56 protein-coding genes (1 of these 56 cut by a window edge) are annotated in these 55,564 nt (G+C 71.3%); 29 read left to right on the plus strand and 27 right to left on the minus strand.

Translation table 11 applies throughout. The annotated features are described in order from the left end of the window. Together scy and mce are read right to left on the minus strand one after the other, a co-directional pair. Positions 1-2,076, minus strand: a 2,076-nt coding sequence (scy, locus tag EEJ42_RS13035; protein WP_281291447.1) for a polarized growth protein Scy, incomplete at its 3' end; no start/stop codon positions are given. A 252-nt stretch (positions 2,077-2,328) separates the two neighbouring features. Further along, positions 2,329-2,769: a methylmalonyl-CoA epimerase gene (gene mce, locus EEJ42_RS13040; protein WP_009714985.1), complete on the minus strand. Its 441-nt coding sequence runs from the start codon at positions 2,767-2,769 to the stop codon at positions 2,329-2,331. A gap of 154 nt (positions 2,770-2,923) precedes the next feature. On the opposite strand from mce, the gene EEJ42_RS13045 reads away from it, so the two are divergent. From EEJ42_RS13045 to EEJ42_RS13060, 4 genes are all read left to right on the plus strand, one after another. Further along, the gene (locus EEJ42_RS13045; protein ID WP_184503065.1) at positions 2,924-4,105 is read left to right on the plus strand and encodes an acetyl-CoA C-acetyltransferase; all 1,182 of its coding nucleotides are present in this window, start codon (positions 2,924-2,926) and stop codon (positions 4,103-4,105) included. 63 nt (positions 4,106-4,168) lie between these two features. Continuing rightward, positions 4,169-5,143 carry a methylmalonyl Co-A mutase-associated GTPase MeaB gene (meaB, locus tag EEJ42_RS13050; protein WP_123100111.1) on the plus strand — a complete coding sequence of 325 codons (975 nt, stop codon included), beginning with the start codon at positions 4,169-4,171 and terminating at the stop codon, positions 5,141-5,143. Between the two features lie 53 nt (positions 5,144-5,196). Further along, complete coding sequence (locus EEJ42_RS13055) at positions 5,197-5,853, plus strand: response regulator transcription factor (RefSeq protein ID WP_123100112.1); 657 nt, start codon at positions 5,197-5,199, stop codon at positions 5,851-5,853. After that, positions 5,846-7,228, plus strand: a complete 1,383-nt coding sequence (locus EEJ42_RS13060) for a sensor histidine kinase (RefSeq protein ID WP_123100113.1) — start codon at positions 5,846-5,848, stop codon at positions 7,226-7,228. Before EEJ42_RS13055 ends, EEJ42_RS13060 begins: the two co-directional genes overlap by 8 nt. Here the strand turns inward: EEJ42_RS13060 and EEJ42_RS13065 are convergent. The 4 genes from EEJ42_RS13065 to EEJ42_RS13080 all read right to left on the minus strand — a co-directional run bounded on the left by EEJ42_RS13065 (position 7,225) and on the right by EEJ42_RS13080 (position 9,761). Beyond that, complete coding sequence (locus EEJ42_RS13065; RefSeq protein ID WP_123100114.1) at positions 7,225-7,701, minus strand: MarR family winged helix-turn-helix transcriptional regulator; 477 nt, start codon at positions 7,699-7,701, stop codon at positions 7,225-7,227. The two genes, EEJ42_RS13060 and EEJ42_RS13065, sit on opposite strands and share 4 nt — an antisense overlap. A gap of 94 nt (positions 7,702-7,795) precedes the next feature. Next, on the minus strand, positions 7,796-8,476 hold the full coding sequence (locus EEJ42_RS13070; protein ID WP_123100115.1) for an AIM24 family protein: 681 nt from the start codon (positions 8,474-8,476) through the stop codon (positions 7,796-7,798). Beyond that, positions 8,473-9,123: an AIM24 family protein gene (locus EEJ42_RS13075; RefSeq protein ID WP_123100116.1), complete on the minus strand. Its 651-nt coding sequence runs from the start codon at positions 9,121-9,123 to the stop codon at positions 8,473-8,475. The genes EEJ42_RS13070 and EEJ42_RS13075 overlap by 4 nt, the downstream gene beginning before the upstream one ends. Continuing rightward, the gene (locus EEJ42_RS13080) at positions 9,123-9,761 is read right to left on the minus strand and encodes an AIM24 family protein (protein ID WP_123100117.1); all 639 of its coding nucleotides are present in this window, start codon (positions 9,759-9,761) and stop codon (positions 9,123-9,125) included. Before EEJ42_RS13080 ends, EEJ42_RS13075 begins: the two co-directional genes overlap by 1 nt. 136 nt (positions 9,762-9,897) lie before the next feature. On the opposite strand from EEJ42_RS13080, the gene EEJ42_RS13085 reads away from it, so the two are divergent. Together EEJ42_RS13085 and EEJ42_RS13090 are read left to right on the plus strand one after the other, a co-directional pair. Beyond that, a complete protein-coding gene (locus EEJ42_RS13085; protein ID WP_123100118.1) occupies positions 9,898-10,242 on the plus strand; it encodes a DUF3817 domain-containing protein in 345 nt (114 codons plus the stop codon). Further along, the gene (locus EEJ42_RS13090) at positions 10,239-10,532 is read left to right on the plus strand and encodes an MTH1187 family thiamine-binding protein (protein ID WP_123100119.1); all 294 of its coding nucleotides are present in this window, start codon (positions 10,239-10,241) and stop codon (positions 10,530-10,532) included. Before EEJ42_RS13085 ends, EEJ42_RS13090 begins: the two co-directional genes overlap by 4 nt. A gap of 41 nt (positions 10,533-10,573) precedes the next feature. Here the strand turns inward: EEJ42_RS13090 and EEJ42_RS13095 are convergent, their stop codons facing one another. Further along, on the minus strand, positions 10,574-11,563 hold the full coding sequence (locus EEJ42_RS13095) for an ArsR/SmtB family transcription factor (protein WP_123100120.1): 990 nt from the start codon (positions 11,561-11,563) through the stop codon (positions 10,574-10,576). An 83-nt stretch (positions 11,564-11,646) separates the two neighbouring features. On the opposite strand from EEJ42_RS13095, the gene EEJ42_RS13100 reads away from it, so the two are divergent. The 4 genes from EEJ42_RS13100 (at position 11,647) to icmA (ending at position 15,747) form a co-directional block, all read left to right on the plus strand. Then, entirely contained in the window at positions 11,647-12,999 is a 1,353-nt protein-coding gene (locus tag EEJ42_RS13100) for an MFS transporter (RefSeq protein ID WP_123100121.1), read from the plus strand. A gap of 21 nt (positions 13,000-13,020) precedes the next feature. After that, the gene (locus EEJ42_RS13105) at positions 13,021-13,545 is read left to right on the plus strand and encodes a MarR family winged helix-turn-helix transcriptional regulator (protein WP_123100122.1); all 525 of its coding nucleotides are present in this window, start codon (positions 13,021-13,023) and stop codon (positions 13,543-13,545) included. Positions 13,546-13,597: 52 nt separating this feature from the next. Continuing rightward, complete coding sequence (locus EEJ42_RS13110; protein ID WP_123100123.1) at positions 13,598-13,936, plus strand: DUF3817 domain-containing protein; 339 nt, start codon at positions 13,598-13,600, stop codon at positions 13,934-13,936. Positions 13,937-14,046: 110 nt separating this feature from the next. After that, on the plus strand, positions 14,047-15,747 hold the full coding sequence (gene icmA, locus EEJ42_RS13115; protein WP_123100124.1) for a coenzyme B12-dependent isobutyryl-CoA mutase large subunit: 1,701 nt from the start codon (positions 14,047-14,049) through the stop codon (positions 15,745-15,747). Here the strand turns inward: icmA and EEJ42_RS13120 are convergent. Continuing rightward, on the minus strand, positions 15,723-16,394 hold the full coding sequence (locus EEJ42_RS13120) for a TetR/AcrR family transcriptional regulator (RefSeq protein WP_123100125.1): 672 nt from the start codon (positions 16,392-16,394) through the stop codon (positions 15,723-15,725). The genes icmA and EEJ42_RS13120 overlap by 25 nt on opposite strands. A gap of 135 nt (positions 16,395-16,529) precedes the next feature. On the opposite strand from EEJ42_RS13120, the gene EEJ42_RS13125 reads away from it, so the two are divergent. The 7 genes from EEJ42_RS13125 (at position 16,530) to EEJ42_RS13155 (ending at position 24,119) form a co-directional block, all read left to right on the plus strand. Next, positions 16,530-17,492 (plus strand): tetratricopeptide repeat protein, encoded by a 963-nt coding sequence (locus EEJ42_RS13125; RefSeq protein ID WP_123100126.1) that lies wholly within the window; start codon positions 16,530-16,532, stop codon positions 17,490-17,492. A 567-nt stretch (positions 17,493-18,059) separates the two neighbouring features. Further along, positions 18,060-18,677, plus strand: coding sequence for a DUF6230 family protein (locus tag EEJ42_RS13135; RefSeq protein WP_009714968.1), 618 nt, complete (start codon positions 18,060-18,062; stop codon positions 18,675-18,677). A 141-nt stretch (positions 18,678-18,818) separates the two neighbouring features. Further along, positions 18,819-19,349, plus strand: a complete 531-nt coding sequence (locus EEJ42_RS13140; protein WP_123100127.1) for a DUF6114 domain-containing protein — start codon at positions 18,819-18,821, stop codon at positions 19,347-19,349. 73 nt (positions 19,350-19,422) lie between these two features. Next, positions 19,423-20,676, plus strand: a complete 1,254-nt coding sequence (locus EEJ42_RS13145) for a hydrogenase expression protein HypF (RefSeq protein WP_246096467.1) — start codon at positions 19,423-19,425, stop codon at positions 20,674-20,676. 189 nt (positions 20,677-20,865) lie between these two features. Beyond that, complete coding sequence (locus EEJ42_RS50820) at positions 20,866-21,222, plus strand: effector-associated constant component EACC1 (RefSeq protein WP_184503062.1); 357 nt, start codon at positions 20,866-20,868, stop codon at positions 21,220-21,222. Positions 21,223-21,224: 2 nt separating this feature from the next. Continuing rightward, positions 21,225-22,526: a caspase family protein gene (locus EEJ42_RS13150; RefSeq protein WP_184503063.1), complete on the plus strand. Its 1,302-nt coding sequence runs from the start codon at positions 21,225-21,227 to the stop codon at positions 22,524-22,526. A gap of 3 nt (positions 22,527-22,529) precedes the next feature. After that, positions 22,530-24,119, plus strand: coding sequence for an ATP-dependent Clp protease ATP-binding subunit (locus EEJ42_RS13155; RefSeq protein WP_123100130.1), 1,590 nt, complete (start codon positions 22,530-22,532; stop codon positions 24,117-24,119). Between the two features lie 53 nt (positions 24,120-24,172). Here the strand turns inward: EEJ42_RS13155 and pyk are convergent, their stop codons facing one another. The 3 genes from pyk to pta form a co-directional block, all read right to left on the minus strand. Then, on the minus strand, positions 24,173-25,600 hold the full coding sequence (gene pyk / locus EEJ42_RS13160; protein ID WP_123100131.1) for a pyruvate kinase: 1,428 nt from the start codon (positions 25,598-25,600) through the stop codon (positions 24,173-24,175). Positions 25,601-25,666: 66 nt separating this feature from the next. Further along, complete coding sequence (locus EEJ42_RS13165) at positions 25,667-26,812, minus strand: acetate kinase (protein ID WP_123100132.1); 1,146 nt, start codon at positions 26,810-26,812, stop codon at positions 25,667-25,669. A gap of 57 nt (positions 26,813-26,869) precedes the next feature. Further along, entirely contained in the window at positions 26,870-28,966 is a 2,097-nt protein-coding gene (gene pta, locus EEJ42_RS13170; protein WP_123100133.1) for a phosphate acetyltransferase, read from the minus strand. 198 nt (positions 28,967-29,164) lie between these two features. On the opposite strand from pta, the gene EEJ42_RS13175 reads away from it, so the two are divergent. From EEJ42_RS13175 to EEJ42_RS13190, 3 genes are all read left to right on the plus strand, one after another. Continuing rightward, the gene (locus EEJ42_RS13175) at positions 29,165-30,190 is read left to right on the plus strand and encodes an ATP-dependent 6-phosphofructokinase (protein ID WP_123100134.1); all 1,026 of its coding nucleotides are present in this window, start codon (positions 29,165-29,167) and stop codon (positions 30,188-30,190) included. 83 nt (positions 30,191-30,273) lie between these two features. Then, entirely contained in the window at positions 30,274-31,557 is a 1,284-nt protein-coding gene (locus tag EEJ42_RS13185; RefSeq protein ID WP_184503064.1) for a hypothetical protein, read from the plus strand. Beyond that, on the plus strand, positions 31,548-32,672 hold the full coding sequence (locus EEJ42_RS13190) for a hypothetical protein (protein WP_246096478.1): 1,125 nt from the start codon (positions 31,548-31,550) through the stop codon (positions 32,670-32,672). Before EEJ42_RS13185 ends, EEJ42_RS13190 begins: the two co-directional genes overlap by 10 nt. Before the next feature lie 21 nt (positions 32,673-32,693). On the opposite strand, the gene EEJ42_RS13195 is transcribed toward EEJ42_RS13190, so the two are convergent. From EEJ42_RS13195 to EEJ42_RS13210, 3 genes are all read right to left on the minus strand, one after another. Next, on the minus strand, positions 32,694-33,602 hold the full coding sequence (locus EEJ42_RS13195) for a carbohydrate ABC transporter permease (RefSeq protein WP_425472891.1): 909 nt from the start codon (positions 33,600-33,602) through the stop codon (positions 32,694-32,696). 130 nt (positions 33,603-33,732) lie between these two features. Next, entirely contained in the window at positions 33,733-35,148 is a 1,416-nt protein-coding gene (locus EEJ42_RS13200; protein ID WP_246096494.1) for an LCP family protein, read from the minus strand. An 86-nt stretch (positions 35,149-35,234) separates the two neighbouring features. Next, positions 35,235-37,322: a bifunctional polysaccharide deacetylase/glycosyltransferase family 2 protein gene (locus tag EEJ42_RS13210; RefSeq protein WP_123100139.1), complete on the minus strand. Its 2,088-nt coding sequence runs from the start codon at positions 37,320-37,322 to the stop codon at positions 35,235-35,237. 342 nt (positions 37,323-37,664) lie between these two features. On the opposite strand from EEJ42_RS13210, the gene EEJ42_RS13215 reads away from it, so the two are divergent. Further along, the gene (locus EEJ42_RS13215; RefSeq protein ID WP_123100140.1) at positions 37,665-38,105 is read left to right on the plus strand and encodes a nuclear transport factor 2 family protein; all 441 of its coding nucleotides are present in this window, start codon (positions 37,665-37,667) and stop codon (positions 38,103-38,105) included. Between the two features lie 19 nt (positions 38,106-38,124). Here EEJ42_RS13215 and EEJ42_RS13220 read toward each other — a convergent pair whose 3' ends face one another. Further along, positions 38,125-39,030, minus strand: a complete 906-nt coding sequence (locus EEJ42_RS13220) for an RNA polymerase sigma-70 factor (RefSeq protein WP_123100141.1) — start codon at positions 39,028-39,030, stop codon at positions 38,125-38,127. 196 nt (positions 39,031-39,226) lie between these two features. Here EEJ42_RS13220 and EEJ42_RS13225 point away from each other — a divergent pair, with 196 nt between their 5' ends. Together EEJ42_RS13225 and EEJ42_RS13230 are read left to right on the plus strand one after the other, a co-directional pair. Further along, entirely contained in the window at positions 39,227-39,712 is a 486-nt protein-coding gene (locus tag EEJ42_RS13225; protein ID WP_123100142.1) for a carboxymuconolactone decarboxylase family protein, read from the plus strand. A 277-nt stretch (positions 39,713-39,989) separates the two neighbouring features. Then, positions 39,990-41,210 carry an RNA-guided endonuclease InsQ/TnpB family protein gene (locus EEJ42_RS13230; RefSeq protein ID WP_123100143.1) on the plus strand — a complete coding sequence of 407 codons (1,221 nt, stop codon included), beginning with the start codon at positions 39,990-39,992 and terminating at the stop codon, positions 41,208-41,210. A gap of 34 nt (positions 41,211-41,244) precedes the next feature. Here the strand turns inward: EEJ42_RS13230 and EEJ42_RS13235 are convergent, their stop codons facing one another. Further along, on the minus strand, positions 41,245-41,889 hold the full coding sequence (locus EEJ42_RS13235; protein WP_123100144.1) for a dihydrofolate reductase family protein: 645 nt from the start codon (positions 41,887-41,889) through the stop codon (positions 41,245-41,247). Between the two features lie 82 nt (positions 41,890-41,971). Beyond that, positions 41,972-42,547: a TetR/AcrR family transcriptional regulator gene (locus EEJ42_RS13240; protein WP_123100145.1), complete on the minus strand. Its 576-nt coding sequence runs from the start codon at positions 42,545-42,547 to the stop codon at positions 41,972-41,974. A 73-nt stretch (positions 42,548-42,620) separates the two neighbouring features. On the opposite strand from EEJ42_RS13240, the gene EEJ42_RS13245 reads away from it, so the two are divergent. Further along, positions 42,621-43,208, plus strand: coding sequence for a dihydrofolate reductase family protein (locus EEJ42_RS13245; RefSeq protein WP_123100146.1), 588 nt, complete (start codon positions 42,621-42,623; stop codon positions 43,206-43,208). A 31-nt stretch (positions 43,209-43,239) separates the two neighbouring features. Here EEJ42_RS13245 and EEJ42_RS13250 read toward each other — a convergent pair whose 3' ends face one another. The 4 genes from EEJ42_RS13250 to EEJ42_RS13265 all read right to left on the minus strand — a co-directional run bounded on the left by EEJ42_RS13250 (position 43,240) and on the right by EEJ42_RS13265 (position 46,623). Next, positions 43,240-44,454, minus strand: coding sequence for a serine hydrolase domain-containing protein (locus tag EEJ42_RS13250; protein WP_123100165.1), 1,215 nt, complete (start codon positions 44,452-44,454; stop codon positions 43,240-43,242). Positions 44,455-44,720: 266 nt separating this feature from the next. Then, positions 44,721-45,182, minus strand: coding sequence for a hypothetical protein (locus tag EEJ42_RS13255; protein WP_123100147.1), 462 nt, complete (start codon positions 45,180-45,182; stop codon positions 44,721-44,723). A 149-nt stretch (positions 45,183-45,331) separates the two neighbouring features. Beyond that, positions 45,332-46,171, minus strand: a complete 840-nt coding sequence (locus tag EEJ42_RS13260) for a DUF1963 domain-containing protein (RefSeq protein ID WP_123100148.1) — start codon at positions 46,169-46,171, stop codon at positions 45,332-45,334. 35 nt (positions 46,172-46,206) lie between these two features. Further along, positions 46,207-46,623 carry an ATP-binding protein gene (locus EEJ42_RS13265; RefSeq protein WP_123100149.1) on the minus strand — a complete coding sequence of 139 codons (417 nt, stop codon included), beginning with the start codon at positions 46,621-46,623 and terminating at the stop codon, positions 46,207-46,209. A 167-nt stretch (positions 46,624-46,790) separates the two neighbouring features. Here EEJ42_RS13265 and EEJ42_RS13270 point away from each other — a divergent pair, with 167 nt between their 5' ends. Both EEJ42_RS13270 and EEJ42_RS13275 read left to right on the plus strand, forming a co-directional pair. Next, positions 46,791-47,669 (plus strand): helix-turn-helix domain-containing protein, encoded by an 879-nt coding sequence (locus EEJ42_RS13270; RefSeq protein ID WP_246096500.1) that lies wholly within the window; start codon positions 46,791-46,793, stop codon positions 47,667-47,669. Positions 47,670-47,671: 2 nt separating this feature from the next. Next, positions 47,672-47,863: a DUF397 domain-containing protein gene (locus EEJ42_RS13275; RefSeq protein WP_123100151.1), complete on the plus strand. Its 192-nt coding sequence runs from the start codon at positions 47,672-47,674 to the stop codon at positions 47,861-47,863. A 96-nt stretch (positions 47,864-47,959) separates the two neighbouring features. On the opposite strand, the gene EEJ42_RS13280 is transcribed toward EEJ42_RS13275, so the two are convergent. Together EEJ42_RS13280 and EEJ42_RS13285 are read right to left on the minus strand one after the other, a co-directional pair. After that, a complete protein-coding gene (locus EEJ42_RS13280) occupies positions 47,960-49,126 on the minus strand; it encodes an alkaline phosphatase PhoX (RefSeq protein ID WP_123100152.1) in 1,167 nt (388 codons plus the stop codon). 222 nt (positions 49,127-49,348) lie between these two features. Then, a complete protein-coding gene (locus tag EEJ42_RS13285) occupies positions 49,349-49,735 on the minus strand; it encodes a glycosyl hydrolase (protein WP_123100153.1) in 387 nt (128 codons plus the stop codon). Between the two features lie 128 nt (positions 49,736-49,863). Between EEJ42_RS13285 and EEJ42_RS13290 the strand changes: the two genes are divergently transcribed. After that, positions 49,864-50,790 carry a GNAT family N-acetyltransferase gene (locus tag EEJ42_RS13290; protein ID WP_123100166.1) on the plus strand — a complete coding sequence of 309 codons (927 nt, stop codon included), beginning with the start codon at positions 49,864-49,866 and terminating at the stop codon, positions 50,788-50,790. Between the two features lie 24 nt (positions 50,791-50,814). Here the strand turns inward: EEJ42_RS13290 and EEJ42_RS13295 are convergent, their stop codons facing one another. Next, positions 50,815-51,552, minus strand: a complete 738-nt coding sequence (locus EEJ42_RS13295) for a VOC family protein (protein ID WP_123100154.1) — start codon at positions 51,550-51,552, stop codon at positions 50,815-50,817. A gap of 57 nt (positions 51,553-51,609) precedes the next feature. Further along, on the minus strand, positions 51,610-52,488 hold the full coding sequence (locus EEJ42_RS13300) for an NAD(P)H-binding protein (RefSeq protein ID WP_123100155.1): 879 nt from the start codon (positions 52,486-52,488) through the stop codon (positions 51,610-51,612). 99 nt (positions 52,489-52,587) lie between these two features. On the opposite strand from EEJ42_RS13300, the gene EEJ42_RS13305 reads away from it, so the two are divergent. Both EEJ42_RS13305 and EEJ42_RS52785 read left to right on the plus strand, forming a co-directional pair. Beyond that, a complete protein-coding gene (locus EEJ42_RS13305; RefSeq protein WP_123100156.1) occupies positions 52,588-53,295 on the plus strand; it encodes a TetR/AcrR family transcriptional regulator in 708 nt (235 codons plus the stop codon). Between the two features lie 56 nt (positions 53,296-53,351). Next, positions 53,352-53,531, plus strand: coding sequence for a hypothetical protein (locus EEJ42_RS52785; protein WP_123100157.1), 180 nt, complete (start codon positions 53,352-53,354; stop codon positions 53,529-53,531). A 149-nt stretch (positions 53,532-53,680) separates the two neighbouring features. Here EEJ42_RS52785 and EEJ42_RS13315 read toward each other — a convergent pair whose 3' ends face one another. Both EEJ42_RS13315 and EEJ42_RS13320 read right to left on the minus strand, forming a co-directional pair. After that, positions 53,681-54,580: a carbohydrate ABC transporter permease gene (locus EEJ42_RS13315; protein ID WP_123100158.1), complete on the minus strand. Its 900-nt coding sequence runs from the start codon at positions 54,578-54,580 to the stop codon at positions 53,681-53,683. Further along, positions 54,577-55,564, minus strand: the 3' portion of a protein-coding gene (locus tag EEJ42_RS13320; protein WP_123100159.1) for an ABC transporter substrate-binding protein. 380 nt of this gene lie beyond the right edge of the window; the window shows 988 of its 1,368 coding nt (coding positions 381-1,368); its start codon lies off the right edge, out of view; the stop codon is at positions 54,577-54,579. The genes EEJ42_RS13315 and EEJ42_RS13320 overlap by 4 nt, the downstream gene beginning before the upstream one ends.

Below are 55,564 nucleotides of genomic sequence, written 5' to 3' on the forward strand. Positions count from 1 at the left end.
CTCGGCGCCGATGCGCTCGGCGGCGCTCGCCGCCTCCGCCCGCACCCGGTCCGCGGTCTCCTGCGCCTCGCTCCGCAGCCGCTCCGCCTCCGCGGCGGCCTCGCTCCGCAGCCGCACCGCCACCGACTCGCCCTCGGCGCGCGCGTTGGACGCGTCCGCGGCGGCCTCGTCGCGCAGCCGGTCGGCCTCCTCCTCGGCCTGCTGCCGCAGGGCGTCCAGCCGCTCGGTGGACTCGGCGCGCTGCCGCTCGACCTCCTCGGCGGCCTCCCGGCGCAGCCGCTCGGCCTCGGTCCGGGCGTCGTTCAGCTCCTGCTCGGCGGAGCTGAACCGCGCCTCCGCCTCCTCGTGCCGCCGGGTCAGCTCGGCCTCGGCCTCGCTGCGCCGCGCCTCGGCCGCCTGCTCGGCCTCCTCGCGCAGCTCCTCGGCGGTACGGGCCGCCTCCTCCTTGACCCGCCCGGCCTGCTCCTCGGCCGAGGTCACCAGCTCCTCGGCCTCGCCGCGGGCCCGCTTCAGCAGCTCGTCGGCCTGGCGGCGCAGCGCGTTCGCCCGCTCGATCGCCTCGGTGCGGACCCGCTCGCTCTCGGCGGTCGCGCCCGAACGCGTCTCCTCCGCGTCCTGCTTGGCCTTGGTCAGCAGCTCCTCGGCGGTGCTGGCCGCCTCCTCGATCTGCTCGACCGCCTCGCGGCGCGCCTCGGCCCGGATCCGCTCGCCCTCGGCGACCGCGTCCGACCGCTGCTGCTCGGCCTCGCCGCGCAGCCGCCGCGCCTCCTCCTGGAGCTCGGCGGTCTTGGCGCGGTACTCCTTGGTGTCGTCCTTCGCCGCGCCCTTGAGCTGGTTGGCGGTGTCGTGCGCCTCCGAGCGCAGCCGGTCGGCCTCCGCCTCGGCCTCGCGCCGGATGCGCTCCGCTTCCTCGGCCGCCGCCTTGGTGGTGGCCTGCGCCTTCTCCGAGGCGCGGGACAGCACCTCCTCGGCGCTGCGCGCCGCCTTGGCCAGCTGCGCCGCCGAGTCCTCGGCGACCCGGGCCCGGGCGTCCTCACCGGCCTCGGAGAGCAGCCGCTCGGCCTCGGCGCGGGCGTCGTCCCGCATCTGCTCGGCCTCGGCGCGGATCGCCTCGGCCTCCTTGGTGGCCTCGCCGACCAGCCGGGCGACCTCCGCCTTGGCGGTGCGGGCGCGCTGCTCGTTGTCCGATTCGGTGGCCGAAAGCCGCTTGGCCGCCGCGTCCTTCGCCTCGCCGAGCACCTTCTCGGCCTCGGCGCGCGCCTCGCGCAGCGCCGTCTCGGCCTCCAGCATCCGCGCCTCCGCGGCGCGGGTCTGCTCGGCGGCGTGCCGACGAGCCTGGTCCGACTCCTGGGTGGTGGAGGTGCGCAGCTGCTCGGCGTGCTCGGTGGCCTCCTGGGCCTGCGCCCCCGCCTTGGTCAGCAGCCGCTCGGCCTCGGTGCGGGCCCGGCGCAGGATCGCCTCGGCCTCGGCGCGGGCGGCCTCCGCCTCCGAGCCCAGCCGCTCCCGGGCCTGGTCGGCGAGGCGCTGCGCCTCGGCGCGGGCGGCGGTCAGCGCCTGCTCGGCCTCGGCCCGGGACTCGTCCAGCAGCCGGCGGGCCTGCGCCTCGGTGCGGGCACGCAGTTGCTCGGCCCAGGCGACGTTCTCGTTGACGTGGGACTCGACCGTGGCGCGGCGGTCGGCCAGCTCCTGGTCCAGCCGCTGACGGCGGGCCACGGCCTCGGCGTGCAGCTCGGCTTCGAGCCGGGCCTGCTGCTCGGCCTGCTCCTGGAGCAGCCGCTGGGTCTGGGCGCGGGTCTGCCGCAGCTCGCGCTCGGCGTCGGCACGCACCTGCTCCGCCTGGAGCTGGGCGTCCCGCAGCAACTGCTCTGCCTGGTAGCCGACGTTGGCGCTGTCGTAGGCAGGGCGGCTCGCCAGCGCGCGCCGCACCTCGTGCAGCTTGGCGCGCAGAACCTCGACCTGGTAGCCGAGGTCGTCGGCGTGCTGGACGGCCTTCTCCCGCTCGTTCTTCAGCCGCTCCATCTCGGCCTCGAACTTCGAGAGGTGATCGTCAGGCTCGTAGCGGTCGTAGCCCCGCACTGCGCGGTCCCATCCGTCCCCTGGTCGCGGTGGCGGCCGGCTCCGTACCGCGCGGTTCCTGGCAGTCCCTTGCGGTCCCTCGCGGCCCCGACCCGGCGTGATGCGTGCCGGGCGGACCGGAGCTGGCCCTTCCGAAGAAATGGTGTCAGATCATCGGCTCAGCCCGGGCCGGACCCCGATCCCTCTCGATTCCCGTACCCCGGCCGAGCCTGCACTCTACCGGCCGGGGAAGGGGTAGGTCAGTGGTCCGCTTCAGTGGTCCGCTTCACCGGGTGTCGCCGCGGTCACGAGTTCGGTCAGCACACCGTGGCAGTCCTTGGGGTGGAGGAACGTGATGCGCGAGTCCATCGACCCACGTCGGGGCTGTTCGTACAGCACCCGGACCCCCTTGTCGCGGATGGCCTCGGAGTCGGCGTCGACGTCGGCGGTGCCGAACGCGATGTGATGGACGCCCTCACCGTTCTTCGCCAGCCACTTGCCGACCGCGGAGTCCTCCCGGGTCGGCTCCAGCAGCTGGAGGTAGGAGGCCCCGCCGTCCGAGGTCTCGTTGATCTTCAGCATGGCCTCACGGACGCCCTGCTCCTCGTTGACCTCGGAGTGGAACACCTCGAAGCCGTACGTGGCACGGTAGAACTCGACGGTCTTGTCCAGGTCGAAGCAGGCGATCCCGATGTGGTCGATTCTCGTCAGCATGGGCTTAGTGCACCGCTACACGGCCGGTTACGCAACGTGCGCGCGATCACACCGATGGGGCGGTGACCGGGCGGGTACTCGTCAGTACATTGACGATAACCCTCGTTAACTTCCTTCTCCCCGCGGAGGACGCACCATGACTCGTACGACATCTGTGATTGTGGCGGGAGCCCGTACCCCCATGGGCCGCCTCCTCGGCAGCCTGCGCTCGTTCTCCGGTGCCGACCTGGGAGGCTTCGCGATCAAGGCCGCGCTGGAGCGGGCCGGGGTCACCGGTGACCAGGTGCAGTACGTGATCATGGGGCAGGTGCTCCAGGCCGGTGCCGGGCAGATTCCCGCACGTCAGGCGGCCGTCAAGGCCGGTATCCCGATGAGCGTCCCCGCCCTCACCGTCAACAAGGTGTGCCTGTCCGGACTGGACGCCATCGCGCTGGCCGACCAGCTGATCCGGGCCGGGGAGTTCGACATCGTGGTGGCCGGCGGCCAGGAGTCCATGACCAACGCGCCCCATCTGCTGCCGGGCTCCCGCGACGGCCACAAATACGGCGCGATCCAGATGCTCGACGCCATGGCCCACGACGGCCTGACCGACGCCTTCGAGAACGTCGCCATGGGCGAATCCACCGAAGCGCACAACACCCGGCTCGGCATCGGCCGCCCCGAGCAGGACGAGATCGCCGCCCGCTCCCACCAGCGCGCCGCCGCCGCCCAGAAGAACGGCCTGTTCGACGCCGAGATCACCCCGGTCGAGATCCCGCAGCGCAAGGGCGACCCGGTCGTCTTCGCCAAGGACGAGGGCATCCGCGGCGAGACCACCGTGGAGTCCCTGGCCAAGCTGCGCCCGGCCTTCGCGCGCGACGGGAACGGGACGATCACGGCCGGATCGTCCTCGCAGATCTCCGACGGGGCGGCCGCCGTCGTCGTCATGAGCAAGGAGAAGGCCGAGGAACTGGGCCTGGAGTGGATCGCCGAGATCGGCGCCCACGGCAATGTGGCCGGGCCCGACAACTCGCTCCAGTCCCAGCCGTCCAACGCGATCGCGCACGCCCTGGGCAAGGAGGGGCTCACGGTGGACGATCTCGACCTGATCGAGATCAACGAGGCGTTCGCCGCGGTCGCCGTGCAGTCAATGAAGGACCTGGGCCTTTCCTCCGAAAAGGTGAACGTGAACGGCGGCGCGATCGCCCTCGGCCACCCCATCGGCATGTCCGGCGCCCGCATCGTGCTCCACCTGGCGCTGGAGCTCCGGCGGCGCGGCGGCGGCGTCGGCGCGGCGGCGCTGTGCGGCGGGGGCGGCCAGGGCGACGCGCTGATCGTCCGCGTCCCGGGGGCATAACTCCCCGGGGTATGACGTGGCCGAAACCGGTCGTCCGTACGAGTGACGAGGAGCGCGGCACCCATGGCTGACGCTGATGTGCCCACGCTGGTGGAGCAGGCCCGGCAGGGGCGGCCGCGCGCGGTCGCCCGGCTCATCTCGCTGATCGAGGGCGACTCCCCGCGGCTGCGCGAGGTGATGGCGGCGCTGGCGCCGCTGGCGCAGGGTGCGTACGTGGTCGGGGTGACCGGTTCGCCGGGGGTCGGCAAGTCCACGTCGACCTCCGCGCTCGTCTCGGCGTACCGGAGGGCGGGGAAGCGGGTCGGGGTGCTCGCCGTCGACCCCTCCTCGCCCTTCTCCGGCGGCGCGCTCCTCGGTGACCGGATCCGGATGTCCGAGCACGCCTCGGACCCCGGCGTCTACATCCGCTCCATGGCCACCCGCGGGCATCTGGGCGGCCTCGCCTGGGCCGCCCCGCAGGCCATCCGGGTGCTGGACGTGGCCGGATGCGACGTGGTGATCGTGGAGACGGTCGGCGTCGGCCAGTCCGAGGTGGAGATCGCCGCCCAGGCCGACACGACCATGGTGCTGCTCGCCCCGGGCATGGGCGACGGCATCCAGGCGGCCAAGGCCGGGATCCTGGAGATCGGCGACGTGTACGTGGTCAACAAGGCCGACCGGGAGGGCGCCGACGCCACCGCCCGCGAGCTGAACCACATGCTGGGCCTGGGCGAGGCCCGGGCACCGGGGGACTGGCGGCCGCCGATCGTGAAGACCGTCGCGGCGCGCGGCGAGGGCACCGACGAGGTCGTGCAGGCCCTGGAGAAGCACCGGGCGTGGATGGAGGAGCACGGCGTGCTGGCCGAGCGCCGGATGCGGCGCGCGGCGGGCGAGGTCGAGACGATCGCGGTGACCGCGCTGCGGGCCCGCATCGGGGATCTGCACGGCGACCGCCGCCTGGGCGCGCTGGCGGAGCGGGTCGTGGCGGGCGAGCTGGACCCGTACGCGGCGGCGGACGAGCTGGTGGCGGGCGTCACAGAAAGGGCGGCGGGCGCGTAGGCCCGCAGCCCACCTGAAGGATCCTTCAGGTGGGCTCTGCCACGCTTGGCCCCATGCGTTTGCTGATTGTGGAGGACGAGCGGCGGCTCGCCCTGTCGCTGGCCAAGGGGCTGCGGGCCGAGGGGTTCGCGGTCGACGTGGTGCACGACGGACGGGAAGGGCTGCACCGGGCCCAGGAGGGCGCGTACGACCTGATCGTCCTCGACATCATGCTGCCCGGGATGAACGGCTACCGCGTCTGCGGCGCCCTGCGGGCTGCCGGGCACGAGGTGCCGATCCTGATGCTCACGGCGAAGGACGGCGAGTACGACGAGGCGGAGGGGCTGGACACCGGCGCCGACGACTATCTGACCAAGCCGTTCTCGTACGTCGTGCTGGTCGCCCGGGTGCGGGCGCTGCTGCGGCGGCGCGGCGCCGGAGCCTCGCCGGTGCTGCGGGTGGGGGCGCTCGCGGTGGACCGGGGCGCGCGCCGGGTGGAACGGGACGGGGACGAGGTGTCCCTGACCGCCAAGGAGTTCTCGGTGCTGGAGCACCTGGCGATGAACGGCGGGGACGTCTGCTCCAAGGCGGACATCCTGGAGCACGTGTGGGACTTCGCGTACGACGGCGACCCCAACATCGTCGAGGTGTACGTCAGCGCCCTGCGCCGCAAGCTGGGGCCGGGGTTCATCGAGACCGTGCGGGGAGCGGGGTACCGGCTCCGTGGGTAGGGCATTCGGTTCGGTACGGGCGCGGGCCGCGCTCGGCGCGACCGTGGTGGTGGCCGTGGCACTGGTGGCCGCGGGGCTCGCGGTCCTGCGGGTGCTCCAGGGCAACCTGGCGGACCAGGCCGGGCTGCACGCCCAGGTGGAGGCGCGCGAGGTGGCGTCGAAGATAGCCGCGGGGACCGGCTACCGCGCTCTGGACCTGGACGACGACACCCCGGTGCAGGTGGTGGACGACAAGCGCCGGGTGCGGGCGGTCAGCGAGGACTTGGAGGCCGTGACGGGCACGGCGAGCCCGTCGGTGCGTCCCGTGCCCGTGGCGCCGGACGGCGAGCGCGAGGAGGGCGAGGTCGACGGCGACGTGAAGTACGTCAACGGCTCCGCCCGGATCGACGGCACCACCGCCGACTACCGCTGGGCGGCCGTGGAGGCCACCAGCCCGCAGGGCGACGAGGTCACCGTCTACGCGGGCGCGCCGCTGGCCACCGAGCGCGACGCGGTCGGCACGGTGCGGCAGGCGATGCTGATCGGGCTGCCGCTGCTGCTGCTCGTGGTCGCCGGGGTGACCTGGCTGGTGACGCGGCGCGCGCTGCGGCCGGTGGAGGGCATCCGGCAGGAGATGTCCGCCATCACGGCGAGTACGGACCTGTCCCGGCGGGTGCCCGAGCCGGACTCGCACGACGAGGTGGCGCGGCTGGCCCGGACCACCAACGAGACGCTCACTGCGCTGGAGGCGGCGGTGGAGCGGCAGCGGGCGTTCGTGGCCGACGCCTCGCACGAGCTGCGCTCGCCGGTGGCCTCGCTCCGTACCCAGCTGGAGGTGGGCGTGGCCCACCCCGAGCTGCTGGACCTGCCGGGCGCGGTCGAGGATGTGGTGCGGCTCCAGCGGTTGGCGGCCGATCTGCTGCTGCTGGCCCGGCTGGACGCGGGGGAGCGCCCCCGCGCGGACAGCAGGGTGGAGCTGGACGAGCTGGTGCGGGAGACGGTGGAGCAGCGGACCGGGGACCGGGTGCCGGTGCGCACCGACCTGGCTGCGGTGGCCGCCACCGGCTCCCGCGGGCAGCTCACCCAGGTGCTGGGCAACCTGGTCGACAACGCGCAGCGGCACGCGCGCGGCGAGGTGCGGGTGTCGGTGCGGGCGGACGGCGCCGAGGGCGTGGTCGCGGTCGCCGACGACGGCTCCGGGGTGCCGGAGTCCGAACGGGAGCGGATCTTCGAGCGGTTCGTACGGCTCGACGACGCCCGCAGCCGCGACGATGGCGGGGCCGGGCTCGGCCTCGCCATCGCGCGGGACGTGGTGGTGCGGCACGGCGGCACGCTGACCGTGGGTGAGGCGCCGGGCGGCGGCGCCCTGTTCGAGGTGCGGCTGCCGCTGAGCTAGACGCGGCCGCGCTGGATGCGCAGATGGTCGGCCACGGGCACCAGCGACCCGTACAGCGCCTCCAGATCGGCCGGGGACAGCAGGTCGATGAAGTGCTTGCGCACCGATTCGACGTGGTGGGGCGCGACCTTGCGCATGGTGTCCCAGCCGTGCTCGGTGAGGACGGCGTAGAGCCCGCGCCGGTCGGATTCGCAGTTCTCGCGGCGGACCAGCCCGGCGTTCTCCATCCGGGTGATCTGATGGGAGAGACGGCTCTTGGACTGGAGCGTCGCGGACGCGAGGTCGCTCATCCGCATCCGGTGCTCTTCCGACTCCGAGAGGTTGACCAGGATCTCGTAGTCGTTCATGGTCAGTCCGAACGGCTGGAGGTCTCGTTCGAGCTGGTAGGTCAGCAGCCGGCTGACGTCCAGGTGGGTGCGCCAGGCGCGCTGCTCCTCATCGCTGAGCCAGCGTGTGCCGTTCTCGGTCTCCATGGGATGTATTCTACCTATAGAAGTTGAATTCCGAACCAATGGATGTATCGGGCTAGAGGTCACCTGTTCGACGTTACACTCCGCATGTTCACGCTCACGAACCGGTACCCCCCGTCGCGCCGACGGCTATCTCCTCCATCAACTCCTCCGTCGACTGGAGCAGCACGGTCCCGGCGCCCACGAACTCGAACTGGTGCTCCTCGCCCGATGTGCCCCCGAGTCCGGTGTGCGCCCGGATGCCGCCCATGACCCCGCGCAGATACTCGTGGTCGTAGTGGTGGTTGGGGGTCGGGCAGTCCGCCCAGCCGACCAGCGCCTGCGGATCGACCCGGATCGGCGGTTCCATGAAGACCACGGGCCCGTTGGACGCCGCCACGAACTTCCCCGTCCCGATGAGCGTCAGGAAGCCCGGCACGATCGACTGCTTCAGCGCCAGTGACGGCTGGAAGGCGAGCAGATTGCCCGACCGGATGGTGAGGTTCCCGTCGTCCAGGTCATAGGAGTTGACGTCGAAGGCGCGGTCCGCGAGCACCATCTTGCCCTTGCCCTCCGCCACCACCCACTCGGCGGCGTGCAGGGGCGAGTGGAAGCTGCCCGCGACGAGCCGGTCGAACCGCCCGAGCCCGATGCCCTGGAAGCCGATCTGCCCGTAGTAGGCGACCATCTTCCCCTTCTGGAGGAACCACTGCCCGTCCAACTCCACGCTGAAGGCGTACGGATTGACGTTGTCGTCGGCCGGCAGCGTGTACGCGTCGTGGATGACGGGGCCGTTCACAGCTTCTCCTCCGATGCCTGGACGTAGACCGTGCCGGTGCCGGACAGCTCCAGCTGGAAGGCCTCCCCCGAGCCGCGGCCCACCATGTCGCGCCAGCCGAGGGCCGTCGAGAGCTTATTGCGAACATCACCCCGGTGGGCTACATATGCCTGCGGATCGACATGGACCGGACGCCCCGGCTGGATCGGCAGCTCGATCACCCCGCCGTGCGCCATCACCGCCGCCGAACCCTGCCCCTCCAGCGTGGTGGTGAACAGCCCCTGGCCGGTCACCTGGCCGCGCACCATGCCCATCACCCCGCCCTGCGACCCCAGGAACATCGTGCCCTGGCGCAGCGAGCCGTCGAACGCCAGCAGCCGGTCCGACTCCACGTACAGCGTGTCGCCGACCAGGTCGATCACCTGCACGTGGTGTCCGCCGTGCCCGAACATCACGGTGCCCTGGCCCTCTATGGTCATCAGCGGCGTCGCCTCGTTCGCGACCCGCCGCCCGATCATGCCCATCACCCCGCGCTGACCGCCGGTGATGCTCGGCGTGAACCGCACCTGGCCGCGGTACGCCAGCATCGCGCCGCGCTGGCTGAACAGCGTCTGGCCGGGCATCACCTGGGCCTCCACCATGCGGGAGGTGAGATTGGTGAACGGCATCAGACATCGCCCCCGATCGTGTTGCGCTCGCTGGGCTGCACGTACACCAGTCCCTCGCCCTCGAAGCGGATCTGGAAGGCCTCGCCCCCGCTCTCACCTATCAGCGCGCGGAAGTTCACGCCCGACTGGAAGTGCTGCTTGAGGTTGCCGGTGTGGGCCACGTACGCGCCCGGGTCGACCTGGAGCGGGGTCTGCGGGGTCACGCGCAGCACGATCGCCTGGCCGTCCGAGACGAGCGCCGCCTGGCCGGTGCCCTCCACGGTCGTGGTGAACAGCCCGTTGCCCTGCGCGGAGCCGCGCAGCCCGGTGAAGGAGGTGCCGGTGCGCAGGGCCGCGTCCGTGCACAGCAGGTTGCCCGCCTCCACGTACAGCTTCTCGCCGTGCAGCGACACCAGGTTGATCTCGCTCGCCCGGTCGGCGAAGTAGCACGTGCCGTGCCCCTTCACCTCCATGACCTCCATCTGCTCGCCGGTGAGCCGCCGCGTCACCATGCCGCGCAAGCCCTCCCCGCCGCCCGTCCTTTTCTTGAAGGTCATGTCCCCCTCGTACGCGACCATCGCGCCGTTCTTCGCCTTCACGGAGTCGCCGGTCAGGTCGACGGCGAGCACCCTGGATCCCTGGAGCCGAAAGTGAGCCACGGAACCGACGGTATCGGTCCCGCCACCCGGGAGAAATGATCGCGGGCGGGGCTGCGACAATAGGAGCGCTTGTGCATGGCTTCACAAGCGCCCTGTCCGATCCGTTGTCCGTGTCTCCTCATGCGAAGGTGCTCTCGTGGACTTCAAGACCGCCACCGCGCTGCGCCGGCTCCGCCTGGTCTCCGCGCCCGAGGCCGTGTCCTTCCTGCTGCTGCTCGTCTGCTCGGTGCTCAAGCGCACCACGGACTTCAACGCGGTGCCGGTGATGGGCATGGTGCACGGCGTCCTCTTCATCCTCTACGTGGTCTTCTGGGCGGACGCCTGGAACCGCACCAAGTGGGGCTGGAAGACCGCCGTCCTCTACTTCGTCCTCTCCGTCCTGCCCACCGGCGGCTTCTTCGCCGAGCGCAAGCTCAAGCGCGAGGCCGAGGCCGGTGTGATCGCGGCGCGGGCCCGTCGCGAGGGCGTGGTCAACGTATGATCGTCGCCTTCTCGGTGACCCCGCTGGGCGTCGGCGAGGACGTGGGGGAGTACGTCGCGGACGCGGTGCGGGTGGTGCGCGAGTCGGGGCTGCCGAACCGTACGGACGCGATGTTCACCTCGATCGAAGGCGAGTGGGACGAGGTCATGGCCGTGGTCAAGCGCGCCGTGGCGGCGGTGGAGGCGCGTGTTCCGCGCGTCTCCGTCGTCCTGAAGGCCGACATCCGCCCGGGCGTGACGGACGGCCTCACCTCGAAGGTGGACACGGTGGAGCGCCACCTGTCCGCGTAGCCGCGTAGCTGCCCAGTCGCCTCGTGGCGTACGGGAACGGCTCACCCTCCGCCCGCCAGGGTCATCCCCAGCGGGGTGCGCTCGTACAGCACCTGATGGCCCCGGCGGCGTGACACCAGCAGGCCCGCCGCCCGCAGCACGGTCAGATGGGCCGATACCGACGACGGGGCCAGGCCCAGGCGGTGGGCGAGGGCGGTCGTGGAGGCGGGCTCCTCCAGGGCGGCCAGGACCGCCGCCCGGTTCGCCCCGAGCAGGCGCCCCAGCGCCTGCGCCGCCCCCGCGTCCGGCTCCCGCCACAGCCTGCCCACCCCGCGCGCCGGGTAGATCACGGTCGGCTGCCACGGCGGGGCGAAGCCGCTCACCACATCCGGCCAGACGAAGACGCTGGGCATCAGCAGCACGCCCCGCCCGCCCAGCTCCTGGTTCATCACCGCTTGGTACCGGGTACGGACCCTCAGCGTGCCGTCGGCCCAGGCCAGCCCCGGGCGCAGATCCGCGAACAGCCGCTCCAGACCGCCGTCCGCGAGCTGCCGCGAACGGTAGGCGATATCGGCCTCCAGCAGGCTCCGCAGCCGCGGCCAGTCCGGTTCGACCAGCAGCCGCCAGGCCTTCTCGGTGAGATCGGCGAGCCGGTGGACGGCGCCGGCCGGATCGTCCAGCATCGCCGCGCCCGCCGGGGTGGCGGCCGCGCCACGGGTACAGGCCAGCGAGCGCGACAGCTCCCGGTGCGCGGTGTCCGCGTCGGTCGCCCGCACCCGCGCCAGCTCGTCCTCGAACGAGGCGTACGGCTCCTCAGGAGGCCGCCCCAGGAAGTCCGGCGTGTATCCGCCCCGCACCGGCATCAGCAGCCACAGCTCCGACAGGTCGAGCCCGGCCACCGCGTCCCGCACCCGCCGCAGCCAGGGCAGGTGATAGCCGTGCCGCTCGCGGCGGCGCAGGGTTCTCACCGCCTCATGCGTCTGGCCCAGCGGCGAGACGGCGAACCGGCAGCGCAGCAGGTCGTCCTTGCCGAAGCGCAGGTGGAGCGGCATGGCGTCCCCCTTCGGCGGGGCTCGTGATTCGGCCTCGCCCGAAACACTAGAGCCCGCCCGTCCGCCCGGGCACCGTTGTGCCCATGCCGAACGCCCCCGAAGCGCCGGACCCACCCGCCTTACCCACGGACGGATCACCGCGCGCGGACCCGCTCCGGGCCCCGGGCGCGGAGTCGCCGCGCACCGGCTACCGGGCCGTCTTCGCCGTCCGTGAGTTCCGCACGGTCTTCGCCGCGCACCTCATCTCGATGCTGGGCGAGATGGCGGGCGGCATCGCGCTGTCCGTCCTCGTCTACCGGCTCACCGGGTCGCCCCTCCTCAGCGCCCTCACCTTCGCGACCGCGCTGCTGCCGTACGTGATCGGCGGCACCCTGCTGTCCTCCGTCGCCGACCGCTACCCGGCCCGCCGGGTGCTCGTCGTGTGCGATCTGCTGCACGCGTGCTGCGTGGCCGCCATGACGGTGCCCGGGATGCCGGTGGCCGTGCTGCTCGCGCTGCGCTGCGTGCCCGCGGCGATCTCGCCCGTGTTCAGCGGCACCCGGTCGGCCACGCTCGGCGACATCGTCGGCGAGGGCGATCTGTTCGTCCTGGGCCGCTCGGTCATCCGGATCACCGCGCAGAGCGCCCAGCTGGCCGGGTTCGCGGCGGGCGGGCTGCTGCTGGCCGCCGTGTCGCCGCGCACGGTCCTCGCGATCACGGCCGCGGGGCTGTGCTGCTCGGCGCTGCTGCTCCGCTTCGGCACCCGCCACCGCCCCGCGCGCCACAAGACCGGCCCATCAGGCGGGGCGCTGCTCGGGGACTCGCTGCGCGGCGTCCGGCAGCTGTTCGCCGACCGCCGGGTCCGGGCGCTGCTGCTGCTGTCCTGGGTGCCGCCGATGTTCGTGGTGATGCCGGAGGCGCTGCTGACGCCGTACGCGGACGCCCAGGGGCTGGGCTCGGTCGGGCTCGGGCTGCTGATGTGCGGGATGCCGGTCGGCGCGGTCGTGAGCGAGGTCCTGGCGGGCTCCCTGCTGGGGCCGCGCGGACGGGCCCGGCTGACGCTGCCGGTGGGGGTGCTCGCGGCGCTGCCCGCCGTCGGGTACGCCGCGGATCCCTCGTTCGGCTGGGCGCTGGCCCTCCAGGTGGTGACGGGCTTCGGGATCGCCTACACCCTCGGCCTCGACCAGTGGTTCCTGGCGGCCGTGCCGGAGGAGCTGCGGGGCCGGGCGATGACCGTGCTGACGGCCGGGCTGATGACCGCGCAGGGCCTGGGAATGGCGGTGTCGGGAGCCGTCGCGGAGTTCGTGCCGGTGCATGCCGTGGCGGCGCTGGCGGGCGGCTGCGGCGCGCTGTGCTCGCTCCTGGTGGCGCTGGAGGTGCGGCGTACGGTGCGTAGAAGTGGGCCGGGGCCGGGTGCGGCCGGTTCGAGGGGTGAGACCGGGCTGACCGCGATATGACCGGCCGGTAGGGTCGGTATCGTGCCGAAGCCGCTCAGCTTGCCGTTCGACCCCATCGCCCGCGCCGATGAGCGCTGGAAGCAGCGATGGGGGTCCGTGCCGTCGATGGCCGCGATCACGTCGATCATGCGGGCCCACCAGATCCTGCTCGGTCAGGTCGACGCGGTGGTCAAGCCGTACGGACTGACCTTCGCGCGCTACGAGGCGCTGGTGCTGCTCACCTTCTCCAAGTCCGGTGAGCTGCCCATGTCCAAGATCGGCGAGCGGCTGATGGTGCACCCGACCTCGGTCACCAACACGGTGGACCGCCTGGTCAAGTCGGGTCTGGTCGACAAGCGGCCCAATCCGGCCGACGGCCGCGGCACCCTCGCCACCATCACCGAGCAGGGCCGTGAGGTGGTCGAGTCGGCCACCCGCGACCTGATGGCGATGGACTTCGGGCTCGGGGTGTACGACGCCGACGAGTGCGGGGAGATCTTCCGGATGCTGCGTCCGCTGCGGATCGCCGCGGAGGACTTCGAGGACGCCGGGGAAGAGGGCGCGTAACCGCCCGGGGGCGGCGAAGATCGACCCGGAACGGGCGGTTACGCTCAACCGCATGAAACGATCCGTCCTGACCCGCTATCGGACGATGGCCTACGTCACCGGTGTGCTGCTGATCCTGCTGACCATCGGCGTGATCGCCAAGTATCTGCTGGACGTGAGCGGCGCGGCCGGGTTCACCAGCGTCGTCGGCATCGCGCACGGCTGGCTGTACGTCCTCTACCTGGTCTTCGCCTTCGACATGGGCTCCAAGGCGAAGTGGCCGTTCGGCAAGCTGGCCTGGGTGCTGCTCGCGGGCACCATCCCGACCGCGGCCTTCTTCGTCGAGCGCAAGGTCTCCCGCGAGCTGGAGCCGCTGGTCAGCGGATCCGAGCCCGAGACCGCGAAGGCCTGAGCCGCTCTTCCCCTTCCGACCTGCGGGAACGGGTCGGCCGGACACCCGGTCGGCCCGACACGGGCCGTCAGCCGTCGACAATTAGTTGGACGTCCTAGTAAATTTGACGTATGGACGCCGAAGGCATTGAGGCGGGCCGCCGCCGCTGGCAGGCCCGGTACGACGCGGCGCACAAGCGCGAGGCCGACTTCTCGACGCTGTCCGGGGACCCGGTCGAGCCGGTCTACGGGCCCGCGCCGGGTGACACGATCGAGGGATTCGAGCGGATCGGCTGGCCCGGCGAGTTCCCGTACACCCGGGGTCTCTACGCCACCGGCTACCGCGGCCGCGCCTGGACCATCCGCCAGTTCGCGGGCTTCGGCAACGCCGAGCAGACCAACGAGCGCTACAAGATGATCCTCGAGGCGGGCGGCGGCGGGCTGTCGGTCGCCTTCGACATGCCGACGCTCATGGGCCGCGACTCCGACGATCCGCGCTCGCTCGGCGAGGTCGGCCACTGCGGCGTCGCGATCGACTCCGCGGCCGACATGGAGATCCTCTTCAAGGACATCCCGCTCGGCGACGTCACCACCTCGATGACGATCAGCGGCCCGGCCGTCCCCGTCTTCTGCATGTACCTGGTCGCCGCCGAGCGCCAGGGCGTGGACCACGCGGTGCTCAACGGCACGCTCCAGACCGACATCTTCAAGGAGTACATCGCGCAGAAGGAGTGGCTCTTCCCGCCCGAGCCCCATCTGCGGCTGATCGGCGACCTGATGGAGTACTGCGCGCGCGGCATCCCCGCGTACAAGCCGCTCTCGGTCTCCGGCTACCACATCCGCGAGGCGGGGGCGACGGCCGCGCAGGAGCTGGCGTACACCCTCGCCGACGGCTTCGGCTACGTCGAACTGGGCCTCTCCCGCGGCCTGGACGTCAACTCCTTCGCGCCCGGCCTGTCCTTCTTCTTCGACGCCCACGTCGACTTCTTCGAGGAGATCGCCAAGTTCCGGGCGGCCCGCCGCATCTGGGCCCGCTGGATGCGCGACGCGTACGGGGCGACGTCCGAGAAGGCGCAGTGGCTGCGCTTCCACACCCAGACCGCCGGGGTCTCGCTCACCGCCCAGCAGCCGTACAACAACGTCGTACGGACCGCCGTGGAGGCGCTGTCCGCCGTGCTCGGCGGCACCAACTCGCTGCACACCAACGCCCTGGACGAGACCCTCGCGCTGCCCAGCGAGCAGGCCGCCGAGATCGCCCTGCGCACCCAGCAGGTGCTGATGGAGGAGACCGGCATCCTGAACGTGGCCGACCCGCTGGGCGGCTCCTGGTACGTCGAGGCGCTCACCGACCGCATCGAGGCCGACGCCGAGAAGATCTTCGAGCAGATCAAGGAGCGCGGCCGCCGGGCGGTACCGGACGGGCAGCATCCGATCGGGCCGATCACCTCCGGCATCCTGCGCGGCATCGAGGACGGCTGGTTCACCGGGGAGATCGCCGAGTCCGCCTTCCAGTACCAGCGGGCGCTGGAGAAGGGGGACAAGAAGGTCGTCGGCGTCAACTGTCACCACGGCTCGGTCACCGGCGACCTGGAGATCCTGCGGGTCGGTCACGAGGTCGAGCGCGAGCAGGTGCGGGTGCTGGGCGCCCGTAGGGCCGGACGGGACGATGTCATGGTCGCCGAGGGGCTGAAGACGCTGGTGGCGGCCGCCCGGGACGGCTCCAACATGATCGAGCCGATGCTGGAGGCGGTGCGCGCCGAGGCGACGCTCGGCGAGATCTGTGACGCGCTGCGCGGGGAGTGGGGGATCTACACCGAGCCCGCCGGGTTCTGACCGCTCTCCGGCGGCGCGCTCGCTTCGCCCGGGTGCGCCGTCGCGGCCAGCCCGTGCAGCAGCAGCGTCGAGAAGCCCTGGGCCCACTCCGTGTCCACCGGCTCCGCGCTGACCAGCAGCCGGTGCACCACCGAGCCCGCGATCACGTCGAAGATCAGGTCCGCGTTGCGGGCCGCCGCGCCCGGATCGTCCTCGCGCGGCAGTTCGCCGCGCAGCTGCGCGCGCTCCCGGCCGATCAGCACCAGCCGCTTCTGCCGGTCCACGATCGCGGACCGGACCCGGGCCCCGAGCGCCTCGTCATGGGTGGCCTCGGCGACCACGGCCATCAGCGCCGTCTTGGTCTCGGGCAGCTCCAGCAGCTCGGCGAAGCGCACCACCACGTTCTCGATGTCCGCCCGCAGGCTGCCGCAGTCGGCCGACATCAGGTGCTCGTCGAAGACCGCGGCGACCGCGTCCACGACCAGCTCGCTCTTGCCCGCCCAGCGGCGGTAGAGGGTCGTCTTGGCGACTCCGGCGCGTGCCGCGACGTCGCCCATCGTGAGCTTTCCCCAGCCCAGCTCGACCAGGGCGGCACGCGTCGCGCCGAGGATGGCACGGTCGGCCTCGACGCTGCGGGGGCGCCCTGTGCGCCTGCTGGGCGGGCTCATGGCGCATGACCCTACTCGCAGGTAGACGCGGGTGTCCCGGCCGGTTACGCTACGGCTCGTAGCGTAAGACCGGCCTGTCCGCGGATCGGCTGGTGCGCTTTTCCATTCACCGCGTCGAGAGGGGAGGATAGGACCATGCAGCCACGGAACATGTCCATGAGTGGAGTGGTCGACCTCGCCGCGGTGAAGGCGGCCGGGGAAGCGAAGCAGAAGGCGGAGAAGGCGCGGGCCGACGCCGCCCGCACGGGCGCGCCCGCGCCCACGCGCCTGGTCTTCGACGTCGACGAGGCGGGTTTTCAGCAGGACGTCCTCCAGCGCTCCACCGAAGTGCCGGTCGTCATCGACTTCTGGGCTGAGTGGTGCGAGCCGTGCAAGCAGCTCGGACCGATCCTGGAGAAGCTGGCCGGGGAGTACGCGGGGAAGTTCGTCCTCGCGAAGATCGACGTCGATGCCAACCAGATGCTCTTCCAGCAGTTCGGCGTGCAGGGGATCCCCGCGGTGTTCGCGGTGGTCGCCGGGCAGCCGGTGCCGCTGTTCCAGGGCGCGGCGCCGGAGGCGCAGATCCGCCAGGTGCTGGACCAGCTGGTCCAGGCCGCGGAGCAGCAGTTCGGCATCGTCGGCGCCCCGGCCGAGCCCGCGGCGGAGGACGCAGGGCAGGAGGCCCCGGAGGCGCCCGCGGGTCCGTACGACAGCGCGCTGGCCGCGGCCCACGAGGCGCTGGACGCGGGCGACCTGGGCGGTGCCGTCCGCGCGTATCAGAACGTGCTGAACGACGACCCGGCCAACGCGGAGGCCAAGCTCGGTCTGGCCCAGGCCCAGTTGCTGGAGCGGGTGCAGGGTCTGGACGCGCAGCAGGTGCGCAAGGCGGCCGCCGACAGCCCGGCGGACTCGGCGGCGCAGATCGCGGCGGCCGACCTGGATCTGGTGGGCGGTCATGTGGAGGACGCCTTCGGTCGCTTGGTCGACGCGGTGCGGCGCACGGCGGGGGAGGACCGCGAGGCGGTCCGGCTCCACCTGCTGAGCCTCTTCGATGTGATCGGCGGTGACGATCCCCGAGTGGTCACGGCGCGTAGCGCGTTGGCGCGCGTCCTGTTCTGACCTCGCGGCTCTCAAACGGAACAGCGGCCGCGCTTTACCAAAACTTGGTAATCGCGGCTGCTGTTACTGCTAGTAAGGCCGCGGCGGGGCTTTGTCCGTTCTTGCCGTTAAATCTCCCCCTCTTTCCGGCCGTTGGGCGGCGACCCTGCGTACCCGGGCTCGACCGACCTGCCGCAGATCGGTTATCAGCCCGTTACTCGCTAGTAACGAACCCCTTGTGCCCCGGCCGTGAATGGACCACGATCGGCCAAGCTCGGTCCATCTTCAACGAAGCCCGGCAACCGGTCGGTGCGGTGCTGCGGGTGGGTCCCCACCGGGCAGGCCGGCGGCAGTGGCGTCGGCCGTGGACAGGGGGGTCTCTGCCCAACGGGCAGGGCCTGTCCAGGAGGTTGCGCGAGAAGCGTGGCCAGTGGTTGTCGCTCGGGGGTGATCGCCGGTGTTTCGGCGGGTGCAGTTCGCGCCTGTGAGACGTGGGCGCTCTCCTTCCCGAGGACGTAGCACTTCTCCCATCCCAGTTCGGGGCCGCGGCCCCGATCCGGAGATGTACGTCCGAGAAGGAGGAAAGTCATGGAGTCCCTGGCTCGTGGCGGGACCAGATGGAAGCGGTTCGCCGTTGTCATGGTCCCGAGCGTTGCTGCCACGGCCGCGATCGGCGTCGCCCTGTCACAGGGTGCGCTCGCGGCCTCGTTCAACGTGTCCGGCCAGCAGTTCAAGGTCGCGGTCGACCGGCTCGACGGTACGGGCTTCGCCCAGTACGGCGCGATAGACACCCAGCACGGCGGGAAGAACATCCCCGTCGCGGTGTCCGCGTTCAAGAGCGCCAAGCTCAAGGGTCTGTGCCAGTCGGTGGTCGTCCCGGTCCCGGTCTTCGGCGATGTGTCGCTGAAGCTGTCGGCCGGTAACGGCAGCAAGACGGTGGAGGCGAAGAACCTCTTCATCGACCTCGACCAGCTGGACGCCGACGCGACGTTCCGCGGCATCGACATCGGTGTGGCGGCGGGCGATGCGAACAAGGGTCCCGGGATCAACAAGGGTGACAAGGCCCTTCCCGGCTCCTTCGCCCAGCAGGCCGATTCGGCGACGCTGACCGGTGTGAAGCAGACCGCTTGGGCGACCAGTGCGGGCACGTTCAAGCTCTCCGGCCTTTCGATGAAGGTCAGCAAGGGCAAGAACGAGTGCTTCTAGAGCGCTGAGCTGGAAGGGTGGGGGGCCGCGGCGCTGCCCCTCACCCGGCATCGCCCAGCAGCGCTCAGGCGCCACGCAGTTCAGTACCGCAGTAGAACACTTGCGATCGTCCAGATCGCCAGCCCCAGGGAGCTGTTTTCAATGAGTGCCGAGTCGCCGGGGGCGCGTGACCGTATCAGCCATTGGCGCAAGTCCTTCAGGGCATGGCGCTGGCAGCGCCCGTTCTGGGCGGGGCTGCTCACCACCCTGGCCGGGCTGCCGATCATGTACTTCCCGTACAACAGCCTCAACGCGGGCGGGTTCACGATCAACCTGTCCACCACCGCCGGATCCGCCTCGCTCATCATCGGCGTACTGCTGGTGATGCTGGGTCTGACCATGTGGTTCCAGCCCATGGTGCGGGTGTTCGCCGGGGTCGCCTCGATCCTGCTCGGCCTGGTGTCGCTGCCCGTGTCCAACATCGGCGGCTTCCTGATCGGATTCCTCCTCGCCCTGTTCGGCGGTGGCATGGGAGTCGCCTGGGCGCCGGGCGAGACCCCCACGGCACAGCCGGCCGAGGGGCCGGGAACCGCGCCCAAGGACGGCGCTGACGATGGCGGTGTGCCGGAGCCGGCCGGAGCCGGACCCGCACCGGACCAGGAAGCCACGAATGGGAGGCACCGTGCGGGGTGAAGAGGAGCAGGCCGCGGACGGAAGTCCGCGCCGGGCCAGAACCGGACCGCGGCATGCGGCGCCGAGGAAGTCGATGCTCACTCGCCTTCAGGTGCCCGCGGGCAAGGCGATAGCGCTGGCCGCCATGCCGACGGCCGTGCTCATGGGCATGGGGCTGACCCCGCAGCTCGCGTCGGCCAACACGCGGGCCGAGGACCGGTACAAGGCCGGACCGTGCGTCTCCCAGCCCGACGAGGCCGACAAGGACGACGCCGAGGGCAAGAAGGACACGTCCGACGGCAAGGACGGCAAGGACGGCAAGGACACGGACGGCACGGACGGTAAGGACCAGGGCTCCAAGTCCCCGTCCGGCTCCTCCGACTCGTCCGACTCGTCCGGGGGCGGGGACACCGCACCCGCCAAGCCGACCCCGACCACCCCGACCCCGAGCCCGTCCGGCTCGTCGGGTTCCGGGGACGAGGAGGAGTCCGAGGAGCCGAGCGCGTCGCCCAGCCCGTCGGAGTCCGAGACCAAGAACCCGCTGGACCCGCTGGGCATCGGGGACAAGCTGCACGACGTCTTCAACCCGGACGACGCCGACGAGGACGAGGCCTCGGCCGAGCCCAGCGCCACGCCCAGCCCGTCGGCGTCCTCCGCCACGCCCAGCCCCTCCCCGTCCACCGAGAAGACGGCCGACAACCCGGTCAAGGACACGGTGGACAAGGTCGGCGACGGCGCGAAGGACACCGTCGACAAGGCGGAGAAGGCGGCCGAGGACGCCAAGGACAAGGCCGACAAGGCCCTGCCGAAGCCCTCCCCGTCCGGTTCCCCGTCCGACGGCGCGGACGGCGGCAAGGTGGGTTACCCCTGCCCCGAGTTCGACGCCGACGCGTACAAGAACGCCGAGGACGAGCCGACCGCCAGCCCGCTGCCCGACGACCCGTGGGTCCTCAAGACCACGATGCTGTCCCTGCACGGTCTGGACTACAAGGGCATCGTCGACGTCAAGACGCACAACGGCCAGTCGAAGAAGGTCCTCAAGTTCACCGCCGAGGGCGTGGACATCAAGGATCTGCACCAGCTGGTCAAGGGCCCGGCCGGGACCACCACCAACGTGGCGGCGCGCGAGGGTTCCACCTCGACCTTCCGCAACGGCACGGTGACCATGTACACGGAGGAGCTGAAGGGCAACCTCCTGGGCATCATCCCGATCACCTTCAGCCCGAAGAGCCCGCCGCCGGTGAACATCCCCGAGGTGTTCTTCACCGATGTGACGGTCACCCAGGCAGGTCAGTTCGGCGGCGAACTGACCATCCCGGGAATGCACGTGTACAAGACCGGGGAATAACCCCGGAAAACCACATACCTGTTCGGGAGCCGCACGCCCTCCTCGGAGGGCACCGCCCGCGGACACCAGGCCCAACCGCCCGGTGTCCGCGGGCGCGTTTGTCCGCGCCGGGCTCTATCATTACCTTGAGTGTTCGCATGGACGCGCACCATGCTGCTTGGCGCGCGCCGGGGGGAAACGGGGGCAGCGGTGGAGTGCCACATTTCGGTCGACGGCCCGGAGCCGGACGAAAGCCTGGAGCAGCTTGCCGCATGGCTGCGCGACGAACCCGAACTGGCGGGCCGGGTGAGGCCGAAGGCGGCCCCGCCGCGCGACGGCGAGATGGGCGCGGCCGTGGAGCTGCTCGTCGTCTCGCTGGGCGCGGGCGGCGCACTCTCCGTCCTGGCGGGCTCGCTGCGGGCCTGGCTGTCCCAGCCGCGCCGCTCCGGCATCAAGGTCACGGTCCACCGCCCGGACGGGCAGCGGCTGGAGATCGACGCCCGGCACGTGACCAAGGAGTCCGTCGAGGAGATTCTCCGGCAGGCGCTGCGCGCAGAAGAGGAATAGCCATGCGGTTGCCCGATTCCGAGCGTTCCCGGGCGGTCCTGATCGGCACAAGTCGCTATTCCGATCCAAAGCTTCCGGACCTTCCGGCGGTGCGCGACACCATCGAGGATCTGGCCGCGACCCTCACCCATCCCGCGTACGGGGGCCTTTCGGACCGGCATTGCACCGTGCTGCTGGACGAGGGCGACATTCAGCAGGTGGGCCGTTCCTTACGGGCGACGGCGGCCGGGGCGGAAGACCTGCTGCTGGCTTATTACGTCGGACACGGCCTGATCGCGCCCAGGCGGCAGGACTTGTATCTGTCGCTGGCCGACAGCGAATTCGAGGACCCCGAGTTCGGCTCCCTGGAATACCGCAAACTGCGCGACGTCGTCCTCGACAGCCGCGCCGGCTCGAAGGTCATCATCCTCGACTGCTGCTTCTCCGGCCGCGCGCTGAGCGGCACCATGGCCGGGCCGGAGGCCGCCGTGCTGGGGCAGGTCGATGTGGCGGGCACCTATGTGATGGCGTCCTCCCAGGGCAACGAGGTCTCCCTGATCCAGGACGGCGAGAAGAACACGGCGTTCACCGGCCGCCTGATCCGGCTGCTGCGGGACGGTGTGGCGGGCGGGCCCGAACTGCTCAGCATCGACGAGGTCTACCGGCGGCTCCAGACCACCATGACCGCGGAGGGCCTGCCCGCGCCCCTCCAGCGCGGCTCGCGGAACGCCGCCCTGCTCGCCCTCGCCCGCAACCGCGCCCACCGCCTCCCCGACGACCCCGCCCGGCACGAGGCCGCGGTGGCGCTGTGCGAGGCGGGGAAGTACGCGGAGGCGGCGGAGGCGTTCGGCGCCCTGCTGGAGGAGCAGGAGAGCCTGCTGGGCGCCGACCACGTGGCGACGCTGCGCACCGGACAGTGGCTCGCGCACACCCGCGGCGGCGCCGGGGCGCCCGCGGAGTCGGCGGACCGGCTGCGGGAGATCCACGCCCGGCAGACCCGGCTGCTCGGCCCCGACCACCCCGACACCCTCCGCAGCCGCCAGTTCCTCGCCGTCAACCTGGGCGAGTCGGGGCGGCGGCCCGAGGCGATACGGATGCTGCGGCTGCTGCTGTTCGACCGGCGCCGCGTCCTCGGTACGGACGACCCCGCCACCCTGCGCACCCGTCATGTCCTGGCCCACAACCTGGCCCGGACGGGCGAGCGCGACGAGGCGGTGGCCCTGCTGCGCGAACTGGCCGCGGACCGCGAACGGGTGCTGGGCCCGGACCATCCGCACACGCTGCGGGCCCGGCGGGATCTGTCCGTACTCCTGGCTGCGGGGTGAGAGATGTTCGAGCGCTTCATCGAAGGGCCGCGCCGGGCGGTGATACTGGCCCAGGAGGAGGCCCGGGAGCACAACCACAACTGGATCGGCACGGAGCATATGCTGCTCGGCCTGGTTCGTGAGGGGGAGAGCCTCGCCGCCGAGTTCTTGGCGAGCATCGGGGTGCCCGCGGCCGAGGTGCGCGATCAGGTGGAGCGCACGCTCACCAGGGGCACGAAGACCCCGAGCGGGCACATCCCCTTCACCTCCGCGGCCAAGCAGGTGCTGGAGGACGCGGACCGGGAATCCACTGAGCTGGGCATGCACCACGTCGGTGTGGAGCACTTGGTGCTCGGCCTCCTGTGCGAGCGGGACGGCATCGCCACCCGGGTTCTGGGGTCGTACGGCCTCGATCTGGAGGCCGTGCGGAAGCGGGTTCGCAAGCCTGCCGTCTCTGGGAGCGAGTTCTTCGGGCGGTTCACCGACCTGGCGCGACAAGCCCTGATGGAGGGCCAGGAGTCCGCGCGGAAGCTCAACCACAACCACCTGGGGACCGAGCACATCCTGCTGGGCCTGTTCGCGGTGGAGGGCGTCGCCGTCACCGCTCTGCACAACCTCGGCATCTCGCATGACGCGGTCCGCGAGCAACTGCTCAGGACCGCCGGTTTCGGTACGAAGCCACCGACCGGTTCCATACCGTTCACGGTCCGGGCGAAGAAGGCGCTGGAGATGGCGCTCAAGGACGCCCTGACCCTGGGCCACAACTACATCGGTACGGAGCATCTGCTGCTGGGCCTGATGCGGGAGAGCGAGGGCGCCGGGGCGCAGCTCCTGCGCGGGTTCGCCCCCCAGGAGCAGGTGCGGGGCGAGGTCATCCGCCTCCTCGCCGCGCCCGCGCCCGCTCTCGCCCCGGTCCCCGAGCCGCCGCCCGTGGTCGTCGGCCGCGAACCGGAGATCCAGCGCATCATGCAGATCCTGATGCGCAAGTCCCGTAACAACGCCCTGCTGGTGGGGGAGGAGGGCACCGGGCGGACGTCGATCGTCTCGGGGCTGGCCCAGCGCATCGCCCAGGGCGGCGTACCGGCGGGCCTGGCCGAGGTGCGGCTGCGGGCCGTCGACGCCACGACGGCGGGGGATGCGGTGGAGGACCCGGACCGCACGGTGCTGTTCCTGGACGACGTCCGGCCGGGCGACGCCGACGCGCTGCGCGCGCTCGGGCGGGGGAAGCCGCGGGTCATCGCCGTCACCGACCCGGGGACCTGCGCGGAGTTCCCGGACCTCGCCGCGCACTTCCAGGTGGTCCCGGTCGGTGAACCCACCCATGACGAGACGGTCGGCATCCTGAAGCAGCTGCGCCGCGACTACGAGGCCCATCACCAGGTCACCATCACCGATGACGCCCTCGACGCCGCCGTCGCCCTGTCCGCGCGGCACATCACCGACCGCGTGCTGCCGGGGAAGGCGGTGGAGGTCCTGGACGAGGCGGGGGCCCGGATGCGGATGACCGACGGGGCCGACCGGACCGTGGACGCACGCCACATCGCGGAGCTGTTCGCGGACCGGGGCACGGGCGAACCCGCTGTCGACGACCGCTCCATCTGGGCCATGAGCTGAGCGGCCGGGCCCCGAAGGACCCGGCCGCTCAGCTGTGCAGCACGTGTCGGCGGTTACCGGTTCTCGCCGCCCAGGTGGTGCACCCGGACCATGTTGGTGGTGCCGGGGACGCCGGGGGGCGAGCCCGCCGTCATGATCATGATGTCGCCCGCGCTGTAGCGGCCCAGCTTCGACAGCTCGGCGTCCACGAGGTCCACCATCGCGTCGGTGTGCTCCACGTACGGCACCACGAAGGACTCCACGCCCCAGCTCAGCGTGAGCTGGTTGCGGGTCTCCGGGTCCGTGGTGAAGGCCACGATCGGCTGCTGGGCGCGGTAGCGGGAGAGCCGCCGCGCGGTGTCGCCGGACTGGGTGAAGGCGACCAGCGACGTGGCGCCCAGGAAGTCGGCGATCTCGCACGCCGCACGGGCCACCGAACCGCCCTGGGTACGCGGCTTCTTGCCGGGCACCAGCGGCTGGAGGCCGCGCGAGAGCAGCTCCTCCTCGGCGGCCTGGACGATGCGGGACATCACCTTGACGGTCTCGATCGGGTAGGAGCCGACCGACGACTCGGCGGAGAGCATGACCGCGTCCGCGCCGTCCAGGATCGCGTTGGCGACGTCGGACGCCTCGGCGCGGGTCGGCCGGGAGTTCTCGATCATCGACTCCATCATCTGGGTCGCCACGATGACCGGCTTGGCGTTGCGGCGGCACAGCTCGATGAGCCGCTTCTGCACCATCGGGACCTTCTCCAGCGGGTATTCCACCGCCAGGTCGCCGCGGGCCACCATGACGCCGTCGAACGCCGCGACGACGTCCGCCATGTTGGCGACCGCCTGCGGCTTCTCGACCTTGGCGATCACCGGCACCCGGCGGCCCACCTCGTCCATGATGCGGTGCACGTCGCGGACGTCGGCCGCGTCCCGGACGAAGGACAGCGCGACCATGTCGCAGCCCATCGTCAGCGCGAACCGCAGGTCCTCGATGTCCTTCTCGGACAGCGCGGGCACGTTGACCGCCGCGCCCGGCAGGTTGATCCCCTTGTGGTCGGAGATCACCCCGCCCTCGATGACGATCGTCCGGACCCGGGGGCCCTCGACGGCGGTGACCCGCAGCTCGACGTTGCCGTCGTTGATCAGGATCTGGTCGCCCTTGGAGACGTCTCCCGGCAGCCCCTTGTAGGTGGTGCCGCAGATCGTCCGGTCGCCCTCGACGTCCTCGGTGGTGATGATGAACTCGTCGCCGCGGACCAGCTCCACCGGGCCGTCCGCGAAGGTCTCCAGCCGGATCTTGGGGCCCTGGAGGTCGGCGAGGACGCCGACCGCGCGCCCCGTCTCCTCGGATGCCTTGCGAACGCGGTGGTAGCGCTCCTCGTGCTCCGGGTGGCTTCCGTGACTCATGTTGAAGCGGGCCACGTTCATCCCGGCCTCGATCAGCGACTTGAGCTGGTCGTAGGAGTCGACGGCGGGGCCCAGCGTGCAGACGATTTTGGAACGGCGCATGAGGCTGATCCTATCGGTTTGTTTCGGAGCGGAATATTTCTGAGCGAGTCGAAGCCGAACCGAAGGCTAGTCGCTGACCAGATCGAACGTCTGGCTCGCGATCTCCAGCTCCTCGTCGGTCGGCACCACCGCCACCGCGACCCGGCTGCTCTCGGCGGAGATCAGCCGCGCCGCGGAGCCGCGCACCGCGTTGCGCACCGCGTCCACCTCGATGCCGAACGCGGGCAGATCCCGCAGCGCGGCCTCCCGCACCGCCGCCGAGTTCTCCCCGACGCCGGCCGTGAACGCGATGGCGTCCAGCCGCCCCAGCACCGCGGTGTACGCGCCCACGTACTTCCGCAACCGGTGGATGTAGATGTCGAACGCGAGCTGCGCGGCCTCGTCGCCTTCGCCCATCCGGCGGCCGATCTCGCGCATGTCGTTGTCCCCGCACAGCCCGATCAGCCCGCTGCGCTTGTTGAGCAGGGTGTCGATCTCGTCCGTCGACATCCCGCCCACCCGGGACAGATGGAAGATCGCCGCCGGGTCGAGGTCACCGGAGCGGGTGCCCATCACCAGGCCCTCCAGCGGGGTCAGCCCCATGGAGGTATCCACGCACACCCCGCCGCGCACGGCGGAGGCGCTGGCGCCGTTGCCCAGGTGCAGCACGATGGTGTTCAGCTCGGAGACGTCCTTGCCCAGCAGCTTCGCCGTCGCCCGCGAGACGTACGCGTGCGAGGTGCCGTGGAATCCGTACCGCCGCACGCCGAACCGGTCGGCGGTCCCGGTGTCGATCGCGTACCGGGCAGCCGACTCCGGCATCGTGGAGTGGAACGCGGTGTCGAAGACCGCGACCTGCGGCAGGTCCGGGCGCAGCGCCCGCGCCACCTTGATCCCGGTGACGTTCGCCGGGTTGTGCAGCGGGGCCAGCGGGACCAGCTTCTCGATCTCCTCGACCACCTCGTCGGTGATCAGGGCGGGCTCGGTGAACCGGGTGCCGCCGTGCACCACCCGGTGGCCGATCGCCGCCAGCTCGGGTGAGTCGAGCCCCAGACCGTGGTCCGACAGCTCCTCGGCGACCTGCTTGAGCGCGGCCGTGTGGTCGGCGACGGGGCCTTCCCCGATCCGCTCCACCAGGCCGGAGGAGAGCCGGGCGCCGTCCGCCATGTCCAGCAGCTGGTACTTGACGGACGAGGAGCCGGAGTTGAGGACGAGGACGCGGGTGCCGTTCACGCGGTCTGCACTTTCTGTAGCGGGGCTGTCGGGGACGGGGTCTTGAGGGTCACCGGGTCACCCGGCCGCCGGGGTGGTCGGGGGCGTCTGGGACTGGGCCTGGATCGCGGTGATCGAGACGGTGTTCACGATGTCCTGCACGAGTGCCCCGCGGGACAGGTCGTTCACCGGCTTGCGCAGACCTTGGAGCACCGGGCCGACCGCGACGGCGCCCGCCGAGCGCTGCACGGCCTTGTAGGTGTTGTTGCCGGTGTTGAGGTCCGGGAAGATCAGCACGGTGGCCTTGCCCGCCACCTCGGAGTCCGGCAGCTTGGTCGCCGCGACGGCCGCGTCCACCGCGGCGTCGTACTGGATCGGGCCCTCGACCAGCAGGTCCGGGCGGCGCTCGCGCACCAGGTCGGTCGCCTTGCGCACCTTGTCGACGTCCGCGCCGGAGCCGGAGGTGCCGGTGGAGTACGACAGCATCGCGATCCGCGGCTCCACCCCGAACCGGGCGGCCGTGGTCGCCGACTGGATGGCGATGTCGGCCAGCTGCTCGGCGTCCGGGTCCGGGTTGACGGCGCAGTCGCCGTACACCAGCACCCGGTCGGCCAGGCACATGAAGAAGACGGACGAGACGATCTGCGCGCCCGGCGCGGTCTTGATGATCTCGAACGCGGGCCGGATGGTGGCCGCGGTGGAGTGCACCGCGCCCGAGACCATGCCGTCGGCCAAGCCCTCCTGGACCATGAGCGTGCCGAAGTACGAGACGTCGGACACCACGTCGTACGCCTCCTCCTGGGAGACGCCCTTGTGGGCGCGCAGCTTCGCGTAGATCTCCGCGAAGCGCTCCCGCAGCGGCGAGGTCTGCGGGTCGACGATCTGCGCCTCGGCGATCTGGACGCCCAGTTCGGCGGCGCGCTTGCGGATCGTGTCCTCCTCGCCCAGCAGTGTGAGGTCGCACACATCGCGGCGCAGCAGGACGTCGGCGGCGCGCAGCACCCGCTCCTCGGTGCCCTCGGGCAGCACCACCCGGCGGCGTCCGGACCGGGACCGCTCGATCAGCTCGTGCTCGAACATCATCGGGGTGACCCGGCCGGAGCGGGCCACCGCGATGCGGTCGGTCAGCGCGGCGGTGTCCACGTGGCGCTCGAAGAGGCCGAGGGCGGTCTCGGCCTTGCGCGGCGCGCCCGCGTTCAGCTTGCCCTCGATGGCGAACAGCTCGGCCGCGGTCGGGAAGGAGCCGCCCGCCACCGCCGCCACCGGGGTGCCGGGGGCCAGCCGGGACGCCAGCGCCAGGATGTCGGGCCCGGGCCGCTCGTCCAGGGTGAGCAGCACCCCGGCGATCGCGGGGGCGCCCGCGCTGTGCGCGGCGAGCGAGCCGACGATCAGGTCGGCGCGGTCGCCGGGCGTGACCACGAGACAGCCCTCGGTGAGGGCGGGCAGGAAGTTGGGCAGCATCGCGCCGCCGAAGACGAAGTTCCGGACGTCCCGGGAGAGTCCGGCGTGATCGCCGAGCAGTACGTCGGCGCCGAGGGTGCGCACGATCTGGGAGACGGTGGGCGCCGACAGCGACCCGTCCTCGGGGAGAACGTAACCGGGCACCGGGAGCCGGGAGGCCAGCCGCTCGGCGATCTCCGCGCGGTCGCCCGGCACGGCCCGGTTGACGACGACGGCGACGACGTCGCAGCCCTGCGCCTCGTACGCGCGGTAGGCGTTGTGGGCCTCGGCGCCGACGGCCTCGGCGTTCTGGTCCTGGCCGCCGACGACGGTGATCACCGCGGCGCCGAACTCGTTGGCGAGCCGGGCGTTCAGTCCCAGCTCGTCCGGGAGGCTGGTGTCGGCGTAGTCGCTGCCCAGGACGAGGACGTACTCGTACTCGCGGGCCACCTCGTGGAAGCGGTTGACCAGTCGCGAGACCAGCTCGTCGGAGCCCTCCTCGGCCTGGAGGGCGGCCGCCTCCTCGTAGCTCATGCCGCTCGCCGAGGCGGGCGGCTGGCTGAGCCGGTAGCGGGCCCGCAGCAGGTCGAAGAGGCGGTCGGGGTCGTCGTGCACCAAGGGACGGAAGACGCCGACCCGGTCGACATGGCGGGTCAGCAGCTCCATGACCCCCAGCTCGACGACCTGGCGGCCGTCACCCCGTTCGATCCCGGTCACGTACACGCTGCGCGTCACGCGTGCTCTCCGTTTCTTCGGCGTTTTCCTTACATGCATCCTTCGGACACAAATTGGCCGCTTTCGGTGGCCCAGTCCTCTTGACAATACCTTTGGCCATGGTTAAGACGCTCGGCAGCATGGGATACAGCACCACCCCGCCCATGAAACAATCGGACTGGCTCACATCTACCCGTAGGGAGCAGGAGACACAGCACGATGCGCATCGGAGTTCTCACCGCGGGCGGCGACTGCCCCGGCCTCAACGCTGTGATCCGGTCGGTGGTGCACCGTGCGGTCGCCGGCCACGGGGACGAGGTGATCGGGTTCGAGGACGGCTTCAAGGGACTCCTCGACGGCCGTCACCGCAAGCTCGACCTCGACGACGTGAGCGGCATCCTGGCCCGCGGCGGCACCATCCTCGGCTCCTCCCGCCTGGAGCGTGCCCGGCTGCGCGAGGCCTGCGAGACCTCCAAGGACCACGCCCGGGACTACGGCATAGACGTGCTGATCCCGATCGGCGGCGAGGGCACCCTGACCGCCGCCCGGATGCTGTCGGACGCGGGGCTGCCCATCGTCGGCGTCCCCAAGACCATCGACAACGACATCTCCTCCACCGACCGCACCTTCGGCTTCGACACCGCCGTCGGCGTCGCCACCGAAGCCATGGACCGCCTCAAGACCACCGCCGAGTCGCACCAGCGGGTCATGGTCGTCGAGGTCATGGGGCGGCACGCGGGCTGGATCGCCCTGGAGTCCGGCATGGCGGGCGGCGCCCACGGCATCTGCCTCCCGGAGCGGCCCTTCGAGGTCGACGGGCTGGTCAAGATGGTCGAGGAGCGCTTCGCGCGCGGCAAGAAGTTCGCGGTCATCTGCGTCGCCGAGGGCGCACACCCCGCCGAGGGCGCGATGGACTACCAGAAGGGCGAGATCGACCAGTACGGGCACGAGCGGTTCGCCGGTATCGGCAACCGGCTCGCGGCCGAGCTGGAGCGGCGGCTCGGCAAGGAGGCCCGCCCGGTCATCCTCGGCCACGTGCAGCGCGGCGGCACGCCCACCGCGTACGACCGCGTGCTCGCCACCCGCTTCGGCTGGCACGCCGTCGAGGCCGCCCACCGCGGCGACTTCGGCATGATGACGGCGCTGCGCGGCACCGACATCTCCATGGTGCCGATCGCCGAGGCGGTCACCGAGCTGAAGACCGTCCCGGCGTACCGCATGGACGAGGCCGAGTCCGTCTTCTGAGCCACCACCTCGTACGGTCCCCGCCTGATCCGGTGGTCCGGGGGGGACGGAGTCGATCAGGGGGGTAGGGAGATACCGGCGGGATGGGCGGGTTAACGGACCGTGTGTGGCTGCGCTACGCGATCCTCTTCGTACTGATCACGGCGCTGGTCACCGGCGCCGTCATCGCGATCGGCGGCAAGGGCGGCGGCCATCTCGCCGCCAACCGCGACCAGTTACGGAGGGCCTGCGACGGCGCCCTGCCGTACGGCGACCTCGAACGGCTGGTGCGGGACGCCCGGCCCGGTGAGCTGAGACAGCACGGCACCATGCTCGCCCCCGGCCGGGAGAGCCGCTCCCTGCTCGACTGCTCGCTGTCCTGGGGCGGCGGCAACGCGGTCACCGTCCACGCCGAGGCGCTCGTCTCGGACGTGCCCCAGGGCATGGAGACCCGCCAGATCGTGAACCCGGGCCCCGGCGACACCTTCACGGCGCCCGGCACCACCGGCCGGTACGGCGCGCGCGGCGCCTGGCTGGTCGCCGACTGCCTGGGCGGGCTGGACGGCCGGGTCCGGCCGACGACCGATCTGTACGTCACGGCCAAGGTCACCGACGGACGCGCCGGGGCCGACCGTACGACCGCGCTCACCGGCTTCCGCACCGCCGTCCACGTCGCCAACGCCATCACCAGGGCGCAGCGCTGCGGCGGGCCCCCGCTGGACCCGCCGTCCCAGGTCGTGGCCACCGCCCGGACCGCCGGGGACCAGGGCGGGGGCGGGGTGACCGGCTCCGCCTCGCGGCGCTGCGACTGGATCAGCCCGTCCTCGGTCCCCGGGCTCAGGGCCGGGGCGTGGACCACGCGCGGCGACGCACAGGACTCCACCTCCCTGAGCGCCTGCACCGGCGACTGGGACGCCGGCGCCCGGCCGAACGTAGGCGTGACGCCGCAGGACTGGCAGATCACCGGGGTCGAGGCGGCCAGTTGGGCGGGGATCCTGGGCCGGTCCGCGTACGACTCGTACGAACGCGAGGGCCATGTGCCCGGCTGGGGCGCGGACGAGGAGAACCGGCTCGCGAAGGCCGGATCCCCCGACACCGACGCACCGGACGCGGTGGACCGCGTCCCCTCCTACCTCACCCGTCCCCAACTCGCCCTGTGGGCCCGGTCGGTGTGTGGCGGCCGGGTCACCTACCACCGCGTCTCCGTCCTGCCCCGGCTGCACATACCCGACGGCGAGACGGTCCCGCTCGGACCCGGGCAGCGCGCCGCGCTCGCCGAGACCGCGCACACGCTGCTGGCCCGCTACCTGGGCGCCGAGGGCGGCTGGCCGAAGGCGGCGGGCTGCCGCGACACGAAGGTGCTCGGGGAGGTGGAGGAGTGGCACTGACGACCGGGCCGCGGCCGCTGCTCACCCGGCGGCAGATGCGGGGGATCGCGGCCGCCGCGCTCGCGCTGGCCGTCCTCACCGGCGTGATCGTCTGGTTCGCGGGCAGCGACGAGCGGGCCCTGGACGAGGCGTGCGGCGGGGCGCTCGCGGCCGACGAGGTGCGCGCGGTGCTCGGCGACAGCGGTCTGGACGTGACCAGCAGCACGAAGGGCGCCTTCGGCGGCGGCCACGGCACGTCCCTGGACGTGCGCTGCCAGGTGACCGCCGAGGGCAGGGGCCGGGTGGGCGTCACCATCTCCGGGGCGCCGCGCCCCCGCGCCGAGTACGGGACCGGCGAGCTGTCCACCGCCGTCCCCGCCCGCGACACCCTCCCCGTACCCGTAGGCCACGGCTGGTCCGGCCTCCTCGCCACCGACAACGCCCGCCAGGGCGACCCCGGGGACGGCAGGGCGACCGCGGCCGTGCTGCTCGACTGCGCCGGGAGCGGCCGCAGTCTGCTGATCACCGTCGAGACCGCGCTCGGCGGCGCCACCCTGGACGACCCCGCCACCCGGCCCTCCTTCGTCCGCACCGCCACCGCCACCGCGCAACGGGCCGACGACCGCTGGGACTGCGGCGCCCGGCTGGGCAAACAGGTCTATGACGTGGACCTGCCGGTGAACAAGGACGAGTACGAACCGCTGCTCGGCGCCACCGGCACCTGCGCGACCGTCCCCACCGCCGCACGCTCCGCCGTCTCCACCGCCCGCGAGACCGCCCGGGCCCGCGCCCCGCGCGAGATCTGCGCCCTCGGCGCCCGCGACGGTTCGCCCCGCTACCGCCTGGACGCGTACTACGGGCCGTACGCGGAGGACGCCCGCGCCCAGTACACCCGCAACGACGGCGAGGACGTCACCCCCGCCGAGAAGCCCGCCGGGCGGCTCGGCCGGAGCGCGTACTGGGCCGGGGCGGACTGCCCGGACGGCGCCCCGCGCGCCCTGTACCTGATCCGCGCCGACGACGCCGACGGCGACGCCCGTGCCCGCCCCGACCTCGGCTACGAACGCGCGGCCCTGTCCGCCTTCGCCACCCGCTCGGCCGAGGACCACGGCTGCGCCGAGCCCGTCACCCCGTGAGCAAGGCCCCCTTGAGGACCGTCACCCCTTGACGGCGCCGCCGAGCGTGAAGCCGCCGCCCAGCCGCCGGGAGATCAGCACGTACAGCAGCAGCACCGGAGTGGAGTAGAGGATCGAGAACGCGGCCAACTGCCCGTAGACGATCTGCCCGTGGTTGCCGAAGAAGGTGAAGATGGAGACGGACGCCGGGAGTTGTTCGGGGGAGAGCAGCAGCATGAAGGGGACGAAGAAGTTGCCCCACATCATGATGAAGCTGTAGATCGTCACGACCGTGATGCCCGGGCCCATCAGCGGCAGGATGACCCGCGTCAGGCTCTGCGCCCAGGACGCGCCGTCCGTCCAGGCCGCCTCCTCCAGGATCACCGGCACGCCGTCCATGAAGTTCTTCATCAGCCAGATCGCGAACGGCAGTTGCGAGGCGGCGAGGAAGAGCGCGGTGCCGGACATGGTGTCGATCAGGTCGACCTGGACGAAGAGCCCGTAGACCGGGACCATGATCGCGGTGATCGGCAGACACGTCGTGAACAGCACGGTCATCAGATACGGCCGCACCAGGCGGGAGCGGAACCGGGACAGCGGGTACGCGGCGAGCGCCGCGCACGCGACCGTCAGCGCGGTGGCGCCGCCGCACAGCACCAGGCTGTTGAGCATCGGCGTGAACGTGATCTCGTCCGTCCACACCGCCGAGAAGTTCTCCAGCGTCGGGGTACCGGGCGCCGACACCCGTAACGTCGCGTCGCCGTCGACCGAGGCGAGCACCAGCCAGGCCAGCGGGAGGACGAAGGCCGCCGCGACGACCAGCAGCGCGGCGTCGGCCGCCAGCCGGCGGCGCAGCCGGGGCGACCAGCGGCGGGGAGAGCGGAGCCGGGGCGACCGGAGCCCGGGGGACCGGAGGGGACGGGACCGCGGGCGGGCGGAGAGCACGGACAACCTCGGACCTCCTCGCGCGCTTGCGAGCGCAGTCGATCGGCGCCGTCGATCAGCGTCCCGTCCATGAAACCGTTCGCCCGGCCGGGAGGGGAAGACGGCGGTGCCGCGGAAAAGCGGCACCGCCTCCCGGCTATCGCACCGCCGCTGCCGGGCGGCCGGGCAGCGACGAGGGCACGCTCACCGGCTGGTCGTTCTGGAGTTGGCCGAACAGCCGCTTCGCCTGCGCGGTGTCCCACTGCACGGCGCTGCCCTTGGACGTCTTCAGGTTGGTGTTGGACACCGGGACGTTGAGCTGCTTGCCCGTTCCCTGGGTGACCCCCTTCATCGCCTGGAACAGGGACATCAGGTTCTGGAGGTTCATCTTCTTGTCCACGATGAGTGTGTCAAGACCCGCGCTGACGGTCGGGAACGCCGCGAAGGGGTTGGCCAGAACGCCCGGTGTGGCCGCCTTCTTGGCGAGCGCGGCCAGGAACTTCTGCTGGTTCGCGGTGCGTCCCAGGTCGCCGTTGGCCTCCTGCTTGCGCTGCCGGACGAAGGAGAGCGCCTTGCCGCCGTCGAGGGTCTGGCAGCCCTTCTTCAGGTCCAGTCCCGACTTCTCGTCCTTGATGTCGCGGTCCACGCACATCCGCACGCCGCCGACCGCGTTCACGATGTCCACGAAGCCGCCGAAGCCGATCTCCGCGTAGTGGTTGATGTGAATTCCCGTGTTGCGCTCGATGGTCTGGACGAGCAGATCGGGACCGCCCCGCGAATAGGCCGCGTTGAGCTTGTTCTGCTCCTCGCCGTAGCGCCTGCCGGTCTCGGGGCGTACGTACGACGGCACCCGCACCCAGGAGTCGCGCGGCAGGCTCATCATCGTGGTGCCGTTGGCGCCGGTGTGCAGCACCATCATCGAGTCGGTGCGGCCGCCCTCGGCCGAACCGGTCTTGAGGCTCTGCTTGGCCTCCGCGGACAGGCCCGCACGGCTGTCGGAGCCCACGATGAGGTAGTTGGTGCCCTTGCCGAGCGGCGGGCGGTTCGCGGCCTTGTCGAGGTCGACGTCGCGGTTCATCTGGGTGTCGACCCAGATGTAGGCGCTCCCGGTGGCGACCAGCAGCGCCGAGACCGTGACGATCGCCAGCCGGGTGAGGCGGCGGCGCCTGCTGAGCGGCTCCTTGGGGGCGCGCCGCCGTACGACGAGGGGCTCGGCGGCGTCCTCGTCCCGGAACAGGGGCCGCTGGTCGGGGACGTCCGGCCGCATCGGACCGGGCCCGCCCGGGCCCCTGACACCGCCCGGTACCCCGCTACCGCCCGGTACCCCGCCCGGGAGACCGCCCCCGCCCGGTACCCCGGCGCCGCCCGGTACCCCGGGGCTGCCCGGGGTCGGCGGCGGGGGCGGCGGCGGATTGGGCGCGGGCGGTACGACGGGGAACGACTCGGTCGGTGCGTTGGCCGTCTCGTACGCCTGGGCCGCCCCGGCCTGACGCGTCGGCCCCTGCCGGAGGTACGCCGCCGTCCCCTGCCGCTGCTGCTCTCCCTCTGCCCGCCCTTCCCGCCCATCACTCATGGGGGCAGCCTCCCTTCGGGTGGAAACGTCCGTATGCCTGCGCCTGCTGACTACTGATACGGCTGCGGCCGCCCGTTGTCTCGATGTCAGGCTCTCTGGTACGCGGCAGGGTCGCCGATCGTTTCACCGGCCGTGCCCGAGCGCTGGATGCGGTGCCACTTCAGCCGGGCGCCGAGCAGCAGGGCGACCACGGACTGGATGACCACGAGATACATCAGCTGCCGGTAGGCGAACAGCTGGAACGGCAGCGACCACAGGGTCCGCATCCGCTCCCCGTCCAGCCGCAGCGCGTATCCGGCGCACACCGTCTGGATGCCGAGGTACGCGAGCCACACCCCGGCCGACTCGGTGGGGTTCTGGAAGAGGATCCCGTACAGCGCGAAGAGGTCGATCACGGGCGCGAGCAGCGGCAGCACGACCTGGAAGAGGGTCAGGTACGTCAGTCCGCGGCGGCCGAACCGCCCCACCGAGCCCAGCTCGATCATGGCGCGGCGGTGCTTCCACATGGACTGGAGCGTGCCGTAGCCCCAGCGGTAGCGCTGCCGCCACAGCTGGCGCAGCGAGGTGGGGACCTCGGTCCAGGCGACGGCCGTCTCCTCGTACACCACCTTCCAACCGGCCCGCCACAGCGACATCGTGAGGTCGGTGTCCTCGGCGAGGGTGTCCTCGCTGACCCCGCCGACCGCCAGCAGCGCGTCCCGCCGGAAGGCGCCGATGGCGCCGGGGACGGTCGGCATGCACTCCAGCACCTCGAACATCCGGCGGTCGAGGTTGAACCCGAAGACGTACTCCAGGTGCTGCCACCGGCCCAGCAGGCTGCGCCGGTTGCCGACCTTGGTGTTCCCGCTCACCGCGCCGATGGCGGGCTGCGAGAGCGGCTGGATGAGCTGGCGGATGGCGTCCGGTTCGAAGACGGTGTCGGCGTCGACCATGACCACGATGTCGTGCTTGGCGTGGGCGAGACCGGTGTTGAGCGCGGTCGGCTTGCCCGAGTTGGGCTGACGGATCACCAGCACCCGGGAGTCGTTGCTGGCGGCGGCGATCTCGGCGGTCCGGTCCGTCGACCCGTCGTCGATCACGATGATCTGGAGCTTCTGGTGGGTGGAGGCCAGCAGCGACTTGATGGTGCCCTCGATGCCCGCCTCCTCGTTGTACGCGGGGACGAGCACCGTCACCGGGTCGTTCACCACCGGAAGCTCGGGGGCGCCGGGCCGGTAGCGGGTCAGCCGCCGGACATGGGCGCGGGCGAACACGACGAGCAGCACCAGCCGCAGCACCCCCAGCGCGCCCGCGATGCCCAGCACCCACGTCATGATGGTCACGAAGGCGCGGCCGACGGCCGCGAGCGAGATCAGGGCGGTGCCCTCCCAGCGCTCCATGGTGGAGGACCGGGTCTCGACCGGCGGCACCCCGAGCCCGCCCGTCACCGTGGTGAACCGCTGGACCCGCGGGTTCTTCAGCAGCTTTTCCGTCTCCTGGTACGCGGTGTCCGTCTGCGAGAGCTGCCGGATCATCCCCTGCGAGGGCCGCCGCGACGGCTTGTCGGCGGCGACCAGCGCGTACCCCTGCGCGGCGACCTTGCGCGCCGCCTGCCACTCGACGCCGCACAGCGTCTCCACGTCGGTGGTCAGCGGCATCCGCATCAGCCGCGGCTCGGCCCCCACGGTGCCCGCGAGCGCCGATTCGGTCAGCGACAGCTCCATCTTGGAGCGGACGGACGACGCCGTGCCCATGTCGGCGCCGGTGTAGGTGTTCGACCCGATCTCGTGGCCCTCGGCTCTGATCCGCCGCACCAGGTCCGGGTGTTCGGCCGCCTTGGCGCCGTTGAGGAAGAACGTCGCGCGCGCCTTGTTCCTGCGCAGCAGGTCGAGGATGCGCGGCGTCCACTCCGGGTCGGGCCCGCCGTCATAGGTGAGCGCCACCGTCCCGGCGGGCATCCTCACCGTCTTCACCTGGCCGTTGTTGATCTGCACCACCGGCCCGCCGCCGACGATGTCCTTCGGCACCGGGCTGGTGCACGCGGGCCGCGACTTCGCGGCGTCCACCTCGTGGGTGGTCCAGCCCTGGAACATCAGCAGGCCGAACATGAGGGGAAGGCTCAGGGAAAGCAGCAGCCAGTGCGCGCGCGGGTCACGGGACCGCTTGTGTCGGCCTCCTCGGATCGGGTGGCTCATCGGCTGGATCGTCCCCCAGGGGTCAGGGTCGCATGAGCCACGGGGCCAAACGTGGCACGTGTTCGGTCGAGATTGGAGGATGCCGGAGCCGCCCGGGACGACCCATGCGGCATCGGACGGTCTCACCGTAGTGAGGGCGGCTCAGCGCCCCGGCCCAACCGGCGGTAACGGATAAGAATCCGCCGACGCCGCCCTGTTGGGCTGCCGGATCACGTATCGTCTGTCGGCGGCCCACCCATGGCCCGGAACGGGCATGACCCGTCAGGTAATCGACGCTCCACGGTGTCCTGCCGGAGGATCACGGTCATCACCGCACCGATCCCCGGAAGGGACAACCCCGCCATGACGAACACCCCGAGCACCACGAGCACCACCGACCGCACCCGGGCCGTCGTCGAGGACTACCTCCGCCGCGCCGCGGAAGGAGACCCGGACCGCATCGCCGCCGTCTACGCGGAGCAGGTCGACTGGATGGTGGCCGAGAACCCCCGCGTGCCCTGGATCCGCCCCCGCTCCACCCGCGCCGATGTCGCGGGCCACTGGATCGACCTCGCCGCGCACACGGTCCCGGGCCGGGGCGGGTTCTCGATCGACACGATCGTGGTCGAGGGCAGCGAGGCCGTGCTGACGGGACACCTCTCGGGAACGGTACGGGCCACCGGGAAGACCTTCTCGGGCCCCTTCGCGCTCCGGCTGTCCGTGCACGACGGCCTGATCACCCGGCACCACGTCTACGAGAACAGCCTCTCCGTCGCCGACGCCTGCACCCCCGACGGCAGCTAGTGGCGGGCGGGCTCCGGGCTCAGCGGCGCAGGGCGGTTTCCCGCCGCATGTGGGACAGCTTCTCCGGGTTGCGCACGGCGTACAGGCCGGTGATCAGGCCGTTGTCGATGCGCAGCGCAAGGACGGTGTCGACCGCGTCGTCCTGCTGGAGGATCAGCGCCGGGTGGCCGTTGACCTGGGCGGGGCGCAGCGATCCGACCTCGGACATCCTGCCCAGACCGGCGGCCAGCAGGCGGCCCACCTTGTCGGCGCCCACGATGGGCCGCGGGACGGCCTGCTTGATTCCGCCGCCGTCGCCCAGGAAGACGACATCGGGCGCGAGGATGTCGAGCAGGCTCTGGAGATCGCCCGTGTCGGCCGCCCGCTGGAACGCGTCGAGCGCGTCGCGGGTCTCGGCCGGGGACACGGCCCCGCGCGGGCGGCGCGCCGCGACGTGGGCCCGTGCCCGGTGTGCGATCTGGCGGACCGCGGCCGGGCTCTTGTCGACGGCGTCGGCGATCTCGTCGTACCCGAGGTCGAACACCTCGCGCAGCACGAACACCGCCCGCTCGGTCGGCGTCAGCGTCTCCAGCACCAGCAGCATCGCCATCGAGACGCTTTCGGCCAGCTCGATGTCCTCGGCCACGTCCGGGGCGGTCAGCAGTGGCTCGGGCAGCCAGGGGCCGACGTAGGACTCCTTGCGGCGGCCGAGCGTCCGCAGGCGGCTCAGCGCCTGGCGCGTGGTGATCCGGACCAGGTACGCGCGCTGGTCCCGCACCTCGCCGAGATCGACGCCCGCCCACCGCAGCCAGGTCTCCTGGAGGACGTCCTCCGCGTCGGCGGCCGAGCCGAGCATCTCGTAGGCGACCGTGAACAGCAGATTCCGATGGGCGACGAACGCCTCGGTGGCCGTGTCCGTGTCCTGGGAGTGCTGCTCACTCTTCACCGGCTGCTCCTGCCTGCTCGCTCTCGACGATGCCACGCGCACAAGACGCCGGTCGCGGCGGTTCCGTGACACCTCCGGCCGGTGGCGTACGTCACACGGCCCGAGGTGTCACAGGGAGCGGGCCGTCGGCATCTCGTGTTCGTCCAGTGCACCACCACGAGAGACGCACGAGAGACGCACACGAGAGGACACCGTCATGGACGCACGGTTCAACCTGTTCGAGAACGAGTTCGGCGCCAGGTTCGCCAAGCGGTTCGCAGGCGCCGGGCTGCTGATCCACCAGTCGTCGCTGCCGAAGTCCACGCAGGAGCTGGTGTCGCTGCGCGCCAGCCAGATCAACGGCTGCGGCTGGTGCATCGACATGCACACCAAGGAGGCCGCGGCCGCAGGAGAGACCGCGGTCCGGCTGGGCCTGGTCGCCGCGTGGCGCGAGGCCACCGTCTTCACCGAGGCCGAGCAGGCCGCGCTGGCGCTCGCCGAAGAGGGCACCCGGCTCGCCGACGCCCACCCCGGCGTGTCCGACGAGACCTGGGACCGGGTGCGCAAGCACTACGACGACGACCAGATCGCCGCCCTGGTCTCGCTGGTCGCCCTGATCAACGCGGCCAACCGGCTCGCCGTGATCGTCCACCAGCGCGGAGGGGGGTACGAGCCCGGCATGTTCGCCGCCGCGGTCAACTGATGGACGCGTAGGCCCTTCGCTTCACCAGGGTTCCCGGAGGAGGCCGCGGTCTTCAGGCCGGGGAGGAATCCGGTTTCCCGCGTAGCGGGAGCAGGAGAAGCCGGATCGCCGCTGGGCGATCCGGCGTGCACCCAGGGAGTGGTGAGGGCGGCCTCCAGGAGGTGCAGGATCTTGGAGTTGAAGGACCGCCGGTCCGCAGCGGCTTGGTCGGTCACCCGTTCGGGTAGGTCTGCCGGGATGCGGCGTGAGAAACGAACGATGACGCTACGTTGATGGCATGACGACGCCAAGTGAATCAGGCAAGGCCGGGCATGCCCGGTACACGTACCGGCTTCGCATGTCGTCGACCGCCGGTGTGGCGCTGCTGGCGGAGTGGGCTCGCTGCCGGTGGATCTGGAACGAGTGTGTTGCCAAGTCCAAGGCCACTTACCTGCACAACGAGGCCACGGGCGAGAAACGCACGTGTGGTCCGGCGCAGTTGGACAAGATGCTGACCGAGGCGCGGGGGCGTGTGCCGTGGCTGCGGGAGGGAGCGAGTGTTCCGCAGCAGCAGGTGATCCGGGATTTCGGCAGGTCCCGTGCCAAGGCGCACAAGGACATTCGGGAACGTCTGCCTCAGCGGCAGCGGGCCGGTATGCCGCGCTGGAAGAAGAAGCGCGACGCCTTGCCGACGTTGAACTACACCCGGCGCGGATTCCAGCTGAAGGACGGCCGCCTGCACCTGGCGGGCGGGATCGTACTGACGGTGGTGTGGTCACGGGACCTGCCCGCCCAACCGTCCTCGGTGCGCGTGTACCAGGACAGCGTCGGGCACTGGTATGGCTCGTTCGTGGTCCCCGCCCAGGTGCGGCCGTTGCCGGAGACCGGCCGGGTGCTCGGCGTGGACTGGGGCGTGAAGGAGACTGCCACCACCACCTCAGACGCTCACGATCTCCCGCACGCGCAGCACGGCCGCAAGGCGCAGGCCCAGCTGAGTCGGTATGACCGGATGGTGGCCCGCCGCAGACCGAAGAAGGGGCAGGCCGCCTCCAAGGGCTACCGCGAGGCGAAGAAGTGGCGCGCGAAGGTCTACGCGAAGATCGCCCGGCAGCGCCAGGACACCGACCGCAAATGGGCGAAGAAGGCCGTGACCGACCATGACGCCATCGCGGTTGAGGACTTCAAGCCGAGGTTCCTGGCCAGGTCTTCGATGGCGCGCAAGGCGGCGGACGCTGCGATCGGCGCCACGAAGAAGGCGCTGATCGAGATGGGCCGCAAGCACGGGCGGGACATCCGTCTGGTGCACCCTGCGTACACGACCATGGACTGCGCATCGTGCGGAGCGAGAACCAAGCACGCACTGCCGTTGTCCGAACGCACCTACACCTGCACCGCATGTGGAGCGGTCTCGCCCAGAGACAAGAACTCCGCCCGCGTGATGCTTGTCCGGGCAGGTCTGAACCCGGCTGGTGCCGAGGGCGTAAGACCTCCGGGAGCGCTGCTCCCGGAGGCAGCCTGAGCCAGGAATCCCCTCCCTTCATGGAGGGGAGCAGTCAATTCCGCCAGAACAGGTGGTGCGTCACCCCGCTCGGGCTGGGCACAACGTCCAGGTGGAACCGGTCGCGCAGCTCATCGGGCGACTCCCAGAGCCGCGACCCGGCTCCCAGCTCCACCGGCGAGACCACCACGTGCAGGGTGTCGACGAGGTCGGCGTCGAGGAATTCGCGGATGGTGGTGGCCCCGCCGCCGAGCCGGACGTCCTTGCCCCGCGCCGCCTCCCGCGCCCGTTCGAGCACCGTGGCCGGGGCGTCGTCGACGAAGTGGAACGTGGTGTCGGAGAGCGTGAACGAAGGACGCGGGTGGTGGGTCATGACGAACACCGGAGTGTGGAACGGGGGCTCGTCACCCCACCAGCCGCGCCACTCGTAGTCCTGCCAGGGCCCGCGCTGCGGTCCGAACTTGTTGCGCCCCATGATCTCGGCGCCGATGTTGCGGGTGAAGTCCCGCGTGAAGTAGTCGTCCAGACCGCGGCTCCCACCGGGGTCGGTGCGCATGGGCCAGCTCGCCGTGGCCCCGGCCCAGGTGAACAGCTCCCCGGGATCGGCGTCGCCGAACGGCCGCTCCAGGCTCTGGTGCTCACCGGCACCGAATCCGTCCGACGACACGGTGAAGTTCTGGACCCTCAGCAACTGCGTCATGCGGTTCCTCCTGTAGGGGGTGACGACAGTTGGACCGCCCGGCCCCGGAAAACTCATCGCCGCGGTCGGAACCTGCTGGTTGTCACGGCGTGACGATGCGCTCGACCGCGGCCGCCACGAGGGCGTCCCGCTCGGCTTCCGAGAACATGTCCGGCAGTGTGAGCTGCTCGACGATCAGCCAGTTCAGCGCCAGGTACAGCAGCCGGACCGCCGTCGCGTCGCCGGGCAGGCCGGACTCCTCGTGATAGGCCACGTTGGCCGCCATGTCGGCGCGGACGCGTTCGGTCAGGACGGCGCGCAGGGCGGGCCGCCGGGTGGCCTCCAGGCGGAGTTCGAGGAGCGCCAGATAGCCGGTGCGGAAGGCGCTGATCCGGCCGACCAGCTCGCGCATCAGCGCCGTGTACCCCTCCCGGTCGCGGGTGCTCGCCCGCTGCCGGGCGATGGTCGCGTCGTCGGGCTGGAGCCGTTCGTAGACCCGGGCCCCGGCCTGGGTGAGCAGGTCGTCGCGGTTGGCGAAGTAGTTGGAGGCCGTCCCCGGGGGCACGGCGGCCTCGGTGTCCACCGCCCGGAAGGTCAGCCCCCGCGCGCCCTCCGCGGCCAGCACCTCGATGGCGGCGTCCACGAGGGCCGCCCTCCGCTCGTCGTTCCTGCGAACCATTGACACCACTCCAGTTGTAGTACTACGTTCACACCACCTCAGTCAGAGTACTACGAGTGGAGTGGTTCACGGTATGCGAGAACTCGTCTACTACGTCGCCGTCAGCATCGACGGCTATATCGCCGGGCCCGACGGGGAGTACGACTTCTACCCCGGGGGCGACGAGGCGCAGCACGCCGCCTACATGGGGTCGATGAACGAGCGCTACCCCGAGACCGTCCCCACCGCCATGCGCCCCGCCTGCGGCCTCGCCGACGCGCCCAACCGGCGCTTCGACACCGTCCTGATGGGCCTCGGCGCCTACCGCCCCGCGCTGGACGCGGGCATCGCGAGCCCGTACGCCCACCTGCGCCAGTACGTCGTCTCCACCACCCTCGGCGCAGCGCCCGCCCCGGACGTCACGGTGGTCGACGGCGACCCCCTCGCCCTGGTCCGCGACCTCAAGCGGGAGGAGGGCCAGGACATCTGGCTCTGCGGCGGCGGCCGACTCGCGGGGACGCTGCTGCCCGAGATCGACCGCCTGATCGTCAAGAGCTACCCGGTGGTCGCCGGAGCCGGAATTCCCGCCTTCCACGGCGCGTTCAACCCCACCGTCTTCCGGGTGACCGACCGGGAGCTGTTCGACAACGGCGTGACGGTCACGTGGTCCACCCGCCGGTGACCCGCGCTCAGGCTGAGGGCATGGCCACGCCTCAGCCGGCCGGGGTGGCGGGCAGGGGCTTGCCCAGCATGGTGCAGACCGCGGTGTCCACCAGGGCCTTGTTGGTGGTCGCGGCCTTCGCCTCCTTGACCCCGAAGTTGGTGATGGTCAGGACCGCGACACTGCGGCGGCCGCTGCCGTCGGTGTAGACCTCACCGGAGTAGCCGGGCTGACCACCGGTGTGGCCCCAGACGGTGCCGCAGGGAGTGTCCACCTTCATCAGGCCCAGTCCGTAGGCGCCGCGCTCCTCGGGCGCGGTGACCATCGTCCGCATCTGCTCCATCTGCGCCTCGGGCAGCAGCTTGCCGGACATCAACGCCGTCTGGAACCGCTGCCAGTCCCGCGCCGTGGAGACCATGCCGCCCGCCGCCCACGCCCAGCTCGGGTCGACGTCCGTGGTGTCGACGTTGTCGTGCGGACGCCCGGGCCCCGCGAACCCGGTGCCCTCGGGCAGTTCCACCGTCGGGGCGAGGATGCGCCGGAGGCGTGCGGAGTCCGGCTCGTAGCCGGTGGCGTGCTTCTTCCCGGAGCCGAAGTCGGCGTTCGTGGCCAGGAAGGAGTCGTTCATTCCCAGCGGCCCGGTGATCCTCTGCTCGATCAGGCGGGCCAGGCCCTTCCCGGTGGCCTTCTCCAGGATCAGGCCGAGGGCCGCGTAGTTGGCGTTGCTGTAGGAGTACTTCTCGCCGGGAGCGGCCGGGGGATCCTGCGGAGGGGTGATCGCGAGGAGTTCCTCGGGCCGCCAGGTGCGCCGCTCCTGCCCGGTCAGGGTGGGCAGGAATTCCGGTGTCAGCAGATAGTCGCCCAGTCCGCTGGTGTGGTTGAGGAGCATCTTCACGGTGATGTCCTGCCCACCCTCGACCACCCCCGGCAGCCACCGCTCCACCGGGTCGGCCAGATCGACCCGGTGCTCGGCGACCAACTGGAGGATGAGGGTCGCGACGACCGTCTTGGTGTTGGACGCCATCCTGAACCGGTCGTTCACGGCCAGACGGTGATCGGCCTTGGTCCAGGCGGTCTGACGGGCGATCTCCACGGGCTTCCCGCGGCCCCGGTCCACCCGGACGATCACGCCCAAGGAGCCCGTGTCCGCCGCGGTTTGCGCGAGTTCCGCCAGCTGTCCGTCGGCCGCTGCCGTCACCGTCGTCGTGCCCGAGTCCGCTTCCGAGCAGCCGACGAGTAACCCGCTGATGCCGGTCACCAACGTCAGCGTGAGTGCCCCACGCAGGATCCGGCGGCTCGATGCCCTGTATGCCGACACAGTCGTTCTCCCTCACAGCTCTCGCCCGGTTGCGGATGGCGATGCTGCTCATCCTTCTCCGCGGGAGATCACAAGGGGATCCGGCCAGCCCGCCGGATCACCGGGGGTTATCCCCCCGCCGCGCCCAAGAACGCTGAGCCGTCGTAGCGCGCCCCTCCGCTTCCCGTCATCGGAGAAGCGGAGGGGCGTTGGTGCCGGCCCGGGTGACGCCGGGACTACGCGTAGACGGTGACCGGGGAGAGGCAGGATTCCCAGTCGCCCTTGACCACGCAGACCTTCATGGAGTGCTTGGAGTCCTCGCCCAGGTTGCCGGTTTTCCAGGGGCTCCAGTAGGGCGCGCCGTGACCGCGAGTCGAGGCCACGCGGCCGGTGTCGAGGCGGGCCTCGACGCCCAGACCATCGCCGGCGCCGTCGTAGGCGATGAGGGCGTCACCGGGGTCGGTGTTGCCGTCCCCGTTGATGTCCCCGCCCGGGTTCTGGCTCCAGATGCCCGTCCCGGCGTAGACGCCGCCGTAGTAGATGTCCACCCCGGTGTACGGGCTCTGGACGCTCTGCTGTCTGAGGACGTAGCTGAGCTTGGGCTCCCCGTCGTCGGCCTGGGCAGTGGCCTGGGTGGCCGCCACGGCACCGAGTGCGAGCAGACCGGCGACGCCCGCCTTCAGAATCTTTCGAGTCATATATCCCCCTTGTATCTCGAAATGCCTACTGAGTATCAGAGGCACCATGCTTAACCGGGCGCTGACGTGCAACAAGCCTGCTTTCAGCCGCCGGTGACGGAGGTATAGGCCATTCCGCTGTCGGCTGTGGATGGCCTATGAGGGAGCTGTCACCAGATGTCGGGGGTCGGGATCGCCCGGGTGAAGTCTCCGGCCCGCAGCGCCTCGGTGGGGATCGACCAGTGCATCCAGCCGCCGTCGCCGCCGAGGTACCACTCGCCCTGCCCGGACAGTTGGAGCAGGTGGTGGTAGAGGTTCGGGTCGTCGCCGTTCGACAGCATCGGGGCGCTTCCCGTCGGGAACTCGGGTCGGCCGAAGGCGATGTCCTCGGAGTCCAGCGCGCCCGGCCGCTCCGACCAGTCGGTCAACAGGCCGTGGATGTACGTGTCGGGCATGGCCCGGGCCATGTCGTCGGCGTCCGGCCCCAGGTCGAGGGTCTTCCAGGCGGGGTCATAGGTGTCGGGGAAGGCGAACCCGGGCGACGCCGCCCACGGCACCGGATCGAAGACGCTCGCCCGGGCAGGCGGGGCCGTCTCGACGGCGTGCGCGGAGCGGGCCGCGATCACCCGCCCCACCTGCGGGTCCATGAAGTCGTACGTCAGCGACAGCTCCATGGCGGCCGGGTCGGCGTCCTCGGAGTCGCTGTCGAGGGAGAAGAAGTTGAGCAGGCCCGTCCCGGCCGGGAGTACGCCGTCCAGCCAAGGCGCCAGGGCGTCGGTGTCGAGGACGGCGAGCAGGCTCAGCGGGAGGCCGTCGCAGGTCGGCCAGGGCGTGCTGGGTTCGAGCATCGCCCGCCCACCGAACCGGCTGTGGCCCGCGGCCTCACCCGGTTCGGCTTCGGTGAGCGCGAAGCCTGGCCGGGCGAGGCGGACGAAGCGGTCCGCGAGGTCCGCGCCGAGACGTTCGGCGCAGAAGTCGCGCAGGGCGGTGAGCGTGGCGTTCGGGTCCATGCGCAGGATTCAAGCAGGCGGGTGAGACACCGCGGTCATGGCGTGGCCAGGTCGAGTTCGGCCCAGATCTCCTTGCCGACGGTGCGCTCCCGTACGCCCCAACGCGTGGCGAGCGCGCGGACGATGAGCAGGCCGCGGCCGTGTTTGTCGTCGGGCGACGGCTGCCGGGGCTGGGGCAGGCGTTCGCCCCTGGGGTCGGCGACGGCGATGCGCAGGCTGGTCTTGGTGAGGGTGAGGTAGACGCGGAACAGTCGCCCGGCGACGCGGCCGTGCCGTACGGCGTTGCCCGCCAGCTCGGAGACGATGAGCGCGGCGTCGTCCGCCAGGGCGGGGTGGCCCCACTCCGCGACCATCCGTGCAGCGTGCCGCCGGGCGCGGGTCACGTTTATCGGCGTCGGGACGTAGTCGATGCGGTCCTCGTGGACGACGGGGTCTTGGGGTGCGATCGGCATCGCGTACCTCCGTGCGGGCAGGGCGGAGCGGATCCGCCAACTGGTGCCCCTGTGCGAGCGGTTCGTCACGGAAGGTAGCCCTGACGGCGAGATCGACACAAGTTCCTCTTGGAGGAATTCCCCCGATCTGGTTTGCGGCGGCCGTTGGAGGCGGCCAGACTGTGCGCGTGACGACGAGTCAGCCCATGCAGGGCAACAGCACCTCGACCGTTCTGGGACGCAGGCTGGGCGGGGAGCTGACGAGGCTCCGCGCGGCGGCGGGCCTGACGCAGACACACGCCGCCAAGGCCCTCACCGGGTCCACGACCAAGGTCGCGAAGATGGAGGGCGGCTGGGTGCCCGTGCGGGACCCGGACATCCGCGCGTTGTGCGAGTTGTACGGCGTGAGCGACCCGGCGGTCGTGGGCGGGCTGCTGGAGCTGGCGCGGGTGGACCGCGAGCGTCGCAAGGCCAAGGGCTGGTGGAACGAGTTTCCCGGCGTCGGCGCTATGCACGAGTACGTGACGCTGGAGAGCGTTGCGACGGTCATCAGGTCTTGGCAACTCTCCTTCGTCCCGGGGCTGCTACAGACACCCGAGTACATCCGTGCGCTGCGGCAGGATGCACGCACGGGGGACAGCGGTGACGACGAGCAGTTCGTTGAGGCACGACTCGCGCGCCAACGGCGGCTCGACGACACCCCGCAGCTATCGCTGCGCGCGGTGATGTACGAGGCTGCGCTGCGGAACCTCATCGGCGGTGCGGACGTGATGCGCGCGCAGTTGGATCACCTGGTCGCCGTGGCCGAGAAGGGCAATGTCAGTCTGCGTGTGCTGCCGTTCGATGCGGGGGCCAGCCACGGGATGAACTGCACGTTCAACGTCATCTCGTTCGGCGAGCCCGGCGCCATGGACGTGGTTTACATGGAGGTCCCCTTCAGCCAGCTCTGGATCGAAGGCGGGGAGGCGGCGGCGCAACACGATGAGTTGTTCGAGAGAATCGCCAGGCGGGCTCTCAACGAGCACGATTCCCTGGAACTCATCAGTCGCCTCAGCGGAGAACTGTGACGATGCCTGATTTCACCTATCGCAAGTCGAGCTACAGCGACCCGGAGCACGAGTGCGTTGAGGTGGCCACGAACGTGCCCGATGCCGTGGCGATACGCGACTCCAAGCACCCCGGCGGCCCGATACTCCGCCTGGCCCCCGCCGCCTGGGCGGACTTCCGGGACGCCCTCGTCGGCGGGCGGATCCGGGCGTGAGCGAACGGAAACCGGGCCGGGCGTCCGGCCCCGCTCATGGGGCCGGTGATGGTCGGGCGGCACGGGCCGCGCCGCCCGACCATCACCGGGTCGCGGTCAGGCCGTGGCGCGGAACGGCCCGGTGACCTCGTAGGTGATGCCACCCGAGGAGCTGCCCGTCGTACCGCGCTGGCTGGAGAAGTACAGCCGCTTGCCGTCGGGGGAGAAGGCCGGGCCGGTGATCTCCGAGCCCGACTGGCCGGAGATGCGCAGGAACGGCGCGACGATGTCGTCCGGGGTGATGACGCAGATCTCCATGTTGCCGCCGTCCTCGGCGATGAACAGGTCGCCGGAGGAGGAGCCGGTGACGTTGTCGACGCCGGTCAGCGGGGCGGGGCCAGGGTTGACCGGGCTGTCGTCGTAGGCGAGTTCGTAGGTGCTGTTGGCCAGGTTGAGCTGCCAGACGCGGTTGTCGCCCTTGGTGGTGAACCAGACGGTGTCGTTGGCGTAGTGGCAGCCCTCGCCGCCGTTGAAGATCTTGGCGGCCGGGACCTGGTCGCGGGTGGCGGTGGGCGAGCCGTCGGGGTCGGGCACGTTCGCCCAGCTGAACGACCCGGAGGTGGCGGTGCCGGCGACCAGCACCTGGAGTTGGCCGGAGGACAGGTTGCCCCAGGTGGTCGGGATGAACCGGTAGAAGCAGCCGTCCGTCTCGTCCTCGGTCAGGTAGATCACCCGGCGCACCGGGTCGGCGGCGGCCGCCTCGTGCTTGAACTTGCCCAGGGCGTCGCGGCGGACGGCGGCGTTCACGCCCCACGGGTCGGTCTCGTAGACGTAGCCGAGGGACACCTCCTCGCAGGACAGCCAGGTGTTCCACGGGGTGGCGCCGCCCGCGCAGTTCTGCCGGGTGTTGGACAGGACGCGGTAGGCGTCGGTGATGGTGCCCGAGGAGTTGAACGTGACGGCGCTCGCGCCGCCACTGGGGTTGATCTCCGAGTTGGAGACGTAGATCCAGCCCGTGCCGTCGGCGAAGCAGGCGCCGCCGTCGGGGGCGCTGTGCCAGGCGTACGAGGTGCCCGGCACCGTCTGGCCGGACCGGGCGATCACCCGGCTGGTGAAGCCGCTGGGCAGCGCGATGCCGTTGGCGTCGGCGGCGAGCAGAGCACTGTACGGGCCCGGGCCCTTCTGGGCCGGGGCCGCGTAGGCGGCGCCGCGCATGAGGGTGCCGCCAAAGGCGGCGGCGGACGCTCCGATGACTGCTCCGCGCAGGAAGACGCGACGTTCCACAGCTACTCCTTCATCAAAGAAGGTCGATGGATGGCTGATTGAGCGACGCCGACTGGTCACGGGGAAGAACCTAGGACCGCCGCACCTGGCCGATCAGGTCCCTGTAGGCGAACTCTTCACGGCCAACCGGTGAGTCGGGTGAAGAAGCAAGCTCAAGGGTGGGCGCGCAAGGCCCGTGGCGTCTGCTCCGGCAGATGCCACGGGCCACATATGGGTGTCAGGTCACCACCACCTGGTGCAGGCGACATCCGGATAGTTGCTTGCCTTACCGCAGGCCCGCATCAGGTTGCCCTTGTTGTTGAACGCGTCGGTGTGGTTGCTGCCGCCCGTGTTGATTTTGGTGACGCTGAGCTGCGTCCAGGTCCGGCCGCCGTCGAAGCTGCGGTCTACCCACACCAGGTCGCCGGGGGAGCCGAAGATCCGGCCCCAGGCGCAGGTGCCGTTGTAGCGCAGTTCGATGCCGCGGGAGTGGGTCGAGGCGGACGCGACCGTCCGGGCGTTGTTGGTGTTGCAGCCTTCGGCGGCCTGCGCCGGGGGCACCGTGGTGAGCATGGCTCCGGTGAGCCCGGCCGCGGCGAGGGCTCCGAGGAGAGTCTTGCGAGCGCGCATGTCTGACGTCCTTCCGGTTGCGTGAATCGCTCATTCGGCGATAAACCGGGTGTACCGCGAGCCCGCCGGGACCGGTCCCGCCCCGGAATCCGATGGCGCGGCGCCGCGCAGGCGTCAAGAATCGCCGGATGCAGGAAGTGAAGCTGTCCGACGGGATCGTCACGCTGTCCCCGCTGCACCTGGAGGACGCGGAGGCGCACCTCGCGGGGGAGGACGAGGCGCTGGTGCGCTGGCTCAGCGGTGGCCCCGGCACACCCCAGGGCGTCGCAACGTACTTCCGGCACTGCCGGGAACAGTGGGACACGGCCGGACCACTCCGCGCCTTCGGCATCCGCGCAAACGCAGACGCGGCACTCGCGGGGACGATCGACCTGCGGTTCACCGCCGAGGGCTTGGCGCCCGGCCAGGTGAACATCGCGTACGGCCTCTACCCGTCCTGGCGGGGACGCGGCCTGGCCACCCGCGCCGTCTTCCTGGCCACCCAATACGCGGCACACGAGGGTGGGGAGGAGGCGGTGATCCGGGTGGAGCCGGAGAACACCGCATCCGCCGCGGTCGCCCGGCGGGCGGGGTTCACCCCCGGCGGGCACACGCGCGGCGGGGACGGGACACGGCTCGACTGGTACGTACGGGACCTGCGCGTCCAACCCTCGGAGGGCTCCCACTGGCTCCGGCGCCACACCGCCCGATGGCACCGTTTCGCGCGGGTGACGGTCCGGGTCGTACCGGCGGTGGGGGAGACGACCGTCGAGATCGGGGACGATCCGTACGGCTGGCTCCGGACCGTCTACGGGCCGGACGCCCTGCCGTACGCCAACGATGGCGGCCTACGTCAGGAGGCGGTCGACGGGGTCCGGTACGCCGTGGAACGGCTCACCGACCCGGTGCCGCCGCTCCACGTCACCATCACCGAGATCATGGACTACCTCGTGGACACCGGCCCCGGCGACGTCAAGTACGCGGCGGCCTACGCGCTCTGGGACGCCCTGGGCGTCGAGCCTCCCGTACGCCCCTACCTCGCCGAGGCGGACGGGACGCCCGTCTTCCCGGACTGATCGCGCGCGGGCCGCCGCACGGCGTCAGAGCGGGGTGAGGACGCAGAACTCGTTGCCCTCCGGGTCGGCGAGGACCGTCCACGGCACGTCGCCCTGGCCGATGTCGAGGTCGGTGGCGCCGAAGCCCCGCAGCCGGGCCACTTCCGCCGCCTGATCGTCACCGGGGTACGGCCGGAGGTCGAGATGGACGCGGTTCCACCCGGTCTTCTCGTCGGGTGTGCGGAGGAACTCGAGATACGGGCCGACACCCTCGGCGGAGCGCAGCACCGCCTGATCGTCGGTCACCTTGTGCACGGTCCAGTCCATCGCCTCGCCCCAGAACCGGGCCATGGCCCGCGGATCGGCGCAGTCGACCACCACCGCGGCCATCGGCCCGGTGTCCCGGTAGATCTCCCGAGGCTCCAGTACGCAGAACTCGTTGCCCTCCGGGTCGGCGAGGACCGTCCACGGGACATCGCCCTGGCCCACGTCGGCGGGCGTCGCGCCGAGCGCCTGGAGGCGCGTGACCAGGTCCGCCTGATGGGCCGTGGAGGTGGTGGCGAGGTCGACGTGCACGCGGTTCTTCACCGTCTTGGGGTCCGGGACGGCAAGAATGTCGATGTAGATGGCGCTGGGGTCGGGATAGGTGACGCCTTCGGGTTCCAGATTGGTCACGCCGGGTTCCTCGCTGGCAATACCCCAGCCGAGCGCCTCCGCCCAGAACCGGCCGAGGGCGGAGTCATCCTGAGCCTTCATCGCAATCTGTACAAGCCGCGTCGCCATGGCGCCGATCTTATGTCCATGCCGTGCACTCCGGGTTTGAATTTCCGGGCCGGAACGTCAGTCGTTGGCCAGGGCGCGGCCGAGGTTCGCCTTCAGTACGTCCGCCAGTGTCACCGTGGGCCGTCCGAGCAGGCGGGCGAGCGTGGGGTCGGCCGGGGCGAAGTCGCCCCGGCGGCTCGCCGCGAACAGGCCGACGAGCAGGTCGGCCCGAGCCTCCGGCAGGCCGTGGCCCAGCAGGTGCGCGCGGTATTCGGCGTCGGAGACGACGACTCTGCGGACCGGGCGGCCCGTCAGTCGCGTGGCGAGCGCCGCGACACCGGCCAGGTCGATCGCTTCGGGGCCGGTGAGCGCGGGGGTCTGTCCGTCGAGGTCGTCGCCGCCCGTGGTGAGGGCGAGCACCGCCGCGTCGGCGAGGTCGGCGTGGTCGGTCCAGGCGACCGGCCCGTCCTCGGGTGCGATCAGTTCGCCCGTGTCGAGCGCGGCGCCGAGCAGCATCACGGCCGACGAGGCGTAGAACCCGTTGCGCAGCGCGGTGAAGGGGATGCCGGACGCGCGCAGCGCGGCTTCGGTGGCGGCGTGGTCGGGCATCGGGGCGAAGGCGGAGGCAGGGTGCGCGCCCATATGGCTGGTGTAGACGATGCGGCCCGCTCCGGCCGCCGCTGCGGCGTCAACGGCCGTGCGGTGCGCGCTGAAGGCCGTCTCGCCGGTGGTGTCCGTGGAGACGATCAGGACCTGCGAGGCGCCCTCGAAGGCGTGGGCGAGGCTCGACGGGTCGGCGAAGTCGCCCCGGCGGACGCGTATGCCCCGGGCGCCGAGGTCGCGCGCCTTCTCCACGTCGCGCACGCTGACGCCGATCTCCTCGGCGGGGACGCGTTCCAGCAGCCGTTCGGTGATCGCCCGGCCGAGCCTGCCGTTGGCTCCGGTGACGATGATCATGAGGTTCTCCCCGGTCCAGAGGGTGTTTCCAGCGATAACGCGTGGAGCGTATCACCGGAAACGAACAAACGGTAACGCGATCCTGTTATCGTTGGAAACATGGACGACGACGTCACCGCAGCGAACGGGCACCGGGAGCGCATCGTCGCGGCGGCCGCCCGGCTACTGGCCGAGGGCGGGACCGACGCGGTGTCGACCCGGGCGGTGAGCGCCGCGGCCGGGGTGCAGCCACCGACCATCTACCGGCTCTTCGGCGACAAGCAGGGGCTGCTCGACGCCGTCGTCGCCCATGGCTTCGCGGCGTACCTGGCCGACAAGACCGCCGCGGAGCCCACCGACGACCCGGTCGCGGACCTCCGCGCCGGATGGGATCTGCACGTCGGCCTCGGCCTGGCCAACCCGGAGCTGTACCTGCTGATGTACGGCCAGCAGCGGCCCGGGGCGTCGTCGCCCGCGGCCCTCGACGCCTTCGACGTGCTCGCCGGGCACATCCGGCGCATCGCGGAGGCGGGCAGGCTGCGCGTCCCCGAGGACCGGGCCGCGGCCCTCGTGCACGCCGCCGGATCCGGTACGACGCTCTCGCTCATCGCCACGCCCGAGGAGCGCCGCGACCCGGAGCTGTCCCACGCCGCCCGCGAAGCCGTCCTCGCGGCGATCACCACCGACGCCCCCGCCGCCCCCGAACCCGGACCCGCCGCGGCCGCCGTCACCCTCCGCGCCGCACTGCCGCGGACCGACGCCCTGACCGTGTCCGAAAGCGCCCTCATGCGGGAGTGGCTCGACCGGATCGCAGGCCAGGCCCGCTGATTCCCGCTGTGACGCGCGTCACCGGAACTCACCCGCCCCGGCGGTCAGTTGAGAGTGTGACCACAGATACGCGAACCCGGGTACGGGCCGGGGATCCCGACGCCTTCGCGGAGTTGTTCGACACTTACGCGCGCGGGCTGTTCAAGGTCGGCACCGTCACCTTCACCAGCGCCATCACGCAGCGCGCGGTCGTCGACGGCAACAAGCAGATGCCCGCGGAACACCAGGCGGGCTGACGCGATGCCGTTGAAGAGGCCGTCGAAGACCGCCACGGCGGCGGTGTGCACCCTGCTGATCTCGGCGGTGCTGGCGGGGGCCGCGCTCGCGGCCCCCGGGTCCGGGTCGGGCGTACGGACGGAGGGCCCCGCCACCACCGACAGCGGGCTCAGACCTCCTCGCGCATCAGTCGCAGATACACCACCGAGAACGCCGCCCCCACCAGCAGCAACAACAGTGCCACCGCCGTGCCGTAGCCGATCAGGGACTTGTTGAACGCCTGGTCGTACATGAACACCGGCAGCGTCTGGCTGCGGTTGCCGGGGCCGCCGCGGGTCATGGCCCAGATGAGGCCGAACACCGACAGCGTCTGCAAGGTGTTGAGCATCAGATTGGTGCCGATGGAGCGGCGGATCATCGGCAGGGTGACGTGCCAGGAGCGGCGGAGACCGCCCGCGCCGTCGACCTCCGCCGCCTCGGTGATCTCCTGGGGGATCTCCGCCAGGGCGGCGGAGTACACGAGCATCGAGAAGGCCGTACCGCGCCAGACGTTGGCGAACGACACGGCGAGGATGGGCAGGGTGTACAGCCAGTTCTGGGACGGCAGGCCCAGCCCGTCCAGCAGGGCGTTGAGCGTGCCCTCGCGGCGGAAGAAGGCGTACAGCAGGAAGCCCGCGACGATCTCGGGGACGACCCAGGCCGCGACCACGATCGCCCCGATCAGCGTGCGCACCGGCTTGGACGCGCGCCGCATCAGGGCGGCCAGGGCCAGGCCCAGGGTGTTCTGGCCGAGCAGGGAGGAGACGACCGTGAAGACGAGGGTGAGGACGACCGCGTTGCGGAAGTCGTCGTCCCCGAAGGCGCGGCGGAAGTTGGCGAGGCCGGTGAACTCCGTGGTGGAGGTGCCGGTCAGCTGCATGTTGGTGAACGCGATGTAGCAGCAGTACGCGATGGGCCCGCCGAGGAAGAGCAGCAGCAGGACGGTGGCCGGGGCGAGCGGGAGCCAGCGCAGGGGGCGGCGCCGGCGTACGGGGGAGACCGCCACCGGGGCCTTGGCCGCGGTGGTCATCCGCCCACGGCGCCGTCGGTGACGGACTTCAACTGCTCGTCGTACGCCTTCGCGGCGCCGCCCGGCGAGGAGTCACCCGCGGTCGCCGCCTCCATGGCCTCGCCGATGGCCGAGGACACTTGCGGGTAGACGGGGAGCGCCGGGCGGTAGTGGGTGTACTTCACCAGGCCGGTGAAGAAGCGGATGCCGGGCATGGAGGAGAGGTATTCCGGGTCCTGCGCGACGTCCTTCCGGACGGCGATCTGGGCGTTGATGATGTCCCACCGGACCGCGTTCTCCTTGGTCTGGAACTGCTCGATGAACTTCCAGGCCAGATCGGGTTTCTTGGACTTCGCGCTGATCGCCAAGGTCCAGCCGCCGGACATGCTGACCTTGCCTGGCGCCTGGCCATGCTGGGTGGGCATCGGCGCCTGGCCGAGGGTCTTCGACCACTCGGGCCACGGCTTGCCGCCGGTCTTCAACCAGTTCTGGCCGAGCCAGGAGCCGTCGAGGGCGATGGCGAGCTTGCCTTCGGGGAGCCATTCGCTGAAGACGGTGGTGCCGACGTTGGGGTCGAGGGCGTCGGAGATGTCCGGGCCGAGCTTCTCGCCGTACACGGTCTTCAGGAACGCCAGCGAGTCCCGGAAGCCCTTGCCGCCGGTGACCCACTTCTTCGTCTTCGGGTTGTAGAGCGGCTCGTCGCCCGCCGCCCCCGTCCCGTACAGCAGCATCTCGAAGCCCTGCATGACGGACGTCTCGCCCGGGGCCTTGCCGGTGTACACGTTGAGCGGGGTGACGCCGGGGACCTTCTTCTTGACGGCGCGGGCGGCCTCCAGGATGTCGTCCCAGTTCTTCGGCGCCCAGTCGGCGGGCAGCCCGGCCTTCGCGAAGATGTCCTTGTTGAACCACAGCCCGCGGGTGTCGGTGCCGTCCGGGACGCCGTACGTCTTGCCGTCCTCCGCCTTGGCCGCCGTCTTCGCCGTGTCGACGAACTGGTCCCAGCTC

Origin of the sequence: Streptomyces botrytidirepellens (genome assembly GCF_003721215.1) — a bacterium.
In the GTDB taxonomy this organism is placed as follows: Bacteria; Actinomycetota; Actinomycetes; order Streptomycetales; family Streptomycetaceae; genus Streptomyces; species Streptomyces himastatinicus.

Bases quoted from the DNA above. Each gene is read 5' to 3' on its own strand.
- EEJ42_RS13300 (WP_123100155.1), bottom strand. From the start codon at position 52,488: ATGATCATCGTCACCGGAGCCAACGGCAGGCTCGGCCGGGCGATCACC.
- EEJ42_RS13225 (WP_123100142.1), top strand. From the start codon at position 39,227: ATGGACGCACGGTTCAACCTGTTCGAGAACGAGTTCGGCGCCAGGTTC.
- EEJ42_RS13135 (WP_009714968.1), top strand. From the start codon at position 18,060: ATGGAGTCCCTGGCTCGTGGCGGGACCAGATGGAAGCGGTTCGCCGTT.
- icmA (WP_123100124.1), top strand. From the start codon at position 14,047: ATGGACGCCGAAGGCATTGAGGCGGGCCGCCGCCGCTGGCAGGCCCGG.
- meaB (WP_123100111.1), top strand. From the start codon at position 4,169: ATGGCTGACGCTGATGTGCCCACGCTGGTGGAGCAGGCCCGGCAGGGG.
- EEJ42_RS13110 (WP_123100123.1), top strand. From the start codon at position 13,598: ATGAAACGATCCGTCCTGACCCGCTATCGGACGATGGCCTACGTCACC.
- EEJ42_RS13125 (WP_123100126.1), top strand. From the start codon at position 16,530: ATGCAGCCACGGAACATGTCCATGAGTGGAGTGGTCGACCTCGCCGCG.
- EEJ42_RS13155 (WP_123100130.1), top strand. From the start codon at position 22,530: ATGTTCGAGCGCTTCATCGAAGGGCCGCGCCGGGCGGTGATACTGGCC.
- EEJ42_RS13065 (WP_123100114.1), bottom strand. From the start codon at position 7,701: ATGGAGACCGAGAACGGCACACGCTGGCTCAGCGATGAGGAGCAGCGC.
- EEJ42_RS13305 (WP_123100156.1), top strand. From the start codon at position 52,588: ATGGACGACGACGTCACCGCAGCGAACGGGCACCGGGAGCGCATCGTC.
- EEJ42_RS13235 (WP_123100144.1), bottom strand. From the start codon at position 41,889: ATGACGCAGTTGCTGAGGGTCCAGAACTTCACCGTGTCGTCGGACGGA.
- EEJ42_RS13315 (WP_123100158.1), bottom strand. From the start codon at position 54,580: ATGACCACCGCGGCCAAGGCCCCGGTGGCGGTCTCCCCCGTACGCCGG.
- EEJ42_RS13145 (WP_246096467.1), top strand. From the start codon at position 19,423: ATGCTCACTCGCCTTCAGGTGCCCGCGGGCAAGGCGATAGCGCTGGCC.
- EEJ42_RS13285 (WP_123100153.1), bottom strand. From the start codon at position 49,735: ATGCGCGCTCGCAAGACTCTCCTCGGAGCCCTCGCCGCGGCCGGGCTC.
- EEJ42_RS13290 (WP_123100166.1), top strand. From the start codon at position 49,864: ATGCAGGAAGTGAAGCTGTCCGACGGGATCGTCACGCTGTCCCCGCTG.
- EEJ42_RS13095 (WP_123100120.1), bottom strand. From the start codon at position 11,563: ATGCCGCTCCACCTGCGCTTCGGCAAGGACGACCTGCTGCGCTGCCGG.
- EEJ42_RS13265 (WP_123100149.1), bottom strand. From the start codon at position 46,623: ATGCCGATCGCACCCCAAGACCCCGTCGTCCACGAGGACCGCATCGAC.
- EEJ42_RS13215 (WP_123100140.1), top strand. From the start codon at position 37,665: ATGACGAACACCCCGAGCACCACGAGCACCACCGACCGCACCCGGGCC.
- EEJ42_RS13100 (WP_123100121.1), top strand. From the start codon at position 11,647: ATGCCGAACGCCCCCGAAGCGCCGGACCCACCCGCCTTACCCACGGAC.
- EEJ42_RS13185 (WP_184503064.1), top strand. From the start codon at position 30,274: ATGGGCGGGTTAACGGACCGTGTGTGGCTGCGCTACGCGATCCTCTTC.
- EEJ42_RS13295 (WP_123100154.1), bottom strand. From the start codon at position 51,552: ATGGCGACGCGGCTTGTACAGATTGCGATGAAGGCTCAGGATGACTCC.
- EEJ42_RS13275 (WP_123100151.1), top strand. From the start codon at position 47,672: ATGCCTGATTTCACCTATCGCAAGTCGAGCTACAGCGACCCGGAGCAC.
- pyk (WP_123100131.1), bottom strand. From the start codon at position 25,600: ATGCGCCGTTCCAAAATCGTCTGCACGCTGGGCCCCGCCGTCGACTCC.
- EEJ42_RS13240 (WP_123100145.1), bottom strand. From the start codon at position 42,547: ATGGTTCGCAGGAACGACGAGCGGAGGGCGGCCCTCGTGGACGCCGCC.
- EEJ42_RS13120 (WP_123100125.1), bottom strand. From the start codon at position 16,394: ATGAGCCCGCCCAGCAGGCGCACAGGGCGCCCCCGCAGCGTCGAGGCC.
- mce (WP_009714985.1), bottom strand. From the start codon at position 2,769: ATGCTGACGAGAATCGACCACATCGGGATCGCCTGCTTCGACCTGGAC.
- EEJ42_RS13140 (WP_123100127.1), top strand. From the start codon at position 18,819: ATGAGTGCCGAGTCGCCGGGGGCGCGTGACCGTATCAGCCATTGGCGC.
- EEJ42_RS13090 (WP_123100119.1), top strand. From the start codon at position 10,239: ATGATCGTCGCCTTCTCGGTGACCCCGCTGGGCGTCGGCGAGGACGTG.
- EEJ42_RS13245 (WP_123100146.1), top strand. From the start codon at position 42,621: ATGCGAGAACTCGTCTACTACGTCGCCGTCAGCATCGACGGCTATATC.
- EEJ42_RS13260 (WP_123100148.1), bottom strand. From the start codon at position 46,171: ATGGACCCGAACGCCACGCTCACCGCCCTGCGCGACTTCTGCGCCGAA.
- EEJ42_RS13055 (WP_123100112.1), top strand. From the start codon at position 5,197: ATGCGTTTGCTGATTGTGGAGGACGAGCGGCGGCTCGCCCTGTCGCTG.
- EEJ42_RS13175 (WP_123100134.1), top strand. From the start codon at position 29,165: ATGCGCATCGGAGTTCTCACCGCGGGCGGCGACTGCCCCGGCCTCAAC.
- EEJ42_RS13150 (WP_184503063.1), top strand. From the start codon at position 21,225: ATGCGGTTGCCCGATTCCGAGCGTTCCCGGGCGGTCCTGATCGGCACA.
- EEJ42_RS13255 (WP_123100147.1), bottom strand. From the start codon at position 45,182: ATGACTCGAAAGATTCTGAAGGCGGGCGTCGCCGGTCTGCTCGCACTC.
- EEJ42_RS13210 (WP_123100139.1), bottom strand. From the start codon at position 37,322: ATGAGCCACCCGATCCGAGGAGGCCGACACAAGCGGTCCCGTGACCCG.
- EEJ42_RS13075 (WP_123100116.1), bottom strand. From the start codon at position 9,123: ATGCCGTTCACCAATCTCACCTCCCGCATGGTGGAGGCCCAGGTGATG.
- EEJ42_RS13200 (WP_246096494.1), bottom strand. From the start codon at position 35,148: ATGAGTGATGGGCGGGAAGGGCGGGCAGAGGGAGAGCAGCAGCGGCAG.
- EEJ42_RS13230 (WP_123100143.1), top strand. From the start codon at position 39,990: ATGACGACGCCAAGTGAATCAGGCAAGGCCGGGCATGCCCGGTACACG.